Origin of the sequence: Finegoldia magna (genome assembly GCF_002243175.1) — a bacterium.
Classification (GTDB): domain Bacteria; phylum Bacillota; class Clostridia; order Tissierellales; family Peptoniphilaceae; genus Finegoldia; species Finegoldia magna_J.
Genome location: NZ_NDYF01000008.1, coordinates 1 through 55682 on the forward strand (window position 1 = coordinate 1; position 55682 = coordinate 55682).

General features: G+C 30.8%; 53 protein-coding genes and 16 tRNA genes. 55 read left to right on the forward strand and 14 right to left on the reverse strand.

The window, feature by feature from the left end; translation table 11 throughout:
- Positions 1–44 precede the first annotated feature (44 nt).
- The 16 genes from B9N53_RS02005 to B9N53_RS02080 all read left to right on the forward strand — a co-directional run bounded on the left by B9N53_RS02005 (position 45) and on the right by B9N53_RS02080 (position 2061).
- Positions 45–121: transfer RNA gene (locus B9N53_RS02005), tRNA-Met, on the forward strand.
- 307 nt (positions 122–428) lie between these two features.
- A tRNA-Glu gene (locus tag B9N53_RS02010) sits at positions 429–503 on the forward strand.
- A 7-nt stretch (positions 504–510) separates the two neighbouring features.
- A tRNA-Val gene (locus B9N53_RS02015) sits at positions 511–586 on the forward strand.
- A 38-nt stretch (positions 587–624) separates the two neighbouring features.
- A tRNA-Asp gene (locus B9N53_RS02020) sits at positions 625–701 on the forward strand.
- A gap of 6 nt (positions 702–707) precedes the next feature.
- A tRNA-Thr gene (locus B9N53_RS02025) sits at positions 708–783 on the forward strand.
- Between the two features lie 24 nt (positions 784–807).
- A tRNA-Tyr gene (locus tag B9N53_RS02030) sits at positions 808–892 on the forward strand.
- 36 nt (positions 893–928) lie between these two features.
- Positions 929–1002 (forward strand) — tRNA-Gly (locus B9N53_RS02035).
- A 5-nt stretch (positions 1003–1007) separates the two neighbouring features.
- Positions 1008–1084 (forward strand) — tRNA-Arg (locus tag B9N53_RS02040).
- A 7-nt stretch (positions 1085–1091) separates the two neighbouring features.
- A tRNA-Gln gene (locus B9N53_RS02045) sits at positions 1092–1168 on the forward strand.
- Positions 1169–1172: 4 nt separating this feature from the next.
- Positions 1173–1248, forward strand: a tRNA-Lys gene (locus B9N53_RS02050).
- Positions 1249–1253: 5 nt separating this feature from the next.
- A tRNA-Ser gene (locus tag B9N53_RS02055) sits at positions 1254–1342 on the forward strand.
- A gap of 19 nt (positions 1343–1361) precedes the next feature.
- Positions 1362–1452: transfer RNA gene (locus B9N53_RS02060), tRNA-Ser, on the forward strand.
- Positions 1453–1472: 20 nt separating this feature from the next.
- Positions 1473–1549 (forward strand) — tRNA-Ile (locus B9N53_RS02065).
- A gap of 69 nt (positions 1550–1618) precedes the next feature.
- A tRNA-Phe gene (locus B9N53_RS02070) sits at positions 1619–1694 on the forward strand.
- Positions 1695–1769 (forward strand) — tRNA-Trp (locus B9N53_RS02075).
- 216 nt (positions 1770–1985) lie between these two features.
- Positions 1986–2061, forward strand: a tRNA-Arg gene (locus tag B9N53_RS02080).
- A 69-nt stretch (positions 2062–2130) separates the two neighbouring features.
- On the opposite strand, the gene B9N53_RS02085 is transcribed toward B9N53_RS02080, so the two are convergent.
- The 3 genes from B9N53_RS02085 to B9N53_RS02095 all read right to left on the reverse strand — a co-directional run bounded on the left by B9N53_RS02085 (position 2131) and on the right by B9N53_RS02095 (position 4026).
- Complete coding sequence (locus B9N53_RS02085) at positions 2131–2493, reverse strand: type II secretion system protein (RefSeq protein WP_094203471.1); 363 nt, start codon at positions 2491–2493, stop codon at positions 2131–2133.
- A gap of 89 nt (positions 2494–2582) precedes the next feature.
- Positions 2583–3188, reverse strand: a complete 606-nt coding sequence (locus B9N53_RS02090) for a YczE/YyaS/YitT family protein (protein WP_094203472.1) — start codon at positions 3186–3188, stop codon at positions 2583–2585.
- Positions 3181–4026: a ribonuclease H-like domain-containing protein gene (locus B9N53_RS02095; RefSeq protein ID WP_094203473.1), complete on the reverse strand. Its 846-nt coding sequence runs from the start codon at positions 4024–4026 to the stop codon at positions 3181–3183. Before B9N53_RS02095 ends, B9N53_RS02090 begins: the two co-directional genes overlap by 8 nt.
- Before the next feature lie 92 nt (positions 4027–4118).
- Here B9N53_RS02095 and B9N53_RS02100 point away from each other — a divergent pair, with 92 nt between their 5' ends.
- The 21 genes from B9N53_RS02100 (at position 4119) to B9N53_RS02200 (ending at position 24626) form a co-directional block, all read left to right on the forward strand.
- Complete coding sequence (locus B9N53_RS02100) at positions 4119–5246, forward strand: cysteine desulfurase family protein (RefSeq protein ID WP_094203474.1); 1128 nt, start codon at positions 4119–4121, stop codon at positions 5244–5246.
- Entirely contained in the window at positions 5247–6422 is a 1176-nt protein-coding gene (thiI, locus tag B9N53_RS02105; RefSeq protein WP_094203475.1) for a tRNA uracil 4-sulfurtransferase ThiI, read from the forward strand.
- Between the two features lie 8 nt (positions 6423–6430).
- A complete protein-coding gene (locus tag B9N53_RS02110; RefSeq protein WP_002836154.1) occupies positions 6431–6985 on the forward strand; it encodes a LemA family protein in 555 nt (184 codons plus the stop codon).
- A 12-nt stretch (positions 6986–6997) separates the two neighbouring features.
- The gene (locus B9N53_RS02115) at positions 6998–7837 is read left to right on the forward strand and encodes a TPM domain-containing protein (protein WP_094203476.1); all 840 of its coding nucleotides are present in this window, start codon (positions 6998–7000) and stop codon (positions 7835–7837) included.
- A 142-nt stretch (positions 7838–7979) separates the two neighbouring features.
- Positions 7980–8519 carry a helix-turn-helix domain-containing protein gene (locus B9N53_RS02120; RefSeq protein WP_002836156.1) on the forward strand — a complete coding sequence of 180 codons (540 nt, stop codon included), beginning with the start codon at positions 7980–7982 and terminating at the stop codon, positions 8517–8519.
- Positions 8520–8531: 12 nt separating this feature from the next.
- Entirely contained in the window at positions 8532–9578 is a 1047-nt protein-coding gene (gene potA / locus B9N53_RS02125) for a spermidine/putrescine ABC transporter ATP-binding protein (RefSeq protein ID WP_094203477.1), read from the forward strand.
- Complete coding sequence (locus B9N53_RS02130; RefSeq protein WP_002836160.1) at positions 9568–10377, forward strand: ABC transporter permease; 810 nt, start codon at positions 9568–9570, stop codon at positions 10375–10377. The genes potA and B9N53_RS02130 overlap by 11 nt, the downstream gene beginning before the upstream one ends.
- 1 nt (position 10378) lies before the next feature.
- Positions 10379–11152: an ABC transporter permease gene (locus B9N53_RS02135; protein ID WP_035109446.1), complete on the forward strand. Its 774-nt coding sequence runs from the start codon at positions 10379–10381 to the stop codon at positions 11150–11152.
- 1 nt (position 11153) lies between these two features.
- The gene (locus B9N53_RS02140) at positions 11154–12179 is read left to right on the forward strand and encodes an ABC transporter substrate-binding protein (protein WP_094203478.1); all 1026 of its coding nucleotides are present in this window, start codon (positions 11154–11156) and stop codon (positions 12177–12179) included.
- Between the two features lie 103 nt (positions 12180–12282).
- Positions 12283–13116 (forward strand): undecaprenyl-diphosphate phosphatase, encoded by an 834-nt coding sequence (locus B9N53_RS02145; RefSeq protein WP_094203479.1) that lies wholly within the window; start codon positions 12283–12285, stop codon positions 13114–13116.
- Positions 13117–13245: 129 nt separating this feature from the next.
- Positions 13246–15420, forward strand: coding sequence for an ATP-dependent helicase (locus B9N53_RS02150; protein ID WP_094203480.1), 2175 nt, complete (start codon positions 13246–13248; stop codon positions 15418–15420).
- Complete coding sequence (ligA, locus tag B9N53_RS02155) at positions 15420–17408, forward strand: NAD-dependent DNA ligase LigA (RefSeq protein ID WP_094203481.1); 1989 nt, start codon at positions 15420–15422, stop codon at positions 17406–17408. Before B9N53_RS02150 ends, ligA begins: the two co-directional genes overlap by 1 nt.
- 50 nt (positions 17409–17458) lie before the next feature.
- Positions 17459–17740 (forward strand): Asp-tRNA(Asn)/Glu-tRNA(Gln) amidotransferase subunit GatC, encoded by a 282-nt coding sequence (gatC, locus tag B9N53_RS02160; RefSeq protein ID WP_094203482.1) that lies wholly within the window; start codon positions 17459–17461, stop codon positions 17738–17740.
- Positions 17740–19131: an Asp-tRNA(Asn)/Glu-tRNA(Gln) amidotransferase subunit GatA gene (gene gatA, locus B9N53_RS02165; RefSeq protein ID WP_094203483.1), complete on the forward strand. Its 1392-nt coding sequence runs from the start codon at positions 17740–17742 to the stop codon at positions 19129–19131. Before gatC ends, gatA begins: the two co-directional genes overlap by 1 nt.
- Before the next feature lies 1 nt (position 19132).
- Positions 19133–20554, forward strand: coding sequence for an Asp-tRNA(Asn)/Glu-tRNA(Gln) amidotransferase subunit GatB (gene gatB / locus B9N53_RS02170; protein WP_094203484.1), 1422 nt, complete (start codon positions 19133–19135; stop codon positions 20552–20554).
- On the forward strand, positions 20554–21156 hold the full coding sequence (gene rdgB, locus B9N53_RS02175) for an RdgB/HAM1 family non-canonical purine NTP pyrophosphatase (protein WP_094203485.1): 603 nt from the start codon (positions 20554–20556) through the stop codon (positions 21154–21156). The genes gatB and rdgB overlap by 1 nt, the downstream gene beginning before the upstream one ends.
- Positions 21137–21601 (forward strand): metallophosphoesterase family protein, encoded by a 465-nt coding sequence (locus B9N53_RS02180; protein ID WP_094203486.1) that lies wholly within the window; start codon positions 21137–21139, stop codon positions 21599–21601. The genes rdgB and B9N53_RS02180 overlap by 20 nt, the downstream gene beginning before the upstream one ends.
- Positions 21598–22401: a bifunctional 5,10-methylenetetrahydrofolate dehydrogenase/5,10-methenyltetrahydrofolate cyclohydrolase gene (locus tag B9N53_RS02185; RefSeq protein WP_094203487.1), complete on the forward strand. Its 804-nt coding sequence runs from the start codon at positions 21598–21600 to the stop codon at positions 22399–22401. Before B9N53_RS02180 ends, B9N53_RS02185 begins: the two co-directional genes overlap by 4 nt.
- Before the next feature lie 81 nt (positions 22402–22482).
- Entirely contained in the window at positions 22483–23076 is a 594-nt protein-coding gene (locus B9N53_RS02190) for an NTP transferase domain-containing protein (RefSeq protein WP_242432387.1), read from the forward strand.
- Positions 23054–23866 carry a selenium-dependent molybdenum cofactor biosynthesis protein YqeB gene (yqeB, locus tag B9N53_RS02195; protein ID WP_094203489.1) on the forward strand — a complete coding sequence of 271 codons (813 nt, stop codon included), beginning with the start codon at positions 23054–23056 and terminating at the stop codon, positions 23864–23866. The genes B9N53_RS02190 and yqeB overlap by 23 nt, the downstream gene beginning before the upstream one ends.
- Complete coding sequence (locus B9N53_RS02200; RefSeq protein ID WP_094203490.1) at positions 23856–24626, forward strand: XdhC family protein; 771 nt, start codon at positions 23856–23858, stop codon at positions 24624–24626. The genes yqeB and B9N53_RS02200 overlap by 11 nt, the downstream gene beginning before the upstream one ends.
- Positions 24627–24655: 29 nt before the next feature.
- Here the strand turns inward: B9N53_RS02200 and B9N53_RS02205 are convergent, their stop codons facing one another.
- The gene (locus B9N53_RS02205; RefSeq protein WP_094203491.1) at positions 24656–25075 is read right to left on the reverse strand and encodes a Fur family transcriptional regulator; all 420 of its coding nucleotides are present in this window, start codon (positions 25073–25075) and stop codon (positions 24656–24658) included.
- A 166-nt stretch (positions 25076–25241) separates the two neighbouring features.
- On the opposite strand from B9N53_RS02205, the gene B9N53_RS02210 reads away from it, so the two are divergent.
- The 6 genes from B9N53_RS02210 to B9N53_RS02235 are packed head-to-tail and all read left to right on the forward strand — an operon-like array spanning position 25242 to position 31236.
- On the forward strand, positions 25242–26435 hold the full coding sequence (locus tag B9N53_RS02210) for a DegT/DnrJ/EryC1/StrS family aminotransferase (protein WP_094203492.1): 1194 nt from the start codon (positions 25242–25244) through the stop codon (positions 26433–26435).
- Position 26436: 1 nt separating this feature from the next.
- Complete coding sequence (locus tag B9N53_RS02215; protein ID WP_094203513.1) at positions 26437–27069, forward strand: sugar transferase; 633 nt, start codon at positions 26437–26439, stop codon at positions 27067–27069.
- Between the two features lie 49 nt (positions 27070–27118).
- Positions 27119–28306: a DegT/DnrJ/EryC1/StrS family aminotransferase gene (locus B9N53_RS02220; RefSeq protein WP_094203493.1), complete on the forward strand. Its 1188-nt coding sequence runs from the start codon at positions 27119–27121 to the stop codon at positions 28304–28306.
- Entirely contained in the window at positions 28306–28884 is a 579-nt protein-coding gene (locus B9N53_RS02225; RefSeq protein WP_002836185.1) for an acyltransferase, read from the forward strand. Before B9N53_RS02220 ends, B9N53_RS02225 begins: the two co-directional genes overlap by 1 nt.
- Positions 28877–30208: a nucleotide sugar dehydrogenase gene (locus B9N53_RS02230; RefSeq protein ID WP_094203494.1), complete on the forward strand. Its 1332-nt coding sequence runs from the start codon at positions 28877–28879 to the stop codon at positions 30206–30208. Before B9N53_RS02225 ends, B9N53_RS02230 begins: the two co-directional genes overlap by 8 nt.
- 8 nt (positions 30209–30216) lie before the next feature.
- Complete coding sequence (locus B9N53_RS02235; RefSeq protein ID WP_094203495.1) at positions 30217–31236, forward strand: Gfo/Idh/MocA family protein; 1020 nt, start codon at positions 30217–30219, stop codon at positions 31234–31236.
- Positions 31237–31295: 59 nt separating this feature from the next.
- Here B9N53_RS02235 and B9N53_RS02240 read toward each other — a convergent pair whose 3' ends face one another.
- Positions 31296–32252 carry a 3-hydroxyacyl-CoA dehydrogenase gene (locus tag B9N53_RS02240; protein ID WP_094203496.1) on the reverse strand — a complete coding sequence of 319 codons (957 nt, stop codon included), beginning with the start codon at positions 32250–32252 and terminating at the stop codon, positions 31296–31298.
- A gap of 301 nt (positions 32253–32553) precedes the next feature.
- Here B9N53_RS02240 and amaP point away from each other — a divergent pair, with 301 nt between their 5' ends.
- From amaP to B9N53_RS02255, 3 genes are read left to right on the forward strand one after another with little or no spacing between them, the layout of a single operon-like run.
- Positions 32554–33099, forward strand: a complete 546-nt coding sequence (gene amaP, locus B9N53_RS02245; protein ID WP_002836190.1) for an alkaline shock response membrane anchor protein AmaP — start codon at positions 32554–32556, stop codon at positions 33097–33099.
- Positions 33100–33108: 9 nt separating this feature from the next.
- Positions 33109–33408, forward strand: coding sequence for a DUF2273 domain-containing protein (locus tag B9N53_RS02250; RefSeq protein WP_002836191.1), 300 nt, complete (start codon positions 33109–33111; stop codon positions 33406–33408).
- Between the two features lie 22 nt (positions 33409–33430).
- Entirely contained in the window at positions 33431–33889 is a 459-nt protein-coding gene (locus tag B9N53_RS02255; RefSeq protein ID WP_225560603.1) for an Asp23/Gls24 family envelope stress response protein, read from the forward strand.
- A 33-nt stretch (positions 33890–33922) separates the two neighbouring features.
- Here B9N53_RS02255 and B9N53_RS02260 read toward each other — a convergent pair whose 3' ends face one another.
- The 8 genes from B9N53_RS02260 to B9N53_RS02295 all read right to left on the reverse strand — a co-directional run bounded on the left by B9N53_RS02260 (position 33923) and on the right by B9N53_RS02295 (position 41545).
- On the reverse strand, positions 33923–34777 hold the full coding sequence (locus B9N53_RS02260; RefSeq protein WP_094203497.1) for a DegV family protein: 855 nt from the start codon (positions 34775–34777) through the stop codon (positions 33923–33925).
- Between the two features lie 100 nt (positions 34778–34877).
- Positions 34878–36581, reverse strand: a complete 1704-nt coding sequence (locus B9N53_RS02265; protein WP_094203498.1) for a sensor histidine kinase — start codon at positions 36579–36581, stop codon at positions 34878–34880.
- Entirely contained in the window at positions 36581–37249 is a 669-nt protein-coding gene (locus B9N53_RS02270; RefSeq protein WP_094203499.1) for a response regulator transcription factor, read from the reverse strand. The genes B9N53_RS02265 and B9N53_RS02270 overlap by 1 nt, the downstream gene beginning before the upstream one ends.
- Positions 37246–37902, reverse strand: a complete 657-nt coding sequence (gene phoU / locus B9N53_RS02275; protein ID WP_094203500.1) for a phosphate signaling complex protein PhoU — start codon at positions 37900–37902, stop codon at positions 37246–37248. Before phoU ends, B9N53_RS02270 begins: the two co-directional genes overlap by 4 nt.
- A gap of 14 nt (positions 37903–37916) precedes the next feature.
- Entirely contained in the window at positions 37917–38669 is a 753-nt protein-coding gene (pstB, locus tag B9N53_RS02280; RefSeq protein WP_002836199.1) for a phosphate ABC transporter ATP-binding protein PstB, read from the reverse strand.
- Entirely contained in the window at positions 38669–39544 is an 876-nt protein-coding gene (gene pstA, locus B9N53_RS02285; protein ID WP_094203501.1) for a phosphate ABC transporter permease PstA, read from the reverse strand. The genes pstB and pstA overlap by 1 nt, the downstream gene beginning before the upstream one ends.
- Positions 39534–40403, reverse strand: a complete 870-nt coding sequence (gene pstC, locus B9N53_RS02290; protein ID WP_094203502.1) for a phosphate ABC transporter permease subunit PstC — start codon at positions 40401–40403, stop codon at positions 39534–39536. The genes pstA and pstC overlap by 11 nt, the downstream gene beginning before the upstream one ends.
- A 206-nt stretch (positions 40404–40609) precedes the next feature.
- On the reverse strand, positions 40610–41545 hold the full coding sequence (locus B9N53_RS02295; RefSeq protein WP_094203503.1) for a substrate-binding domain-containing protein: 936 nt from the start codon (positions 41543–41545) through the stop codon (positions 40610–40612).
- 142 nt (positions 41546–41687) lie between these two features.
- Here B9N53_RS02295 and B9N53_RS02300 point away from each other — a divergent pair, with 142 nt between their 5' ends.
- Both B9N53_RS02300 and B9N53_RS02305 read left to right on the forward strand, forming a co-directional pair.
- Entirely contained in the window at positions 41688–42686 is a 999-nt protein-coding gene (locus B9N53_RS02300) for an asparaginase (protein ID WP_094203504.1), read from the forward strand.
- Between the two features lie 102 nt (positions 42687–42788).
- On the forward strand, positions 42789–43319 hold the full coding sequence (locus B9N53_RS02305) for a DUF6648 family protein (RefSeq protein WP_094203505.1): 531 nt from the start codon (positions 42789–42791) through the stop codon (positions 43317–43319).
- Here B9N53_RS02305 and B9N53_RS02310 read toward each other — a convergent pair whose 3' ends face one another.
- Entirely contained in the window at positions 43320–43709 is a 390-nt protein-coding gene (locus tag B9N53_RS02310; protein ID WP_094203506.1) for a hypothetical protein, read from the reverse strand.
- 60 nt (positions 43710–43769) lie between these two features.
- Here B9N53_RS02310 and B9N53_RS02315 point away from each other — a divergent pair, with 60 nt between their 5' ends.
- The 7 genes from B9N53_RS02315 (at position 43770) to B9N53_RS02345 (ending at position 55503) form a co-directional block, all read left to right on the forward strand.
- Complete coding sequence (locus tag B9N53_RS02315) at positions 43770–44732, forward strand: RluA family pseudouridine synthase (protein ID WP_094203507.1); 963 nt, start codon at positions 43770–43772, stop codon at positions 44730–44732.
- Complete coding sequence (locus B9N53_RS02320; RefSeq protein ID WP_094203508.1) at positions 44729–46348, forward strand: nucleoside kinase; 1620 nt, start codon at positions 44729–44731, stop codon at positions 46346–46348. Before B9N53_RS02315 ends, B9N53_RS02320 begins: the two co-directional genes overlap by 4 nt.
- On the forward strand, positions 46341–49019 hold the full coding sequence (locus tag B9N53_RS02325) for a PD-(D/E)XK nuclease family protein (protein WP_094203509.1): 2679 nt from the start codon (positions 46341–46343) through the stop codon (positions 49017–49019). The genes B9N53_RS02320 and B9N53_RS02325 overlap by 8 nt, the downstream gene beginning before the upstream one ends.
- A complete protein-coding gene (locus tag B9N53_RS02330) occupies positions 49012–51915 on the forward strand; it encodes a UvrD-helicase domain-containing protein (protein WP_094203510.1) in 2904 nt (967 codons plus the stop codon). The genes B9N53_RS02325 and B9N53_RS02330 overlap by 8 nt, the downstream gene beginning before the upstream one ends.
- Positions 51916–51951: 36 nt before the next feature.
- On the forward strand, positions 51952–52641 hold the full coding sequence (locus B9N53_RS02335) for a response regulator transcription factor (RefSeq protein WP_035109453.1): 690 nt from the start codon (positions 51952–51954) through the stop codon (positions 52639–52641).
- 122 nt (positions 52642–52763) lie between these two features.
- Positions 52764–54047 (forward strand): sensor histidine kinase, encoded by a 1284-nt coding sequence (locus tag B9N53_RS02340; RefSeq protein WP_242432388.1) that lies wholly within the window; start codon positions 52764–52766, stop codon positions 54045–54047.
- Positions 54031–55503, forward strand: coding sequence for a hypothetical protein (locus B9N53_RS02345; protein ID WP_094203512.1), 1473 nt, complete (start codon positions 54031–54033; stop codon positions 55501–55503). Before B9N53_RS02340 ends, B9N53_RS02345 begins: the two co-directional genes overlap by 17 nt.
- Positions 55504–55682 lie beyond the last annotated feature (179 nt).

Here is a 55682-nt window from a genome sequence, read left to right on the forward strand (position 1 = left end):
GTAAAACACCGTATCGGTTCGATTCCGATCCTCGGCACCAATAACGCGGGATAGAGCAGTTTGGTAGCTCGTCGGGCTCATAACCCGGAGGTCGTAGGTTCAAATCCTGCTCCCGCAACCATACATAAAATATTATGTAAAACCTGAGTAAAAAAATTGAAAAAAAGTGTTGACAAAATGCTTATAAAATGCTAAACTAAATAAGTAAGTTGTTAACAAATGAATAAATTTTAATAACAAACCTTAGTAATAAGGCCCTATGGTCAAGCGGTTCTTGATCCTAACCCAAATCACGAAGTGATTTGTAGGTAGGTCAAATGTCGCGCAATAGAAATCTTCGATTTCGTTATGTAGCGACCAAGACATTTGCAGCGAAGCTGCAACCATACAGTAACAACTTAATACAATAAAAAAATCTTGAATAATTAGGCCCTATGGTCAAGCGGTTAAGACATCGCCCTTTCACGGCGGTATCCCGGGTTCGAATCCCGGTAGGGTCACCAGATATATGGGCGATTAGCTCAGCTGGGAGAGCATCTGCCTTACAAGCAGGGGGTCACAGGTTCGAGCCCTGTATCGCCCACCATATATTTTTACAAAACACAAAAACAAATTCTAACACAAGGCCCGGTAGTTCAGTTGGTTAGAATGCCAGCCTGTCACGCTGGAGGTCGACGGTTCAAGTCCGTTCCGGGTCGCCAAGTTATGCTGGTGTAGCTCAATTGGTAGAGCAACTGACTTGTAATCAGTAGGTTAGGGGTTCAAGTCCTCCCACCAGCTCCAAATCCTTTTTAAACAAAGGATTACGGAGGAGTTCCCGAGTGGCCAAAGGGGACGGACTGTAAATCCGTTACTTTATGTTTCGGTGGTTCAAATCCACCCTCCTCCACCAATAAAATTTTACAGAATAATAAAAAATTACCTATATGCGGGTGTAGCTCAGTGGTAGAGCCCCAGCCTTCCAAGCTGGTTGCGAGGGTTCGATTCCCTTCACCCGCTCCAATTAAGCACCTATAGCTCAGCTGGATAGAGCAACGGACTTCTAATCCGTGTGCCGGAGGTTCGAATCCCCCTAGGTGCGCCAATAATAGTGGGGTGTCGCCAAGTTGGTAAGGCACAAGACTTTGACTCTTGCATTCCACAGGTTCGAGTCCTGTCACCCCAGCCAATACGGTTCATTAGCTCAGATGGTAGAGCACCTGACTTTTAATCAGGGTGTCCCGGGTTCGAGTCCCGGATGAGCCACCAAATGTGGAGAGGTATCGAAGTGGTCATAACGAGGCGGTCTTGAAAACCGTTTGGGGGCAACCCCGCGTGGGTTCGAATCCCACCCTCTCCGCCATTTTAAATTACTTTATTTAGGAGAAATACTCAAGTGGCTGAAGAGGCTCCCCTGCTAAGGGAGTAGATCCTTAACGGGATGCGAGGGTTCAAATCCCTCTTTCTCCGCCAAGAATATATGATTTATTCTTGGGCCTTTAGCTCAGTTGGTTAGAGCGCCCGGCTCATAACCGGTAGGTCCCGGGTTCGAGTCCCTGAAGGCCCACCAAATTATTTCTTGATTTATTCAAGAAATATTTTTTTATAATGTTGAAATCATTTCCTAAATAAAGTACGTGCCCAGATAGCTCAGTCGGTAGAGCAAAGGACTGAAAATCCTTGTGTCGCTGGTTCGATTCCGGCTCTGGGCACCAAGGGGATTAGTTCAGTGGTAGAACGTCGGTCTCCAAAACCGGATGTCAGGGGTTCAAGTCCTCTATCCCCTGCCACGACTTAACGGCTTGGTTCTATGTGTTATTAGACATTGAATCAAGCCGTTTTTATGTTTTATATATTTAATCTACGATTATAAAACGTAACAATTAACGTAACAATTTTTTATGAGATTATATATTTTCAGTGTAAGTAAAATTTATAATACGTAAATTATGTATTGTTTTATAAAAAAACTATAATTTAAAATATAGTCATAAATGATAGGGTATAGAGATTTAGTTTAATTGGTAAAATGTCAGACTCCGAATCTGAAGGATGAAGGTTCGATTCCTTCAATCTCTGCCAAATTAAGAAACTGCTCCGAAAAAGAAGCAGTTTTTTAATGTAATACATAGTAGAATTCCAAATATCTTATTAATCAGCTTTTTTAGTGGTAGTTATTTCTTCAGGTTCAATTTTTCCATTAGTTATCTTATAAGATTGACCTTTCAACTTTTCATTTTCACTTGCTGGAACTTTTGGGACACTTTTAATGTAGTCAGGGACTAATTTTTCTAATCCATCCGGTAATTTACCGCTATTATCTTGTTTATAGCTTTCCAAAGCTGTTTCTAATACTCTTACGTTTGCATTGTGGGCAGTTATAGCTGCTTTTTCTTTTTGTCCTTTGTAGACAGGAATAGCTATTGCTATAAGGATAGCTAGTATGGCAAGTACGACTAATAATTCAAGTAATGTAAATCCTTTTTTCTTCTTTTTTAAAGTTTGTAGTTTCATGATTTCCTCCAGTTATTTATTATTCTACTTACTTTTATTATAATCAAAATCAAGGATTATTCAATACAAATAATTAAATATTTTTAAATCTATTCAAAAATCAATTTTTTAGCCAAATTCCTATAAAATACAATTAGTGGGCCGGATAAAAATCCTAAAAATATAGTACCTATTCCGATTTGTTCTCCAAATAATAGACCAACTACTATGCATATTATGTCTAATACGATCCTTGTGTATTTATATGATAAATCTTTTTTTACAACATTGTCTACAACATAGGGCATAGCGTCATAAGCACTGGCACCCAGGTCAGCTTCCAAGTAAATTCCAACTCCTATACTCATAATATTTATTCCAATAATCAATAGAATAAAGTTAATCGAAAATTTGTCCGTATCCATAAATTTTAGTAGCATGTACGAAAAATCAGCGCTGTAACCTACAGTCGCCATATTTATGACAGTTCCGAGACCGATTGATTTTCTGTGGCCTAAAAATACAATAACAATTAATATGAAATTGGTTACGGTAATTACAGTTCCAAAATCTTTATTCAAAAAATCAGAAAATCCACTATTCATAAAACTAAGAGGATCTACACCTAATTTTGATAGTCTGAGTATTCCAATAATAAATCCAATTATTAAGTTCCCTAATATTGCAAATAATATTTGTTTTGTCCTTTTATTCATTAAAAATCTCCGTAAGTGTGTATTTTACTAATTCTTTAATATTATCATAAATAAATTCATCATTTTTGATTAAAGGGTAGTAATTGTTTATTAAATTATAATTGTTTTCCATATTTGTCATTGCGCATTCAACAAAATCATCTTCAATGTATCCTTTGTGCAAACTCAAACTTAAAACCATAAACATTCCATGTGATTTGATTTGAGTTGATTCATACATTGCATCTATTTCCATATTATTATCTGTGATCAAACTAATTTCTAAGTTATTTTTTATTTTCTTAATATCATATAGCAAATATCTAACAAAATTTGAGTACAGATAAAATGGATCACAATTTTCTTCAAAGAATTTCTTCATATAATTGTACAGTTTTATGTTAAAATTCATGGATGTTTTGGCAAATTCTATTAATTCACCTGAGATACGATTCGATTTTGAGAACTTTTTGTATAATTTCACAGATTTTGATTTATCATCTATATTAATATCGAATAATTTTGATGACAAATCTTTTGCTTTAAGGGAAGTAAATGAGTTATTGTAGTAATTTCTAATTAATTTTTGCAAGTAAATGCAATTATTAATGACATCAAATTCTGTGTATTTTATTATTTTGGTATTGATAAATTTTACGTCAAATTCACTAAAGCAAATAATTTGTTTGTTTAGTATGATTTTATAAGCTGATTTTATAATTTTTTCCTCAGTTTCATTGTTTTTTGAGTAAAAATTATAGTACCTATCATTTGTGAATATATTTATAAGATAGATGTGGTTTTTGTGAGGATCGATTCCTGTTGTTTCTATATTTATAATAGCCTGATTTTCATTCATTTTATCACCATTTCCATTATACTATTATTTTGGTAAATTTTCTCTACATGTTATAATATTAGTATGATTTTAAATAGAAATGAAGGGATATAATGATATATTTAGACAATGCTGCTACTACAAAAGTTTCGGAAAATGCAGTAAAAGAAATGGTTAATGCAATGACTGTTGATTTTGGTAATCCTTCTAGTTTGTACGATTTTGGAATGAGAGCTGAAAAACTTGTTACTGATTCCAGAAATACAATTGCAAACTTATTAAATGTAAGATCAGAAAATGTGTTCTTTACATCTTGCGGAACTGAAGGTAATAATATTTCAATCAATGGAAGTGTTACAAATGATAAAAAAGAAGAATTTATAACTACAAATATCGAACATTCTTCTGTGTTTAAGACTTATAATAAATTGAAGGAAAATAGGACTGTTCATTTTGTAAATGTAAGTGATGATTTTAAAGTCGAAGATATAATTGATTTGATAAATGAAAAAACACGTTTAGTTTCAGTTATGCATGTTAATAATGAAACTGGTAGAATTCTTCCAATAACAGAATTGGGCAAGAGAATTAAAGAGAAAAATCCTAATACTTTGTTTCATGTAGATGGAATTCAAGGTTTTGGCAAAATTAAATTGGATATTAATGAAGCGAAGATTGATTTCTACACAATTAGTGGCCACAAGATTCACGCTCCAAAAGGAATTGGTGCAATTTTCATCAGAAATCCTGAAAGAGTTAAGCCTCTTATAATAGGTGGATCACAAGAATCCGGAATTTCTCCGGGAACTGAAAATGTAGCGGGAATTGTGGCATTGAAATGCGCGAGTGAAGAAGTTTTTTCAAAAATTGATGAGACTTACGACAGATTATACAAGATGAAGTCATATTTGATGGATGAGTTATCAAAAATTGATGGTGTTTATTTTAATTCCAAACTGGAAGGATATAGTCCTTACATTACGAATGTGTGCTTTAATTACATTAAGAGTGAAGTATTGCTACATTATTTGGAACAAGATGGAATTTATATTTCTACTGGGAGTGCATGTAATGGTTCCAAAAAATCAAGAATTATCCAAAGTATTAACACACCTGATGAGTTTTCAGATGGATGTATAAGAATTTCATTTACTGATGATACGCCTGAGGATGTACTGGATATATTTGTTGAGAAATTAAAGCTTAGATTAGAAGATATTAGAGATATTATGAGGAGATAAATGTTAGATTGGTATATATCGGTTAGTTTTGGAGAACTAACATTAAAAGGAAAGAATAGACACACTTTCGAAAAACGTGCAATAAGCAAGATTTTGGATGCGATTTCTGATTATAAAATAGAAGAATACTATCAAGAACAAGGTAAGTTGTACATCAAGGCTGATGTCAATGATTTTGATGAAATGATAGACAAAATTAAAAAAGTTTTTGGAATTGTGTACATTAGTCCTTGCATAAAATGTGAAAAAACGGTTGAAAGTATGAAAGACGGGGTATTAAAGATAATAGAAGGTAAAATTATCGAAGACAAACTTCAAACTTTCAAAGTTGATGTTCATAGAGTTGACAAGAAATTTGAACCAAAATCGCCAGAATTAAATCCGCTTTTAGGTGGTACTATATTAAAAAAATACGGCAATTATGTTAAGGTTGACATCAAAAATCCTGACTTTTTTGTTTATGTAGACATTAAGGATAATTGTTATGTTTACACTGATAGAATCAAAGGATGGGGAGGTCTTCCTATTGGAAGTTCTGGAAGAGGTTTGTTGTTATTATCAGGTGGTATAGATAGTCCTGTTGCTGCTTTTCTGATGGCTAAAAGAGGAGTTCGTGTGGATTGTTTGCACTTCCACAGCTACCCATTCACAAGTCAAAGAGGGTTTGAAAAAGTTAAGCAACTAGCAGAAGAAGTTTCTTATTATACTGGTAATATTAACTTTTATTCTGTGAACTTGCTTCCAGTGTACAAAGCTATCACGAAAAACTGCAAGGAAAGAATGATGACTATCATTTCTAGAAGATTTATGATGAGAATTGCAGAAAGAATTGCAAATGAAAACAAAATTGACGCTTTGATTACAGGAGAAAGCTTGGGTCAAGTTGCAAGTCAAACTATTCAAGGAGTTTCAGTTATCAACGAAGTTACAAGTCTTCCTATTTTAAGACCTTTGATTGCAAGTGATAAAACAGAAATCATAGAAATAGCAAGAGAAATAGGAACTTACGAAACATCAATTTTGCCTTTTGAAGATTGTTGCACGGTGTTTACACCGAAAAGACCAGTCACTAAACCAAGAATTTACGATGTCAAAAGAGAAGAAGAAAACTTAGATATTGAAGCCTTGGTTCAAGAATGTATAGATAATATGGAATTAATTAAGATTAGACAATAGGAGGAAGTATGAAAAAAGCAGGAGTTATTATAGGGATTATTGTTGTGTTAGCATTATTATTAGTGCCACAATACAACGGTTTGGTTCAATCAAAGGAAGATGTGAACGAAGCATATGCACAAGTTCAAAACGTTGTTCAAAGAAGGGCGGATTTAATTCCAAACTTGGTTAACACAGCAAAAGGATTTGCAAAGCACGAAGAAGATGTATTCATCAAAGTTTCTGAAGCTAGAAGCGGTGTTAAGAATGCTAAGGATCCAGAGGAATTAGCAAAAGCAAATGATGAATTGACAAAAGCATTAAATGGTATGAATGTTGTTGTAGAAAGATATCCTGAATTAAAATCAGATGCACACTTTACACAACTTATGGATGAATTAGCAGGTTCAGAAAACAGAATCGCTACAGAAAGAAAGAATTACAATACAGTTGTAAAATCATATAATCAAAAAGTTAAGAGATTCCCAACAGTAATATTTGCTAGATTAATGGGATTCAGCTCTGAAAAATACTTTGAAGCAGATGCTTCAGCACAAAAAGCACCACAAGTTAACTTTGAATAGGACAAATAAATAATGAGAAAGCAATTTAGATTGATATTCTCATTTGTTTTAGCTTTTTTATTAATTTTTAATGTAAATGCTTTTGCCCAAGATTTGCCGAAATCACCGGATACTTTTTATCTTGATGAGATGGGTGTGATTAGCCAGGAAGTTAAAGATAAAATAGTTAAGACGAATGTAGAACTTGAGCAAAAAACAGGCTCACAAGTACTTGTTGTAACCATAAAAGACTTAAAAGGAAGAGATCCTGTTGATTACGGCGTCGATTTGTTTAACAAATGGAAAATCGGAGATGCCACTAAGAAAAATGGGGTACTGATTTTATTGTCACAAGATTTAAATGAACCTAAAGGTCGTAATCGTCACATCAATATCATTACAGGTTATGGAATTGAAGGAAGACTTAACGATGGTAAGGTTGGTAGAATAATTGATGAATATATGCTTGATGATTTAAAAGACGGTAATTATTCTAACGCTTTACAAGAAGGATTCAATGCAGTTGTCAGTGAAGTTGCTGCTGAGTATGATGTTGAATTAACTGGGGATTTTGACAAATATCAAAAAAATTTAAACAGAAAAACAGATCCACAAGTTTTTAATGCTGTACTAAGAATGGTAATAATTCTGCTTGTTTTGTACTTTATCTCAAGAAATAATCGTAGAAATAATAGATACAGAGGCAGAAGACGTGGTGGTACAATATTCTTCCCTGGATTTGGAGGAGGATTCGATGACGATGACTTCGGCGGATTCGGCGGAGGTTTTGGCGGCGGATCTTCTGGAGGATTCGGTGGATTCTCTGGAGGAGGAGGCTCGTCCGGAGGCGGAGGAGCGGGAAGAAGCTTTTAATCAAATTTATGAAATACTCTCAATTTATTTTGAGAGTATTTTTTTACGAAAATTTAGTAAAATATTTTTAACTTTTTGTTTAGTTTTGTATGCTTTTATGTTATAATACTTTTGGTTTAATATTTTAAGTAAGGAGATAGTAATGGAAATAGGAGAAAAAATAAGATCATTGAGGTTAAAACTTGGATTGACCCAAGAAGAATTGGCAGAAAGGTCTGATTTGACAAAAGGTTTCATATCACAATTAGAGAGAGATTTGACAAGTCCTTCTGTAGATTCACTTAATGACTTATTAAATGCATTAGGAACTGATATGGCAACTTTTTTTATGGATAAGCCCTCAGTAAAAGAGATTTTCACAAAAGACGACTATCAATCAAGTGAAGATTTGAGCATGAATTCTACTATTACATGGCTAGTTCCAAAATCTCAGGTAAACACTATGGAACCTGTTATAATTACGCTTAATCAAAAAGGAGAAACTAAAGAATACAATCCATTTGAAGGCGAAGAGTTTGGGTATGTACTTGAGGGAAGTTGCAACATTTATCTCGACAATGAAATATATAAACTAAACAAAGGTGATTGTTTTTACACGAAGTGCAATAAAACTAGAATGTTAGAAAATAATGGCACAAAAATCTGCAAGGTGATATGGGTTATGTCACCACCAAATTTTTAGGGGGAATGTTTAATGGATAATATCATTGAATTAATCGGTATTAATAAATCTTTTGAAGATGAACATATTTTAAAAGATTTGAATCTTTACATTAGAAATAAAGAATTTTTGACATTATTGGGACCATCAGGTTGTGGGAAAACTACGACTTTGCGATTAATTGCTGGATTTGAAACTCCAGATACTGGGAAAATTATTTTTGAAGGTAAAGACATAAGTCATATTGCACCTTATAAGAGAAATGTGAACACCGTTTTTCAAAAATACGCTCTATTTCCTAATATGAATGTATTCGAAAACATCGCTTTTGGTTTGAGAATCAAAAAAATGAACGAAAAATTAATCAGAGAAAAAGTAACAGAAGTTTTGAAGCTTGTAAATTTGTCTGGTTTTGAAAAAAGAAAAATAAATAATTTGAGTGGTGGACAACAACAAAGGATTGCTATAGCTAGAGCATTGGTCAACGAACCTAGTGTTTTGTTGCTAGATGAACCATTGGGTGCATTGGATTTGAAGTTGAGAAAAGGAATGCAAAATGAACTCAAAAATATTCAAGAAAGAATTGGAATTACATTTGTTTATGTAACTCACGATCAAGAAGAAGCTTTAACTATGAGCGATACTATTGTTGTTATGGATAATGGTATAATTCAACAAATAGGAACTCCAGAAGATATCTACAATGAGCCTAAGAATGAGTTTGTAGCTAAATTTATTGGCGAAAGTAACATAATTGACGGAGTATTTTTGGAAGATTGCATGGTTGAATTCTCCAATCATAAATGGAAGTGTGTGGATAAAGGTTTTGCGAAAAACGAAAGTGTCCAAGTGGTTATTAGACCAGAAGATGTGGAGATAGTTGCTCCAGAAAAAGGACAAATCAAAGGCACAGTTATAAGCGACAGATTTAAAGGAATTCACTACGAAATGTTTGTGGATACTGGAGATTTCAAATACAAAGCCCAATCAACTATCAACAAGCCTCAAGGAAGTATGGTAGGAATTAACATTGATCCAGATAATATTCATATTATGAAGAGGTGCGGCAATGAAGCTTAAGAAATTATCCATTCCTTACGCTATTTGGATACTATTTTTCATTGTATTTCCGTTGTTTCTTATAATTTATTATTCAGTTACAACTGGATCATTGAGAGATTTTTCTAATCCACAATTTTCGCTTGAATACTTTCACAGATTTTTTACATCAAAATATGTAAAAGTACTTTTGAATTCAATAAGATTGGCATTTATAAGTACAGTAATTTGTTTGCTGATAGGTTATCCAACAGCTTATTTTATCAGTAAAGTAGACAAAAAATACAAAGCTGTGTTGATGCTTATGATAGTTATTCCAATGTGGATGAACTTTTTGTTGAGAACTTATGCGTGGATTATTTTAACTGGTAAAAACGGGATAATCAACAGTATGTTGATACATTTTGGTTTTTCTCCAATTAAAATGCTTTACACTGAAGGAGCTATTTTAATGGGGATGGTTTACAATTTCTTACCTTTTATGATACTTCCTATTTTCTCAATATTAGACAAATCAGATTATTCACTAGTAGAAGCAAGTTACGATTTGGGAGCATCTAAGTTGCAAACTTTTTTAAGAGTAGTGTTTCCGATGAGTTTGCCTGGAGTTATTACGGGAATTACAATGGTGTTTATTCCTGCTATATCTACATTTGAAATATCTGCGTTACTTGGTGGTAACAAATACAATTTGATTGGTAATATAATTGAGCATCAATTCAGAATAGCAGGAAACTGGCATTACGGTAGTGCAATTTCTGTAGTGCTTATCATTATGATTTTAATTTCATTAGCTTTTACGAATGAGAAGGGAGAATAAAATGAAAGAATTTTTCAAGAAATTTTACTTAGCATTGGTGTTTTTGTTTCTTTACGGACCAATTGCTGTATTAATGGTATTTTCATTTAACGATTCTCGTTTGAAGGGAAGCTGGGTTGGATTTACGTTCAAATGGTACAAGGAATTATTGCACAACGAAGAAATCTTGTCTTCTTTTAAAACCACAATATTAATTGCAATATTAGCTACAATAATTGCAACAATTTTAGGAACAATAGCAGCAATAGGAATTTATTATTTGAGAGGATACAAGAAAACTTTGCTTTTAAATATGAATTATCTTCCAGTTTTAAATCCTGATATAGTGACGGCAGTAAGTTTGATGGTAATATTTAACTTGATGAATTTTCCATTCGGATTTTTCACGATGTTATTATCACACATAACATTTACAACTCCATATGTAATACTTGCAGTGTTGCCGAAATTATCGCAGATGAATAAGTTCTTGCCAGAGGCTGCTATGGATATGGGAGCGACACCTTTTTATACTTTGAGAAAAGTTGTACTTCCTGAAATAAAAACGGGCGTATTTTCAGGAAGCTTGTTGGCATTTACACTTAGTATTGATGATTTTGTAATAAGCTTCTTCACGACAGGTCATGGCGTGTCAAACTTATCAGTTACTGTGTATTCTATGGCAAAGAAAGGCGTAAATCCAGCAATTAATGCGTTGAGTACAATCATGTTTTTGGTAATGGTTATTCTGTTGTTGATTCTTCACAAGAGAACAAATCTATTGGAGGAATTGTAGGATGAGAAAATTTTTATTATTTTTATTAACTATATTGGTTTTAACTTCTTGCTCCAAAGATGAATCAAATGTTTTGTATGTGTACAATTGGGGAGAATACATCGAACCGGCTTTGATAGAAAAGTTTGAAAAAGAAACGGGAATTAAAGTAATCTATGACACTTTTGAGCAAAACGAAGATATGTATATGAAAGTAAAAGAAGGAGGCAACAATTACGACGTTGTGGTTCCTTCAGACTACATGGCTGAAAAAATGATTAAACAAGGAATGCTTGAAAAAATTGATTACAGCAAAATTCCAAATTTCAAATACATCGATAAGAGGTTTAGAAATTTGGATTACGATCCCAAAAACGAATACACAGTTCCGTATATGTGGGGAACTGTCGGAATTCTTTACAATAAAAATAAAGTTAAAGACAATGTTGATAGCTGGAATATTTTGTGGGATGAAAAATACAAGGACAACATCATAATGATGAACTCCACAAGAGACACTCTAGGAGTAGCTTTGAAAAGATTAGGATATTCAATGAATTCTAGAAATGAAAAAGAGCTTGAACAAGCAAAAGAGTCATTGATAAAACAAAAAGATATTGTTCTTGCTTATCTTGTAGATGAAACCAAAAATCAAATGGTCAATGAAGAAGCAGATATTGCAGTAATGTATTCAGGTGATGCAATCGTCGCTAAAGGTGAAAATGAAAACTTGGAATATGTAATTCCAAAAGAAGGATCAAACTTGTGGTTTGATACGTTGGCAATTTTGAAAAATGCAAAGCACAAGGAAAATGCTGAAAAATTTATTAATTTTATGACAGATCCCGAGAATGCAAAATTAAATGCAGAATACATTGGTTATTCACTTCCATCAACAGAAGCAAAAAAACTTTTGGACAAAGAAGTTCAAGATGATGCTACAGCTTATCCTGATTTATCAAAGCATAAAAATATGGAAATATTTAAAGACCCATCAGACTTTGTCGAAAAATACGACGATATATGGGCGGATATAAAAGCAAATTAAACTTAGAAAGTGCAAGAGATTTACTTTTGCACTTTTTTCATTTGAGATTGAATAATAAACGGATTTTTCATATAATATGAGTAGTTAAGAAATTGGAGGAAATATGTTTATAGAAATATTAAAAGTTATTCTTTTGGGAATTATAGAAGGAATAACAGAATGGTTGCCAGTTAGTTCAACTGGTCATATTTTATTATTAGACGAATTTATAAAACTGAATATGTCAGATGCTTTCAAATCAATGTTTACAGTTGTAATTCAATTGGGAGCAATCTTGGCAGTTGTAGTAATTTATTGGAACAAAGTGTGGCCATTTAAAAAAGGTCAAACTCATCTTATATCTATTAGTAAAAGCAAAATGATAATGTGGGCAAAAATAATTGTTGCATGTATTCCTGCAGCTATTATTGGTATTAAATTCGATGATTTTATCGAAGAACACTTTTATAATTATTTTGTAATTTCATTAGCACTAATAATTTTCGGTATTCTTTTTATTATAATTGAAAATAAAAACAAAGAATCACACAAAAAATTAGTCGATAGTATCGATAAAATTACTTACAAACAAGCTTTTATAGTAGGATTATTCCAAGTAATTGCAGCGATATTCCCAGGTACATCACGTTCGGGAGCTACGATTTTGGGAGGTATTGCCATAGGATTATCCAGAACAGTTGCAGCTGAATTTACATTTTTCTTGGCAATTCCAACAATGTTTGGAGCAAGTTTACTAAAACTTGTGAAATTTGGATTTAGTTTTACAGCAATGGAAGCATTCGTTTTATTATTGGGAACTGCAGTTAGCTTCATTGTATCTGTAATTACAATTAAATTCTTGATGAATTACATCAAAAACAATGATTTCAAAGTGTTCGGTTATTACAGAATAGCTCTTGGTGTATTGGTTCTAATTTATTTCGGACTAATCAGATAGTTGTGATATAATAATTAGAAGGAATAGTTGCAATTATTCCTAAATGAACATTAGAAAACATAGACGAATATATATTTGAAAAAATAAGTTGTAGCGACTTATTTTTTTATTGATACATAAGGAGTTATGATGAATTTAGATAATTTAAATGACAGACAAAGAGAAGCAGTCGAAAATACAGATGGTCCTATGTTGATATTGGCAGGAGCAGGAAGTGGGAAGACAAAAGTTTTGACTACAAAAATTGCATATTGTTTGGAAAAAGGATTGTGTTCAAAATACGAGATTTTGGCAATTACCTTTACAAACAAAGCTGCCAAAGAAATGAAAGAAAGGGTCGAAAATATCCTTCAAGAAAACGTAGACAGCATGTGGATAGGAACATTCCATGCAATTTGTTCTAGAATTTTGAGAGTAGAGATAGAAAGAATTGGCTTCGAAAGAAACTTTACAGTTTATGACAGAGCCGATCAGATCTCTCTTGTAAAAGAATGTTTGAAGGATATGGGTGTGGATCCTAAAAATGTAGAAATCAAAAACGAAATTAATACAATTTCTAGATTAAAAAACGCTGGGGCTACAGAAAAAAATATCGACAAAGAAGATTTTGATATTAGTCTAAGTACTTTTACTATGGAATTATTCCAAAAATACGAACACAAACTAAAAAGATACAATTCATTGGATTTTGATGATTTGATTGTGAAGACTAATTTGTTGTTCGAAGAAAATCCAGATTTAAGAGAAAAATATTCTGACAGATTTAAGTATGTATTTGTCGATGAATACCAAGACACTAACGATACACAATACAAGTTAATCAAAAATTTGGTTTCAAAAAACGATAATATTTGTTGTGTAGGAGATTCTGATCAATCAATTTACGGTTGGAGAGGAGCAAACATTCAAAACATTCAAAATTTTGAAAAAGATTTTAAGAATGCTAAAGTTATTTTATTGGAACAAAATTATCGTTCTACACAACCTATTTTGGATTTGGCAAACACGGTGATTAAAAACAATTCACTTAGAAAAGACAAGAATTTGTGGACTGCAAAAAACGAAGGAGATATGCCGATTTATAGAAGAATGTATTCTGATATAGATGAGGCAGAACAAGTGGTTCAATGGATTGAGCAAGAAAGATACAGACAAAACCCATACGAAGAAATGGCGATTTTGTACAGAACCAATGCACAATCTAGACTTTTTGAAGAAAGATTGAATAGACTAGGAATTCCTAATAGAGTTGTAGGTGGATTGAAATTCTACGATAGAAAAGAAATCAAAGATTGCGTTAGCTATCTTAGAATTGTTGAAAATTTGAATGACAATATGGCATTAAATAGAATTATCAATGAGCCGAAAAGAGGAATTGGTAAAACAACTATGGATAAGTTGTTGCAATGTTCGCAATCAAGAGGAATTAGTATGATGGAATACATCAAAAATACAGATCTTCCTGATTTTTCAAATGCTACAGCGAAAAAGCTTCAAGAGTTTTATTATTTAATTAAAAGCTTTCCAAAAGATGATTTGAATGTTGCAGAACTTATGGAATATATTCTGGACAAAACAGGATACAGAGCTAATCTTGAAAAATCAAATAATAGAGATGATAAGACGAGGTTGGAAAATATTGACGAATACATTTCATCTTTATATCAATTTGTTCAAGATAATCCTGATAAAAACTTGAGAGAATATTTGGAAACTTCATCACTTATGACCGATTTAGATAAAACTGATGATAATACAAAAGGTGTATCGATGATGACAATCCATGCGGCAAAAGGATTGGAGTTTGATGTTGTATTTTTCACTGGTCTAGAAGAAGGTACTATTCCATCAAGAGTTGATGAAGATGTAGAAGAAGAGAGAAGATTGTGCTACGTTGCAATCACAAGGGCAAGGAAAAAATTGTACATTACAAGTGTGCAATCGAGAAGAAGATTTAATGAATTTCAAACAAAAGCTGAATCGAGGTTTATAGAGGAAATGGAAAACAAATACAAAGACGAATCTCCTAATAAAGAGGTTAGTTTTAGAGAATCGTTCAACACTAAAGTAGTTGATGATTACAGAACAGAAGCATCAGCTTCAATCACTAAAAAACAAAATACTGTTACTAAAAACAATGAAAAGTACAGAGCTGGAGACAAGGTTTCACACAAAAAGTTCGGAACTGGTGTAATCGTCGGAATTGTTGAAAAAGAAAACGGTGATGAATTGACGATTAATTTCGACAAAAAAGGCTTGAAGAAACTAAATTCATCACTAGCACCACTAACAAGGGTTGAATAATGGAAAAGGAAGACAGAATAAAATATTTGGTAGACATACTAAATAAATACGCTTTTCATTATTATACTTTGGATGATCCTTTGATTGAGGACTCAGAGTATGATGTGTTGTATGATGAGCTTGTGAATCTTGAAAAAGAAACTGGAGTTGTTCTCCCAAATTCTCCGACAAATAGGATTGGTGGAGAAGTTTTATCGGGATTTGAAAAGCATGTGCACTTGAATACGTTGTACAGTTTAGGAAAAGCGCAAAGCAAAGAAGAAGTTAGAAATTGGGTCAATAAAACCATTGAATTTGTAGAAAATTACAATAAAAATCACGTGAACAAATTACCTCAAGTTGAATTTTATGTTGAATTTAAGTTTGACGGTTTGACAGTAAATTTGACATATGATGGCGGATATTTAGTGATGGCGACTACAAGAGGTAACGGTACTATCGGAGAAGTTATTACAAGCCAAGTGAGAACTATCAATTCAATTCCATTGAAAATAAAAGACACGAGATTGATGGAAATTCAAGGCGAAGGAGTAATGCCACTTTCTTCATTAGAAAAATACAACCAAACTCATGAACCAAAACTCAAAAATGCGAGAAATGCAGCAGCAGGAGCTCTTAGAAACTTAGATCCAGCTGTTACAAGAGAAAGAAACTTGGATGCTTATTTCTACAATGTAAATTATTTGGAAGAAAACGGGCTTGAAACTCAAGAACAAATGATGAAGTTTTTGGGAGATAATTATTTCAAATTGTATCCTTACGAAAAACACGCAACGTCATTCGAAGAGATTTCAGAATTTATCGAAGAGATTTTTGAATTAAGAAATGAAATTGACGTGCTAACAGATGGTGTGGTAATTAAAGTAAATGATTTTAAAACCAGAGAAAAATTAGGCTACACTAACAAATTTCCAAGATGGGCGATAGCTTACAAGTTTGAACCTGAAAGATTTACAACAATTGTAAAAGAAGTTGAATGGAATGTTGGAAGAACTGGAAAAGTAACTCCGACGGCTTTGTTGGAGCCTGTAGAGATTGGAAATGTAACTGTAAAAAGAGCTACACTTAACAATATTGACGATATTGAAAGAAAACAAGTAAGATTGAATTCAGAAGTTTTCATTAGAAGGTCAAACGATGTAATCCCAGAAATAATGGGAGTTGTAAATCCTGACCAAGAAGATACGGAAGAAATTGAAATTCCACATTACTGTCCTTATTGTCACAGTGAATTATTTAGAGATGGAGTTCATATTTTCTGTCCAAATTCAATGAGTTGCACTCCACAATTAGTTAAGAGAATGGTTCATTTTGCAAGTAGAAATGCAATGAATATCGATGGATTGAGCGAAAAAACGTTGGAAGTTTTGCTAGAGAAACTAAACATCACATCAATAGAAGAAATCTACGATGTAAAAAAAGAACAGTTGTTGCAATTAGAAGGCTTTAAAGAAAAAAAGAGCCAAAATCTGATAAATGCAATTGAAAAGAGTAAAAATGTTGATTTGGCTAATTTCATTTTTGCACTTGGAATTCCTGAAATTGGCGAGAAGACAAGCTTTGAATTGGCACAAAAATATAAAAACTTTGATAATTTGAGAGAAGCGAAGTTTGAAGAATTAATTCAAATAGAAGATATTGGAAATGTTATTGCAGAAGAAATCGTAGAATTTTTCCATGACGAAACTATTTCTCATTCTATCGATTCACTTCTATCAAAAGGAATTAAAATCAAAAATCCTGAAAATATTGAAAAGAAATTGGATAATTTGACTTTTGTATTGACAGGAAGTTTGGTAAATTATTCTAGAAAAGAACTTACAGACAAGTTATCGAATTTGGGAGCAAAAGTTTCATCTTCTGTGTCCAAAAACACCGATTACGTGGTATATGGAGAAAAAGCTGGATCTAAACTTACAAAAGCGAAGGATTTGGGTGTAAAATTAATGACAGAAGATGAATTGAATTCATTCTTAGACAACTTATAAATTTAATTTATTTATGATAAAATTTAATCATGAATTAAAAAGGAGTTAGTATGATTAATCGAGATGAAGTAATAAAAATCTATGATTTGGCTAACCTTGAGTTAACTGAAAACGTGGATGATTTATATGAAAAATACAATACTGTATTGGATTTTGCAAGTATGATTATGGAATGTGATACTGAAGGTGTGGAATACATGGAATTCTTGCCACAATATCACAGCATACTTAGAGAAGATACACCAAAAGAATCAATTCCAAGAGAAGTTGCGTTGAAGAATGCAAAATCTCGTGAGTATGGTTATTTTAAATTGAAGAAAGTGGTGGAATAATGATAGAAAATCTTAGAAATAAATTTGTAGAAAATCCTGAGAGTTTAAAGGACTACTACAGTGATTTGGATAAATTAATAGAATCAAAAAAAAATTTGAATGTGTTCATAACTTACGACAAATCATTTGTTGACCAACAAGTTGAAAAGCTAATTGAAAAAGCAAACAATAACGAAAATTTGGGAAAAATGTTTGGTATTGCAGTTAGTGTTAAGGACAACATTAATGTAAAAGATTTGAAGATGACTTGTGGATCAAAAATGTTAGAAGATTATGTTTCAATTTACGATGCTACTGTAATCAAAAAATTAAAAGAAGAAGACTGCGTTATAGTTGGAAAGGTTAATATGGATGAATTTGCAATGGGATCTTCTTCTGAAACAAGTTATTTTGGACCTACAAAAAATCCTGTGGACACAAAATTAATCCCAGGCGGTTCATCATCAGGATCAGCTGCTAGTGTCAAAGCTGAAATGGCTGTTGTAAGTTTGGGAACTGACACTGGTGGTTCTAGTAGACAACCAGCATCTTGCTGTAATGTCGTAGGATTTATGCCAACTTATGGTTCAATTTCTAGATTTGGAGTTCAATCAATGGCAAATACTTTGGACGAAGTTGGTATATTATCAAATTCTGTTGAAGATATAATGGATACTTACAATGTAATTGCAGGTCACGATGACAATGATATGACTACAATTCAATCTGAAGTAAATGTTCAAAAGAAAGATTATGATTTTAAAGGCAAAAAAATTGCCGTTGTTGATTTAAAAAAATACAGCAATGATGAAACAGTTATCAACGAATACCAAGAAATATTGGAGATTCTAAAAAAATTAGGTGCCGATTTAGTAGAAATCGACTTCGAATATTTAAAATACGCAAATGCTTTATATAACGTAATTGTAACTAGTGAAGTATCATCTAATATGTCAAGATTTGATGGAATTAGATATGGATATTTGACAGATGATTATGAAAATACGAGAGATTTATTCGTTAAAGTAAGAAGTGAAGGATTTGGCGAAGAAGTTAAGAGAAGAATTGCTATGGGAACTTTTTATCTAGCAAGTTCCAATGACCAAAAAATTTACAAACAAGGTTTAAAAGTTAGAAATCTACTTTCACAAGAGTTCAAAAATATCTTCAAAGATTTTGATTTGATTGCTACACCTACAATGACAAGCTTACCTTATGAATTAGACAGCAGGAAAGACGATCCATTGGCTGTGTATGACTCAGGTATTTTCAATGTAATTGTAAACTTGAGTGGATTGTGTGCTATTTCAATTCCTTACAAATCAGGAATATCAACTAGTTTGCAACTAATTGCAAATAGTCACGACGAAGAAAATTTATTGAATGCAGCTTTAGCGTTTGAAAGGAGATAGCATGAACTTAAAAACACTTATAGGATTGGAAATTCACGTTGAATTATCAACTAAAACTAAAATGTTTTGTGGTTGTAAGAATGAATTTGGACAAGTTCCAAACACAAATGTCTGCCCAATTTGTTTAGGTCATCCTGGAGCACTTCCTCACATGAACAAAGAAGCTTTAAGATACGCTATTATGGCTGGACTTGCTTTTGATTGTGACATTGCTAATGAATTCAAGATGGACAGAAAAAAATACTTCTACCCAGATTTGGTTAAAGGATATCAAATCACACAAGAAGATCAACCACTTTGCACAAATGGATATATAGAATTAAAATCATCAACTAAAGGTAAAAAAGTTAGAATTAGAAGAATTCACATAGAAGAAGATACAGGTAAATCAATTCACAACGAAAGTGGAAACACTTTAATGGATTATAATAGAGCGGGAGTTCCACTAATTGAAATTGTTAGTGAACCAGATATGAGCACTCCTGATGAAGCCAGAGAATTCTTAGAAACTTTAAGAGAAAGAATCAAATATTTGAAAATATCAGATGTTAAGATGAGCGAAGGATCGTTGAGATGCGATGTTAATATCAATGTTTACGATGAAGATTCTGATTTTAAAACTAAAATTTCTGAAATTAAGAACTTAAACTCATTCAAATCAGTTTCAAAAGCTTTGGTTTACGAACAAGAAAGACACATCCAATTGGCAAAGAAAAATAAAATCGGCGAAAAAGAAACTAGAAGATGGGATGAGGACACTCAAACTACAATAGTAATGAGACACAAAGAAGAAGGAAATGATTACAGATTCTCAGTTGAAGGAGATATTCCTAAAACTTTTGTGGAACAATCTTATATCGAAGAAATCAAAAATAATTTGCCAGAACTTCCACAAATGCGTAAAGAAAGATTCATGAACGAATACAAGATTGATGAATACGACGCAGATATTTTAACAAGGAATGGATACTTGGCTGACTACTATGAAAAAGTTGTAGAAATCTCAAATGATCCTGTTCAATCTTCAAATTGGTTATTGGGAGATGTTCTTCGTCAAGTAAACGAAAATGAAATTGAAGTGGAAGAAATGAATATGTCTGCTGAAAATTTGGCAAAATTGATTAAACTTTCTTCAGCTAAGAAAATAAACAATCAAACTGCAAAGAAAGTTTTGAGAGAAATGTTCAACGAAAACTTTGACCCAGAGGTTTATGTCAAAGAAAAAGGATTATTGCAAGTTGATGACGATAATTTACTACAACAAATAGTGGATGAAGTCGTAGCAGAAAATCCAGAATCCATCGAAAGTATTAGAAATGGTAAAGATCGTGCGATTGGTTTCTTAGTTGGCCAATGTATGAAAAAATCAAAAGGCAAAGGAAATCCTCAAAAGTTCAACGAATTAATTAAAGAGAAAATCTAATGAAAAAAATATATTTATCTACAGGAAATAAAGGAAAAGTTTCTGAAATAAAAGAAATTCTTTCTGATTTGAATTATGATGTGTATTCCAAATCCGAATTGGGTATAAATGAAGATGCAGTAGAAGATGCAGAAACTTTGGAAGGCAATTCACTTATCAAAGCTAAATTTCTAAAAAAATATACAGACGATATTGTAATGAGTGATGACACAGGACTATTTGTAAATTCTTTGGATGGAAGACCTGGCGTATATTCTGCAAGATTTGCAGGCGATGAATGTGACGATAGTAAAAATCGTCAAAAACTTTTATCTGAATTGAAAGGAAAAGAAGATAGAAGTGCTTATTTTGAAACTGTAATCACAATTATAGATTCAAATGATGAAATTCATCAAGCTAAAGGCAGAGTAAATGGCAAGATTTTATTAGAAGAGTGTGGAGAACATGGTTTCGGATACGATAGTATATTCATGCCAGATGGTTACGATAAAAGTTTTGCTCAAATGGAAGACAGTGAGAAAAACAAAATTAGTCACAGAAAAAGAGCTTTGGAAAATGCCAAAATCATTTTGAAAGGTTTAAATGAAAGTAGCAATAATTAGTGATACACATAACAAAGTCGCAAAAGTTTATGATTATTTATTTGATAAAGAAATTGACATCATCGTTCACTTAGGAGATGTGTGCGATGATGCAATTTTACTTGAAGATTTATTAAAAGTAGAAGTCATTTATGTAAAAGGGAATAACGATTTTTATGTTGCTGGTGGTGAATATGACAAGGTTATTAGGATTTCTGATAAAAATATTTTCATAACACACGGCCACAAGTACAATGTATCTTCAGGAGTGACAAGATTAGTCGAAAAAAGCAAATCATTAAATTGCCAAATGTGTTTGTATGGACATACGCATAGGTATTTTAATGAAAAAATTGATGGCGTTTGGGTTATAAATCCAGGATCTGTAACTTATCCAAGAGATGGACAAGCTGGATTTGTAATATACGATACAAAAAATGAACAAATAGAAAGGATACTTTTATGAACGTATTAGACATTAAAGAACTTAGAGAAGATTTAGGTAAAAGAATTATCGATGGTGTAGAAAAATTAGGTAGAGAAGTTAAAGTTTCAACTGTAAGAGTTGGTGAAAATGCAGGAGATATTTCTTACGAAAAAGCTGTAAAAAACAACTGCGCTAAGTTGAACATAACTTGTGATCAAATAGTTTTAGAAGAAGGAGAAAACGAAAAATTAATCCAAACTATAAAAGAACTAAATGAAACACACGACGGTATATTGATGTTTAGACCATTAAAAGATAAAAAATTGGAAAAAGAAATTCAATATATAATCGCACCAGAAAAAGATATCGATGCAATGGGAATGGTTAACTTAGGAAAAGTCTTGGCAGCAGAAGAAGATGCATATTATCCAGCTACAGCAAGAGCTGTTGTTGAAATAGTTAAATACTACAACTTCGATGTTAAAAACGTGGTAATCGTAAACAGATCATTAGTTTTAGGAAAGCCACTTTTCAATATGCTTATCAAAGAAAACAAAACTGTTACAATGTGCCACTCTAGAACAGAAGACATCAAATCATTTACTAAAAATGCTGATTTGGTTGTAACTGCGGTTGGAAAAGCTAAAATGTTTGATGATTCTTACTTTACTGAAGATTCTTATGTAGTAGATGTTGGAGTTAGCTTGGATGAAAACGGAAAATTATCAGGCGATGTTAATCCAGAAGTTAATGTAAAAGTATTGGCAAATAGCGTTGGTAAAATCACAACAAGAGTATTGTTGTTGCAAATGGTTGAAGGCGCTTTGAATAGACAATAATTTTTATTTCAGAAACCTCTTTATCTTAATTGATGAAGAGGTTTTTTGATTGCAATAAACTAAAAGTGTATAATAGATTAGGTGATAATTTTGAAAATAGGCGCAGTAATAATGGCAAGTGGTTTGTCCAAGAGAATGAAATCTGACAAATTAATGCTACAATATAATGATAAATTTGTTTTTGAATATATTATTGATTTGGTAGCAAAATCAAACTTTTATGATAGAATTGTGATTACAAATAATTCTACGATAATAGAATATTGTAACAAGATAGGAATTAAAACGATTAACAATCCAAACAACGAAACAGGACAAAGTGAATCGATTAAATTGGGAGTCAAATATTTTAATAAGATGGATGGCATTTGTTTCCTAGTTTCTGACCAGCCGTTATTAACAGAAATTTCTATAGAAAAATTAATTAATTCATTTGAGAAAGATAAAATTTGTCAACTGAAGTTCAAGGACAAAGTAGGAAATCCTGTCATTTTTTCAAATAAATTTTTCAATCAATTATTATCACTGAAAAACGATGAAAAAGGTTCTGTAGTTAAGAACAAGAATTTGAATGATGTAAAATATGTAGATGCTGATTTCGAAAGAGAATTAATGGATATAGATACAAACGATGATTATGAAAGGATTTTAAATGCAGAAAATTTGTTTGATTAGAGGCGCAGGGGATATCGCAACTGGTACAATTCAAAAACTTGTTCGCGCTGGGTTCAAATGCGTTGTTACTGAAGTTTCAAATCCAAGTAGTATCAGAAGAAAAGTATCACTTTCTGAGGCAGTTTACGATAAAAAAACAACTGTTGAAGATATAGAAGCTGTTTTGTGTGAAAACTTGGATGAAATTGACGAATACTTAGAACAATACAATCCTGTGATAATAGTTGACCCAAAACTTACGATATTAGATAAGAAGAAATTCGATGTCGTGGTGGATGCTATATTAGCGAAGAAAAATACTGGACTTAAAAAAGGTATGGCAGACATTACCATAGCTTTGGGCCCTGGTTTTGAAGCAGGGATTGATTGTGATATTGTGATTGAAACGATGAGAGGTCATGATTTGGCCAGAATTATCGAACAAGGCTTTGCAAAGAAAAATACAAAAGTTCCAGGTGTTATCGAAGGATTTTCAACTGAAAGAGTAATATACTCTGATTGTAATGGACAATTTACTCATATTAAAAATATTTCGGATATTGTTAAAAAAGGAGAAATCATAGCAAAAGTTGGAGATAATTATACAAGAGCGACTTTGGATGGCGTAATACGAGGAATGATTAGGGATGATTTTGAGGTTACAAAAGGACTTAAAATAATTGATATTGACCCTAGATATGAAGAGGTAAAAAATTGTTTTACAATTAGCGATAAAGCTAGAGCAATTGGTGGAGCTGTTTTGGAAGCAATTATGATGTTAGAAAACAGGAGAGAAAAGAATGCAAAATGATGTTTTGTTAGAAATGTACAAATCTTTGGAAGATGGATATAAATGTATGATGGTGACTTTATTTAAAAATAAAGGATCAGTTCCAGGAAAACAAGGAAACATTATGGCTGTTCGTGAGGATGGAAAAACTTTTGGAACTGTTGGAGGCGGCGCTATCGAACACCAAGTAATCAAAGATTCTATCGAAAACTTAAAAAAAGATAGTGACTTCGAATTTGATTATGTACTTAACGAAGGAGAAAAGGTCAGTATGAGTTGCGGAGGAAGAGCAAGTGGATTTGGTAAAGTTTTTTTCCCAAAACCAACGTTGATTATTTTCGGAGCAGGACATTGTTCACAAAAACTAGCTAGAATTGCAACTTTAACTAATTTTGAAGTAATTGTAGTTGATGATAGGGATGAGTTTATTTACAATGAAGATTTTTCTAATATTAAAAAATATATCAATAAAGAAATCGAGGATTCTATAGATGATTTAAGATTTACACCTGAGACTTTTATAATAGCCGCTACAAGAGATCATAAGCATGATGAAGAAGTTGCTTTTAATATTTTGGACAAACCTCATAAATACTTCGGAATGTTAGGCTCAAGGAAAAAAGCAGAAACTTTAAAACGAAACTTGGTAGAAAGAAATGTGGACAAAAACTTAGTTGACAGTATTAATGTTCCAGTGGGACTTGATATTGATGATGGATCTGTAGAAGAAATAGCTATTTCGATAATGTCTCAAATTCTGAAAGTGAAAAACGGCAAATAAATTAAGCATGACTTTTAAGTCATGCTTTTTTACTTGCTTTCATTTGTATTTTGACAATCTGGACAAATTCCTCTAAATTCAAGAGAATGTGAGTCGATTTTAAAACCTGTTTTGTCTTCCAAATCCATCTCAATTTTTTCAACTGGGCAGTGATCAATAGGTATGATTTTGCCGCAAGATTCACAGATTATACTGTGTTTATGTTTTTTGCCTTTTAATCTGTAATATGAAATACCGTCGATTTCACAAACAACTTCAACTATTTCTTTATTTTTTAATATTTTTAAATTTCTGTAAATTGTAGACAGATTAGAGTCTTCTTTTTTCTTGAAAATCTCATACAAATCTTCTGCAGAGATAGGCTGCTCAGATTTTTCTAAAATCGATATTATAAGCTTTCTTGCTTTTGTGACTTTCAAACCATTTTGTAATAAGATTTCGTTTTTCATATTATCACCTATAATTATTATATCATTTTATTATGAAATATTTTAGAACTGTTTAAAATTTGAAATCGAAAGAATGCTACAATTTGTCAACTTTTTCGTCATTTATATCTAAAAATTCGTAAATTAGTGGTATAATATATAGTTAGTGAAATAAGGAGAGTTGTTTATGAACATTTTATTTTCACCACCTGATATTTCTGACAAAGAAATTGAAGAAGTGGTAGACGCATTAAAATCCGGTTGGATTACAACTGGACCGAAAACCAAACAATTAGAAAAAAACTTACAAGAATATACACAATCAAAAAAGACTTGTTGCTTTAATTCGGCAACTGCTGCATTGGAATGTGCGCTTAGAATTTTGGGCGTAAATGGTAAAAAAGATGAATGTATTACTTCGGCTTACACTTATACTGCAAGCTGTTCAGTTATAGATCATTTGGATGCTACAATAAAATTAGTTGACGTTCAAAAAGATTCTTACTTTATGGATTATGATAAATTGTATGATTCTATAAATGAAAATACTAAGGCGATTATTCCAGTTGATATCGCAGGAGTTCCTGTTGATTACGATAAAATTTACGAAGTAATTGAAGCTAAGAAATCAATATTCAGACCTTCTAATGAAATACAAGAATCTTTGGGAAGAGTTGCTTTGATTTCTGATAGCGCACATGCTTTGGGTTCAACATATAAAGGCAAAAAAATTGGCTCATTCCAAGATATAGCATCTTTCTCATTCCATGCTGTTAAAAACTTTACTACAGCAGAAGGCGGAATGCTCGCTATAAATATTGGTGATGTAGATAAGATTTACAATGATTTACAATTATTCTCACTACATGGACAAAACAAAGATGCATTAGCGAAAACAAAATTAGGTGCTTGGGAATACGACATTAAAGGTCTTTATTACAAGTACAATATGCCTGATATATTAGCAGCAATTGGCCTTGCACAATTAGAAAGATACGATGATTTATTAGCTAGAAGAAAAGAAATAATCAAAATGTATAACGATGGTTTTGATAATACATCAATTAGTTATTTGAATCATTTTGGAAAAGATTATACAAGTAATGGTCATTTGTATTTAACAAGAGTTGAAGGTATCAACGAAGAAACACGTAACGATATAATCGTCAAGATGGCAGAAAAAGGTATTGCTACGAACGTTCACTACAAGCCAATCGCGATGATGACTGGATACAAAAATCTAGGATTTGACATAAAAGATTATCCTAATACTTTTGAACAATACAAAAACGAAATAACATTGCCTCTACACACATTAATATCAGATGATGAAGTAGCTTATGTTATCGAAACTTACAAGGATATAGTTAGTGGTAAATAATATGGACAATCGAGTAGATGAAATCCTTAAAAATAGCAAATTTAATCTTTTCATCAAAAGATTATTTGATATTTTAGCATCTTTATTTGGAATTTTGGTTATGGCAATCCCAATGATTATAATTTCTATAGCTATAAAGTTAGATTCAAAAGGTCCTGTGTTTTTCAAACAAAAAAGAGTTAAGAAAAATAATAAGGATTTTACGATTTTGAAATTTAGGACGATGGTTGTGGATGCTCCAAAATTGGGAATGGCAATAACAGTTGGAGACGATCCTAGAATAACAAAAGTAGGAAAGTTTTTGAGGAAAACTAAATTAGATGAGTTTCCACAATTGTTCAATGTATTAGTCGGAGATATGAGTTTTGTTGGTCCAAGACCAGAAGTTAGAAAATACGTCGATATGTATTCGGATTCGGACAGAGATATTTTGAAGATTAGACCAGGAATTACGGATTTGGCAAGTATAAAATACAGAGATGAATCTGAAATTTTGGATAAGTCCGACAATCCTGAAAAAACTTATGTGGAAGAAATTATGCCGAATAAAATCGAACTAAACAAACAATACATTGAAAATATTAATTTATTAAATGATATAAAAATAATTCTTCAAACATTGAAGATTTTATAACTTATTAGTTAGTTTATATAGATGAAGAGAAATTAAACGGGGGATTTTAATGAATATACCATTGTTGAATTTGAAAAGACAATATAAAGACATTGAAGAAGAAGTAAACACAAATGTATTAGAGTGTTTCAAAAATGCACAATATATAATGGGTGAAAATGTTAAACAATTTGAAAAAGAAATAGCTGAAAAAATTGGTGTTAAACATGCGATTACAGTTGGAAATGGGACTGATGCTTTGATTATAGCTTTGAAGTCTTTGGGAATCAAAGAAGGAGACGAAGTTATAACCACTGATTATACTTTCTTTGCAACAGCTGAAGCTATAAGATTTGTCGGAGCTACACCTGTGTTTTGTGATGTTGAATTGGATACTTATAATATCGATCCTTCTCAAATAGAAGAAAAGATTACAGACAAAACAAAGGCAATTATTTGTGTTCATTTATTTGGAAATGCATGTAAAATGGATGAAATAAATGATATTGCTAAAAGACATAATTTGTATGTTGTTGAAGATGCAGCACAAGCAATTAATTCACAATATAAGGGCAAAAATGTTGGTAATTTAGGGGATATAGCTTGTTTCTCATTCTTCCCTACAAAAAATTTGGGATGTTTTGGTGATGGTGGAATGATCACAACTAATGATGATGATTTGGCAACGATTATAAGAGCATTGAAGGTTCACGGTAGTGGCGAAAATGGAATGAAAGCTTACGCTATATTAAATGACGAAGAAGTTGAGGTTGTGGAACAAAATTCAGGAGACAACACTGTTTACAATCCATTGAAATATTACAATTATTTAATCGGTCATAATTCAAGATTGGACGAAATCCAAGCTGCTATTTTGAGAATTAAATTGAAACACTTAGACGAATATACGGAAAATAGAAGAAGTATTTCACACAAATACATCGACGCTTTGAAGGATACTTCATTGGTAATGCCAACTGAAACTGAAGGCGGAAAGCACGTTTTCCATTTATTTATTTTACAATCTGAAAACAGAGAAGAAATAGAATCAAAATTAAAAGAAAAAGGCATCGCCACTGGAACTTATTACAAGGTTCCAATGCATTTACAAAAAGCTTTTAATGATTTAGGATATAAGAAGGGAGATTTCCCTAATGCGGAATATCTTTCAGAAAGAACTTTTGCTATTCCATTGTTCCCAGAAATGAACGATGAGGAAAGAGAATATATTATTAATTCTATAAAGGAGATAGTATAATGGACTTTTTTGCTCATGAGTCTTGCTATATAGATGAAGAGACAAAGATCGGTAAAGGTACTAAAATTTGGCATTTTAGTCATGTGATGTCAGGCAGCACTATTGGAGAAAATTGTAATATTGGTCAAAATGTTGTGATTTCTCCAGATGTTACGCTTGGTAATAATTGTAAAGTTCAAAATAATGTTAGTGTGTATACTGGTGTTGTTTGTGAAGATGGTGTTTTCTTAGGACCTTCTTGTGTGTTTACAAATGTTATTAATCCAAGGGCTTTTATTGAGAAAAAAGATGAATATCGAAAAACAACTATTAAAGAAGGCGCGTCTATTGGCGCCAATGCGACTATTGTTTGTGGAAACACAATTGGCAAATATGCTATAATTGGAGCAGGAGCAGTTGTTACAAAAGATGTCGGGGATTACGAAATTGTAGTAGGAAATCCAGCTAGACATCATGGATATGCATGTTCATGTGGAGAAAACCTAAAAAGAGTTTCCCTCACAGATTATATATGTGAAAAATGTGACAAGAAATATTTATTAAATGATTATAAATTGAGTGAGGTATCAAATGAATAATTTAAAAGAAGAATTATTGGGCAAAATCGAAGATAAATCTCTAGTTGTAGGGGTTGTGGGATTAGGTTATGTAGGATTGCCATTAGCAGTTGAAAAAGCAAAAGCTGGTTACACTGTTATTGGATTTGATGTACAACCTGAAAAAGTTCAAATGGTTAACGATGGAGTTAACTATATTGGTGATGTAGTTGATTCAGAATTAAAAGCTATCGTTGAATCTGGAAAATTAAGAGCTACAAGTGATTTTGAATCAGTTGCAAGCTGTGATTTCATAGCTATTGCCGTTCCAACACCATTGGATATTTACCAACAACCAGACATTTCTTACGTTGAAAAATCAACTACAGATGTTTCTAAACATTTGAAAAAAGGATCTATCGTTGTCTTAGAATCCACTACTTATCCAGGAACTACTGAAGAATTAATGAGACCTATATTGGAAAATGGTTCAGGCTTGAAATGTGAAGAAGATTTTTACTTAGCATTTTCTCCTGAAAGAGTAGATCCAGGTAATAAACAATACAAAACTAAGAACACTCCAAAAGTTGTTGGAGGAATTGGTTCAGAATCTACAGAAGTTGCAGCAGCATTGTACAGAAATGTACTTGAAGGGGAAGTTATGACTGTATCTTCACCAAGAGTTGCTGAAATGGAAAAAATTCTTGAAAACACATACAGAAATGTAAACATCGGATTGGTAAATGAATTTGCCAAATTAGCTAATAAAATGGATATCAATATGTGGGAAGTAGTAGACGCTGCTAAGACAAAACCTTATGGATATCAAGCATTCTATCCAGGTCCTGGTGTAGGTGGACACTGTATACCATTAGATCCATTCTATTTGACTTGGAAAGCTAGAGAATACGATGTACACATGCCAATCATAGAAGCAAGTGGTACTGTAAATGATAGTATGCCTGAATGGGTTGTAGATAGATCAATGAAGATTTTGTCTAGAAAATTCAAAAAACCTTTAAATGGTTCAAAAGTTTTAATTTTAGGTATTGCTTACAAAAAAGACATCGATGATTTAAGAGATTCACCAGCATTTGTTGTAATGGATAAGTTCAGAGAAGAAGGAGCTATTATAGAATACTATGATGGATTCAATCCTTCATACTTCAATCCAGATGGATCCAAGACTTACTCATTAAAAGAAATTAATCCTGAAGTAGTTAAAGGTTATGATTTAGTGGTTATAACTGCAGATCACACAAATGTTGATTATCAAATGGTCGTAGACAATGCACCATTTGTATTTGATACAAAATACGCTACAAGAAATGTAGAAAACAATAGAGATAAGATAGAATTATTATAAGAGGTAATATGCAAAAAATTAAATGCGCAATCATTGGTTGTGGTAGAATTTCTTATAAACACGTAGAAGGAATTGCAAACAATGATTCAGAAATGGAATTGGTTGCAGTATGCGATATTATTGAAGAAAGAGCAATCGAAAAAAGAGATGAATATTTGGAAAGATTTCCTGACAGAGATGTAAAAGTATACACTGATTACAAAAAAATGTTAGAAGAAGTCGACATCGATATGTGTTCAATTTCAACAGAAAGTGGTTACCACGGTGAGATAGCTCTTTACTGCTTAGAACAATCAAAACATGTATTGATTGAAAAACCAATGGCTATGAGTTTGGAAGAAATCGACAAAATTAATAAGTTAGCTGATGAAAAAGGATTAAAAGTTGGGGTATGTCACCAAAACAGATTTAATCCTCCAATTCAAAAATTGAAGAAGACAATTGATGCTAATAAATTTGGCAAGATGACAAACATCACAGCAAGAGTTTTATGGAACAGAAATCAAAACTACTATAACTTAGCACCATGGAGAGGAACAAAGGCTTTAGATGGGGGTACATTGATGAACCAATGTATACACGCACTAGACTTATTGTTATGGATGATGGACGATGAATTAGTAAGCGTAAAAGCTGAAACAGAAACTTTCCTAAGAGATATAGAAATGGAAGATTACGGTGTAATTTTGATGAGATTTAAAAGCGGTAGAATTGGACTATTGGAAGGTAGTGCCGATGTATATCCTAAAAATCTTGAAGAAACTATTTCTGTATTTGGATCGACAGGAACTGCCGTTATCGGTGGGTTAGCTGTTAACGAAATAAAAACTTGGGTATTTGAAGATGAATCTGAAACCGCAGAATTGGAAGATGACAAATCAATCGATAATGTGTATGGAAACGGACACACTCCATTATACAAAGATTTCATTCACGCAATAAATACCGATACTCAACCATTAATTAATGGTCATGAAGGAAGAAAACCAGTAGAAGTATTAATGAAAGCTTACGGCTGGATTGACTAATAAAATATTATAAAAACAAAGAAGCTCTTGATTTTAGTCAAGAGCTTGTTTCAATTTAATTAGTATTTGTAGAAGCCTTCTTTTGTTCCTCTACCTAATTTGTTTTCATCTATATATTTCTTTAGCATTTGAGCGATTTGATATGTTACAGAATTTTCATCATTTACATCTGGTTTATTTAAAGTTATATTATATGCAGTTTTAAGACCAACTACGTCAAGTATTTGGAAAGGTCCAAATGGAGCGCCTGTTCCATATCTCCAAGCGTTGTCTATGTCTTCAATGTCAGCTATGTCCAAAGCCTTTAGAGTCATTGCTGCATCTAATAATGGAACTAATAATGAATTTAGTAGATATCCTGGTTGTTCTTTCTTTAATTTTAATGGAATCATTCCTATATCTTTTGCGAAATTTACTACTTCATCGAATACTTCATGGGAAGTTTCACTGTGTCCCATAATTTCTGCTGTATTATTGTTCCAAATTTCATTTGCAAAGTGAAGAGCCAGATATTTTTCAGGATGAGGTAGTAAATCCTTGAATGAACTTGGTAATAATGTTGATGAATTTGTTGCAACTATAGTATTATCATGTAATACTTTTGCTAAATTCTTATAGAAATCTGATTTTTGTTCTGGATTTTCAGAAACAGCTTCAATCAATAAATCACAATTTTCAACTGATTCTTCTAAGTCAGTTAAAAGATGAATTCTATTGAATCCTTCTTCTACATCTTTTTTTAAATTTTCAATATCATCAATTGTCAATTGATCTGAAGAAATACCTCTAGGTATAATTACTGAGTTAACAGTGTTTTCATCAGATAATCCAACCTTAATTCTATCTAGTATACTTAGATAAGTTTCTTTTAACGCATCAAAACGTGGCTTAGCTCTCTCTACAGAACCTTCACTTCTTAGCCATACGTTGACATCAAATCCTTTAAATGCAGTTTGAAAAGCTATTTGAGATCCCAAAACGCCTCCACCAGCAACTGTAACATTTTTAAATTTCATAAATGTGCCTCCTTTGAATTAATCTATATTGTAACTTTATTCAGTATTTATATACCCTCTAAATAATTTTACAAATCAGAACTGAACAAATTGTGTAATTTTTCGGGTTTTTTAATTTTTAAAATGTTTAGAAATTTATAAGAAGGGTATAATTAAATTAAGGCGCTAGAGGTTAAAACCATTTTTAAAACAATTAATAAAGAGTAAATTTTTATAATTTAACAAATTATTGTTTAGAATTTATTCTAATGTGGTATATATATCAAGTAACAAATATATCAATAATTTACAAGGAGGTTTTATGAGTGGATTTAAAAAATTTGTCCACATACTATTTTCAATATTACTAATTTTATTTTCTTTAGTAATGTTTTTTACAGTATTCAATTTTGGGCAAGTTAGTTATAATCTCAGAGAGCTCATGATGAATGAGGTATGCTTTTATATATTAGCAGTTATTGGAGCCTTAATTTTACTAGGGGCACTTATAATAATGTTTAAAGCAATACTCTCTGATAATTTAAGTGATTTCTTGATCTCAAAAGACAAGGATGGAGAAGTTATGATATCTACAGATGCACTTGAAAACACTGTTAAAAGTACTGTAAATAAATTTAACGATGTCAGAACTTCAAATGTTAATGTAAGAGTCAACAATTCAAATGAACCGTATATGAATTGTGATGTAGAGGTTGGAGTAAGGGATATGTCAAATGTAGGAGGTCTTGGTGAAAATATCAAAAATGATATCAAGACTAATCTGGAAACTTTAACTGGATACAAAGTTAAAGATATTACTGTAAAATTCTTGGATTTGGCAAAATCTACTAACAAAAGGGTAGTATAGGGGGTAGAAATGAACAATAACAATATGTTGGACAATTTTCAATCCCCAGATGAAGAAAAGAAGATAATTTTTGTAAAAGAAGATCCAAAAGATAAATTTGACGAAAGATTAATAAAAAATTTATCAGGGTTAAGGAAACCGACTAAGTATGGAATTTTAGGTGTAATAATTGCACTTTCATTTTTAAAGCTTGGTTTTTGGGCAACAATCTTAATACTATTACTTTTTGGTATAGGTTATGGTTATGGATTGTATAAAGAAGGTAATCCTAAATTTATCAGATTTTTGATGAATTTATTTAGGAAATAATATAGTATAAAAGGAGATTAGAATGATGGAAGAAAAAAAATACAACGAAGTAAATAAGGTAAATGAAGAAAAAGCTGAAAAAGAAAAAGAACAAAAACACGAATCAAAATTAACTTTTGATAACTCTGTAGTACAAAAAATAGCCGCAATAGCAGTTAGAGAAGTACCTGGTGTTTTAGATATGGAAGGTGGATTCTTCTCAGGAATTCAAGAAACTTTTGGCGGATATGACGCTACAAAAGGTATAGAAGCAGAAGTTGGTGAAAAAGAAGCTGCAATTGATGTTTCTGTTATATTAGAATACGGCGTATCAGCTGTTAAAGTATTCCATCAATTACAAGAAGTTGTAAAACAAAGCGTAAATAAAATGACAGGATTAAATGTTGTTGAAGTTAACTGCAAAGTAGTTGATGTAATGACTAGAAAAGAATTCAACTTAAAAAACAAAAAAGAAGAAGAAAATAAAAGTGGATTAAAATAAACTAAATTAAAAAGGGAAGGCATTACGCCTTCCTTATTTTAATGTTACAACAGCTCCGTAGATATGAGGACCTGTATGTATAACAAAAAGACTAGAAATAGGTCTCTTATAAATTTTAACGTTTGGATAGTAATCTTGTATTACTTTTTCCAATTCATCTGCATTTTCTTGAAGATTTGAATGCATTATATATATATTGTCTATTTGATCGTTAGCTGCGAAGTCAATTATATAATTAAGGATTTGTTGGTTGACTTTTTTCCTACCTCTTACTGCGTCTATAACTTCCAAATTACCGGTTTTTTTGATACAGGTAATAATTGGTTTAATGTTTAATAGATTTCCAACGACTTTACTTGAGCGTTTAATTCTACCACTTGTGTAAAGATAGTCTAATTTATCTACAGTAAAAAAGAAATCCTCTTTTGTTTTTAGCTTTTCTAATTCTTCTACAATTTCTTCGAAATTTTTTCCACTTTCATTCATTGTTACAGCTTTTTCAATTAGAAAACCCATTCCCATAGAACATGACCTGCAATCTATCAAATGATATGTAATTTTATCAGAGTATAAGCTTAAAATTTGTTGAAATAGATTATAAGTACCACTAATTCCACAGCTCATGCATGTAGCTATAATATGTGTGTATCCTTCTGATATGATGTATTCTATTTTGTCAATCAAATCACTTGCTAAGGGAAGCGAACTACTAATAGTGTTACTATTGATGTCTTTTATAACGTCGTCAATATTTTTTTCATACTTATCTTTATATGTAACTTCCGAATTGTAAATGATTTGAAGAGGGACTTCTACAATATTGTATTCTTTAATAATTGATGGATCCACATCAGATGTAGTATCAGTTAGAATAGCAATTTTTTGCATTTTTTATTCCTTTCTAAATCGTTTAATAATTTTGTATATTTAAGTTAACATAACTATTATATCATTTTAACGAAAAAAATACGACAATCAGTTGCCGTATTTAAATCGTTATTGTGATTTTTGTTCCAACATCTAACTTTGATTCAAGAGTAATGGATCCGTTGTGGATATCAACGATGTGTTTGATGATTGATAGTCCTAGTCCTGTAGATTCTTGTGAAGAACGTGATTTGTCAACAACAAAGAATCTCTCAAACACTCTACTTTGATATTTTTCAGCTATACCGATTCCAGTATCCTCACAGATTATTTTTGTTTTGTCATTTTCTTTGAATATTGAAATCTTAATTTTGCCTGAAATCTTGTTGTATTTGATTGCATTTGTAACTAAGTTTTCAATCATTTCCTTAATTAAATTTTCGTTTCCATATATCAAGCAATTTTCTTGTAAATCTGTAACAAGCTCAATTTGTTTACTATCCAATTTATTTTGGTTGGATTTGATAATTTCATCAATTATTTTTTCTGGATTGAATAAACTTTTTTCTATGTTATCTCCCGATTCATCAAGCTTGGAAAGTTTAATAATATTATCTATTAACTCCAATAATCTCAATCCTTCTTGGTGTATTATTGTAGCAAACTTACTTACGTTTTCTGGACTAACCATGTTGTTTTCTATCATTTCAGCATATCCGTTAATTGAAGTAAGAGGAGATTTTAATTCGTGACTAACATTTGCTGAAAATTCTCTTCTTCTTTTTTCGGCTTTGATTTTATCACTTTCATCTACTAAGAACAATAAAACGCCGTTGATGTTATCTTCATCCAATACTGGCGCAATGTACATTGATAATAGAATTCCTTGCATTTCAATATTTATATGATGAGCTGTTTTAGTTGATATTACATCTTTAATAGCAGAATGAATTTTTAAATCTCTGTTTAATGAAATAAAAGGTCTGCCTTCATACTTAGAATCAGATGCACCAAACAAAAACTCAGCTGACTTATTAACTGATAAAACATTCATATTTTTATCAAGTAAGATAAGACCTTCTCTCATATTGTCTGTAATAGTTTTAATTGTAGTTGATCTTTCTTCTAATTCATCTACATATTTTTTTATTGTATCATTCTTGCGTCTAATTATATTGATAAAAGGTATTAGCTCATTGTAAACAGGTTGTTCTAACAATTTTGATTCTTTATCATTTACGATGTTATCATCTAATTCATTGGCAATAGTTTCGATAGGATCCAATATTTGTCTTATTTGTCTTCTATTAATATCGATTAATAATATTAAAGATAACGCTAATATCAATAGGGTATATGGTAATAAATCTAAAATAGTTTTCAAAAAACTAGCAGATTCGCAGCTTACTCTAAGAACATCAGAATTACCTTGAAGAATAGCTACATAATACATGCTTTTATCAAAACTATCAGATTTACGTGTTATTGATCCAATTTTTGAATCTCTGGCATCTTGTATTTCTTCTCTGTTAGAGTGATTATCCAAAGAATCTACATTGGTATCAGTATCATATACAACATTCCCACCTTCATCAATTATTGTAAATCGATTAGTAGGATTAATCCTCTTAATCTTTTTTATATTGGTAATAGTCTTATCGCGACTATTATCACTGATAGAATCCACGTATTGTATTTGACGCAGTAGGGAAGTTTCTTCTTTGGATTTGTTATAATTATAGAATATAAATGTCTGTAAACCTAATCCAATTGCTAAAGCTATTATAATTACAAGAGAAATTCTAGTGTAAATTCTTCTTTTCATCATTCACCAGCTTTATATCCTAGATTTCTTATAGTTTTGATTATGCTGGAAGCGTTTTTAAGTTTTTGTCTCAGGGTTGCTATATGAACATCAACTGTACGTGATTCTCCTTCAAAGTCAAATCCCCAAATTTTGGTCATGATATTTTCTCTTGTCAAAACTTTTCCAACATTTGATAGGAGATAATACAATAATTCAAATTCTTTGTAAGTTAATTCTACATTTTCTCCATCGACACTAACTGTTCTCTTATCATAATCTAATTCAATGTTCTTATAGATGATTTTTGATTTTGTTTTACTTAATGAGGATCTTCTAAGTAGTGCTCTGACTCTTGCTAGTAGTTCCATAATACTAAATGGCTTTATCATATAATCATCAGCGCCACTATCAAGTCCTACTATTTTATCGTATTCCGTAGTCTTGGCAGTAAGCATCATTACTGGGATACTTTTTGTTTTTTCGTTATTTCTTATTTCTTTTAAAATATCGAGTCCGCTTTTTCCTGGAAGCATAATGTCTAAAATGATTAAATCTATGCTAGAAGAATACAATGTGGATTTGAATTCACTGTAGTCTCCAAATCCCATTGCATCGTAGCCTTCATTATTAAGTGCGTAGATAATTAGTTCTCTTATGCTTTTATCATCTTCTACGCAACAAATCATTGTGCATTTTCCTCATATCTTTCGCCAGTAACTGAGAATATTACCCACGTAGCGATTCTTTCTGCATTATCGCCAATTCTTTCAATGTATTTTGCAACTTGAATTAAATCGATAATTTGTTCAGGGTTTTCACAACCAGATTTAATTAATTCTATGGATTCTTCCATGAAATGAGCAAAAAGTTCATCGACTTCATCATCTTTTTTGATTACAGAATATGCCAATTCAATATCATCATCAGTAAAAGCGTTGATACTTTCTACAAGCATTTTTTGAGCACTTTTGCCCATGGATCTTATCATTGTTAAATCTTTTGGAAGTTGTGATTTACCAATTAACATAACAAGTTCTGAAATTTCTTGTGCGTGGTTTCCGATTTTACTCATACAAGAAAGAATTCTAAGTGCTGATGAAATAAATCTCAAGTCTTTTGCGACAGGGGATTGTGTAGTAAGAAGTCTCAAACAAGTATCTTCAACTTCTTTTGACATTTCATAAATAGTTTCTTGAGAATCGTAAACTTTTTGTGCTATTTCTAAATCTTGAGTTTCCAAAGCATAAGTGCTTTGTTCGATTTGCCTTTCGACATTAGCTCCAAGAAAAATTAAATTATGTTTTAATTCTTCTAATTGATGCGTAAAATATTTTCTCATAATACCACCTCTTTTTAACCGAATCTACCAGTAATATAATCTTCTGTTCTTTTATCCTCAGGTTTTGAGAACAGTATATCAGTATTATTAAATTCTATAACTTCACCTGTCAAGAAAAATGCTGTCTTATCTGAAATACGAGCAGCTTGTTGCATATTGTGAGTTACCATTATTATAGTATATTTTGACTTCAAATCTTGGCATAAATCTTCAATTTTGTTTGTTGAGATAGGGTCAAGAGCTGATGTAGGTTCATCCATTAATAACACTTCAGGTTCAACAGCCAACGCTCTTGCGATACAAATTCTTTGTTGTTGACCACCTGAGATTGAAAGTGCGTTCTTTTTCAAGTTATCTTTTACTTCATCCCAGATTGCTGCACCTTTTAAAGATTTTTCTACAATTTCATCTAATTTTGCTTTGTTTTTTTCTCCGTGTAATCTTGGACCGTAAGCTATATTATCATAAATAGACATAGGGAATGGATTAGGTTTTTGAAAAACCATCCCAACTCTTTTTCTCAACAAGTTTACATCGTAATTTTTATCGTATATGTCTTTGCCATCTAAAGTTATTAAACCTTCGATTCGACATCCATCAATAAGATCGTTCATTCTATTTAGACATTTAAGCATTGTAGACTTACCACAACCAGAAGGTCCAATAAAAGCAGTGATCTCATTTGATTTCATTTCCATGTTGATTTTCTTTAGGGCTTGAAAATCATCATAATATAAATCAACATCTTTTATACTTATCTTAGACATTATTTACTTCCTTTCGTCAATTTTTTTCCTATTAAATTTGAAACAATATTTATTATTAAAACTAAAATTACTAACACAACTCCAGTTGCATAAGATTCTTCCACATGGAATCCTTCAGAAGATAATACATACATGTGTAACGCTAAACTTCTTCCAGACTGTAATAAGCTAGTAGGTACACGAGGATCTGTTCCCAATGTAAACATTAAAGCAGCTGTTTCTCCTACAACTCTTCCTATTGAAAGGATAATACCTGCCATAATACCAGGCATTGCTACAGGAAGTAATACCTTTCTTATAGTATACAACTTTCCGGCTCCCAATGCATAACTTCCAGCTCTTAATTCGTCATCGATTGATAATAATGCTTGTTCACTGGCTCTAATTATTAATGGGAGTACCATAATGAACATTGTAAGAACACCAGATATCAACGAATATCTAAACTTTAATCTCATAACGAATAACAACATACCGAATAAACCATAAACAATTGATGGAATACCAGATAATGTTTCTGTTGCAAGTCTGATAAGAGTAACTACTTTTGAAGTTTTCTTGGAATATTCAGATAAATAAATTGCTGTAAATATTCCGATAGGACTTGCAATTAATAATGTCAATAAAACTAACATAACAGTAGTTTTAATTGAAGGCATCATTGATACGTTCTTGGAAGTATAGTGTTTTGAGAACATACTAGGTTTCAAATGGGGAATACCATTAACTAACATGTAAATAATTAAATAAAACAATACAGCTAATGTAATAAAAGCCATCAAATAAATAAAACCTTTAATAATTCTACTTTTTGTTTTATTTTTTCTTAAGTTTTTTAAACTATTTGTCGATACATCAATAGAATTATTTTTCATTATTTACACCCCTCTTAATCAAATTAAATGCTAGATTTATTAAAAGTATAAATACGAATAATACCATCGCAGTTGCAATCAAAGCATCTCTATGAGCACCAGACGCATAAGCCATGTCCAATACGATGTTAGTTGTCATAGTACGCGTTCCTGAGAATATACTTTTTGCTATTACAGGTTGATTTCCTGCAACTAAATAAACTGCCATTGTTTCTCCGATGGCACGTCCAATTCCAAGTATTACTGATGATAATATACCTGATTTTGCAGCAGGAACTACAACTCCCATTACAGCTAATTCGTGACTAGCTCCAAGTGCAACACTTCCTTCATAATAAGAATCTACAACAGTATTTATCGCACTTTCAGACAAAGTGATTATAGTTGGTAAAATCATAATTCCTAGAAGAATAGAAGCTGTGACTATGTTCATACCAGTTCCTCCAAAAGCCTTTCTAATCATTGGAACTATAACCATTAAGGCGAAGAAACCATAAACGATAGATGGAATACCAGCCATTAGGTCAATACAAGGTCTCAAAAAATTATATAATTTTTTTGGACAGAATTTTGCAAGATAAATCGCTGTAAAGATTCCAATTGGTACTCCTATAATTATGGAGCCAATAGTTACATAAATACTACCGATAATCATTGGAAGTATACCGAATTGGGCAGGAACATCGACCGGAGCCCAATCCTTACCAAATATAAAATTAGTTAAGCCAACTTTTTTTATAAAAGGCATTGATTCACCAAAAATGAAAAAACATATTAAAACTATTGCAAAGATAGAAGTCAATGCTGATACTAAAAATACGTATTTCATTATTGATTCAGATAAATATTTCTTTTTCATATTAAATCCTTTCTTTATTTTTTTCACTTTAATATTATCAAGAGCTTGTAAAATTAACGCGATAATAATGTTAATTAAATGTAAAGTTTTTCGAGTTAAAAAATAAAAAACTGTAGAAATAGGGAAACATTACATTTTACAAATGTAAAATAAATTCTTTCAAAATAAAAAACAGACCTCATAAGAGATCTGCTTTTTGAGAGGAATTATTTAGAAATTTCAGACCAAGATTTAACTTTACCAGTGAAGATATCTTTTACTTGTTCTAGAGTTAAATCTGTTGCTTTTGTATTTTCTTTGTTTACTATAACTGCTATACCATCAATTGCGATAGGTTGAGCTTTTAATTGTTCTTTTTCTTTGTCTTTTAATTCTCTTGAAGCCATTCCGATATCACATACACCTTCAATAGCTGAGTTCATACCAGCTGAAGATCCTGTTGATTGGATTTCGATTTCTACTTCTGGATACATTGCTTTATAAGCTTCTGCTAATTTTTCCATTAATGGAGAAACTGAAGTTGAACCTGCAACTACGATTTTACCTTTTTGAGAATTTTTGTTGTAAGCTTTAGCTTCTTCAGGAAGTTGTTCATAACCTTCTTTTTTAACAATTTCTTGTCCTTCTTTTGAAAGAATATAATCTAAGAAATCTTTTGGAAGAGGTTTTAGTTCTCCTTTGTGAGCAATGTTAAAAGGTCTAGAGATTTTGTAGTCTCCTTTTTGAACATTTTCTGATGTTGCTTCAACACCGTTGATTTTTACTGCGTTAACTTTGTCGTTTAATGAACCTAATGAAATATATCCAATAGCGTCTTTGTCTTGACCTACAGTCATCATAACTGCGTTAGTACTGTTTTGTACGATTGCAGAAGAAACTGTCTTGTCTTGTTCTTTACCGTCAGCACCTTTTTCTAAGATTTTAGTGATTTCTGTAAAAGCTCCTCTAGTACCTGAACCATTTTCTCTTGATACTACGTGGATTTCTCCTCCAGCACTTTCGTTTGATTTAGAATCTGTAGAAGTAGTTTCTGTTTTGTTTGAGTTGTCTGATGTTTTTCCATCATCTTGTTTTGCACATGCTACCATGAATACTCCAAATACTAGCATCATAGCAACTAACATAAATTTTTTGATTTTCAAATAAATCATCCTTTCATATTTAATTCACTAATAGAATACATGTAATGTTTAAAATTCATATAATATTATTGTAAATTGTATGTAAAGTTATTTGTTTACAATTTTTAAAAGTAAAGTGTTATACTATTTCTAGGAGGGTTGTATGAAAAAACTACTATTAATTACAACTGGAGGAACTATAGCTTCCGTTGCTACAGATAAAGGATTAGCACCAGGTCTTCAAGCAAAAGATATATTAGAATATGTAAAATTTAAGAAATTTGATTTTGAATTGGATACAATAAGTTTATTCAGTATTGATTCAACAGATATAAAACCAGAGCATTGGCTACATATCAAACAAACTATAAAAGAAAATTACGATAATTACGATGGGTTTGTAATAACACATGGTACAGATACTTTGGCATACACTGCATCTGCGTTAGGGTATTTAATTCAAAAAAGCCCGAAACCAATTGTAATAACAGGTGCTCAAAAATCAATTTCAAATGATATTACAGATGCAAAGAATAATTTAATAGATGCATTGATATTTGCTAGTAAAGAAAAATCACACGGTGTCAATATAGTGTTCAATGGAAAAGCTATTTGTGGAAATAGAGCTAGAAAAGTTAGAACAAAAAGTTTTGATGCATTCGATTCTATTAATTATCCACTGATTGCAATAATTCATGATGGAAAAGTTTTAAGATATATTGATGATAAGTCAGATAATACTGTAGAATTCTATGACAAACTAGATGACAGCGTATATTTGTTGAAATTAATTCCATCAATGAGAGCAGATATATTAGAAGATATTTTCGAAAAATACGACTGTATTATCGTAGAAAGTTATGGAGTTGGTGGAATGCCTGAAGGAATATCTGAAGAATTTCTAAGATTAATGGATCGATACTCAACTAATAAAATAATTGTAATGACAACTCAAGTTCCACAAGAAGGATCAGATATTGGAGTGTATCAAGTTGGTATGAGAATTAGAGAAAAGTTAGATGTTTTGGAATCAAAAGATATGACATTAGAATCAGTTGTGTGTAAAATGATGTATGTTATGGGAAAGCACAACAGAGATATTCAAAAAATTCAAGACGAATTTTACTCAATTATAAATCACGATATTTCAATAATAGAATAAGAATATTAGCGGTAAAATAATTTTCAAAATATTTTACCGCTTTTTTATTTGTAAATTTTGAAAAGTGTGAGATATGAATTATAATTTAGTTAGAGGAAAATTATGAAAAGAAATGTAGATTTTTATGTAAAAAAAAGAAATGAATTGATTGATTTGTTAGATGAAGAGAAAATATCAAAGCAGGAATTTATTTCAAGAAATAACGTATTGATTAATAGTTTTAATCTAAGACCTTTCACTGATATTAGAACAGTAAACGAGGGGGTTTTTAATTATCAATATTATAATTTAAAAGCAAAGGAATACAATACAATAGCTAACAAATACAAAAACAAAAAACCTAAAAAGTATATTGCATCTTTAAATAAATGCAGAAACTATTACCTAGAAAAAGATAATACAATTTTAAAGATTTTGGAATTGATAGAATACAAGAATGTTGAAGCTTATTACATAGACATTTTGTCCTACAGAATGAGGGATAATCTTTTTGAAATTGTTCTCAAAGATTATGAGAAGATGATTTTTCACACAATAAATGAAAATATCAAACAACATTTGATAGCAAATAATGTTTTTGAACCAATAAAGAAAAAATCCCTTATCGATTCTTATGTCAATAAGGGATATTAATTATTTCTTTATTTGATTTACTATTTCTTCTGTAGTCATATTTTTATTTAATTTGTAATTGCCATCCTTAAAAGCAGTAACATTGTTTTGTTTTAAGTAATCTAAGAATTCTTGTTCATTCGTAATTATGTTTCCGCTGATTAAAATCTTTGACACATCTAAGTCTTTCGCTTCAGGTGGAATTGTGACTTCAATGTCTTTAACCTCTTCGGTAACTTGTTGGATTTTTAAATCCTTTGAGTAAGTTTGAGAACTTGTATAGTTTTTGGAAAACATTGAATCAATTGTTTTGTAAACATACAATGTTGTAACTACTAGAATGAGCAATAATAATAAAAGCTTTGCAAATTTATAAATAAAGTCTACTATTGTATCAATAAAATTTTTCATTTTTCACCTTCCTTATTAAATTATAATGATTTATTAACAATTTTTCAAATAGGAGCAATGATGAGACATATAAATATAGATAATTCAAATAGCAACCAAAGAGTAGATAGGTTTATTATGAAATTGATGCCAAAAATGAGCAAAAATCATATCCAAAAACTTATCAGAACTAAAAAAGTAAAAGTTAATAAAAAAAGGACAGAACCTGACTACAATTTGAAAACTGACGATGTGGTAAATATTTATTTGTACGATGAAGTTATTGAAAAATATCAAGATAATAAAGTATACACTGCTGAGGATTTTAACTTGGATATAATCTATGAAGATGATGATTTGATATTGATTAATAAAAAAACAGGGGTATTATCACACGCAGCTAATCCTCAAGATTATGGGAAAAACATAGTGGATATGATGGTAAGTTACTTGATAAAAACAAAACAGTTTACACCAACGCAAAACTCCACATTTACACCAGCTTTGGTAAATAGATTGGATAGAAATACTTCTGGTATTGTTGTAGGAGCAAAAACTTATGATAGCTTGAAATATTTTAATGATTTATTCAAAAAACACGAAATTACTAAGATTTACGAAACTATTGTGGTTGGTAACCTCAAAGACCAAACAATTGATTTGGCGCTAGAAAAAGATAACGATAAGAACAAATCTGTGATAAATTCTAGTGGAAAGAAAAGTATGACAAAAGTATGGAATGTGAAAAATTTCGGAAAATATTCGCTGGTCAACGTCGATTTATTGACGGGCAGGACTCATCAAATTAGAGCTCATTTGTCACACATTAATCACCCCATAATTGGAGATATTAAATATGGAAACAGAGATGTTAATAAATATTTCAAAAATAAGTACGATTTGAATTTTCAATTATTACATTCGTGTAAGCTAATATTTCCAGAAAAAATGGAAAAATATCAAAAATATGAATCTATGGTTTTTGAAAGCAAAAGAGATGATTTATTTGAGAAGATATTGAACGATTTGGAGAGTAAAATATGATTAAGATAATTAACAACAATAAAACTTATGAATATGAAGATAAGTCGATATATGATTATGGCATTCAATGTGGATTTGAAGATAGTATTGTTGCATTAAAAAACAATAAACTTGTTGATATTATGAGTAGTGTAGATGATGGAGATACGATTGAGTTTGTAAATGAAAACAACATTTATTCACAAGACACATTGATGAAAACAGGAATTTTGCTGCTGTTATTGGCATTTAAAATAAAATTTCCCGAAGATCAATTAGTAGTTGAATACACAATTGGAGACTATATGTATCTTGAATTCGAAAATAACAACGAAATTCATTTTAGAGATTTGGAAGAAATCAGAGAACTAATGGATGATTTGATTAATCAAAATCTTAGAATTGAAAGAGTAAAAGTTTCCAGAAAAGAAGCTTTTGATATTTTTGAAAAGGAAGGATACGTTCAAAAATCAAGACTACTAAAAAGTTTAGAAAAGGATGAAGTGTATTTGTACAAATGTCACAATCATTACTTTGGAATAGAAGGATTTGTAGCTCCATTTACGAGATTTTTGAAACACTACAAACTTATCAATTATTTTCCTGGAGTAGCATTGAGTGTTAGCAGAACTGGTGAATTTACTGAATTTAAAGAACAAAAAGCTCTTTCAAAAATATTTTCTAAATCAAAAAAATGGACTGAGATGTTGGATATTGGTTATGTAGGAAGCTTGAATGAAAAAATTCAGGATGGAAATATGGATTTTTTGGTTAGCGTAAATGAAGCTTATTTTGAAAATCAAATTTCATATATTGCCGACAAGATTATTTACAACAATGCAAGATTAGTTCAAATATCTGGGCCGTCATCTTCTGGAAAAACTACAATGGCTGAAAGGCTTTCTGTGCAATTAGCTGTAAGAGGCAAAAATCCTATTCCAATTTCGATGGATAATTATTTTGTAAATAGAGTCGACACTCCTTTGGATGAAGACGGCAATAGGGATTACGAATCGATTAATGCGCTTGATTTAAAAACATTTAACAGAGATTTAATGAGATTATTAGAAGGCGATTATGTTAATTTGCCAATTTATAATTTCATTACAGGCGAAAGAGAATATGGTGATACTTACACAAAATTGGACAAAAATGGAATCATAATTGTGGAAGGAATTCATGGACTTAATCCAAAACTTACAAGTCTAGTACCAGACAAGGATAAATACAAAATTTATGTATCAGCCTTGACACAACTAAGTATTGATTGTCACAATAGAATATCAACTACAGATATGAGACTTATGAGAAGAATGGTAAGAGATTTCGTTCAAAGAGATAAAAGCGTAGACGATACATTGTCTGAGTGGCCAAGAGTTCACGCTGCTGAATATATTAATGTTTTTCCATATCAAAACGAAGCAGACAGTATAATAGACTCCTCATTAATTTATGAAATTAATATTTTGAAAAAATACGTCTTAAAATTAGTGGAGAATTACGACAAAAACGGTCCAAACTTTACAGAGATTGAAAGGCTAAAATCGATTTTGAACTATTTTATAGAGATAAAGAACGATTCAATAGTCCCTAAAAACTCAATTTTACAAGAATTCATAGGAGATTATAATGAATAAGAGAATTGTGTACACTAATTCAAATTCTTCAAAGCTTTTTGATGAAAATATATCTTACTTAAAAAATCAAATTAGAAATGGTAATACTGATTTTATTTTGATTTTGCCAAATAGAAAGCTAATTAAAAATATTAGAAATAAGTTTCTAAAAGAACAATCAGTGCTATGCGACGTGAAGATTTGGACTATTGACGATTTAGTGAATGCTTCAGATATTTCAACATATTTGACAGACCTTATTTTGAGACTAGCAATTCAAGAACTTATCGATGAAGGTGAGTTTGATGATAATAAATTTTTCAATTCTAATGGAATGATAAATTCATCCAAAAGATTTATATCTGCATGTAAGTATTCAAATAAAAAAATAGATGAACTTGAAGAGATTTCTAGTCAAAATGTTAGCTTGAATATTTTGAGCAAAGTGTATGATAAATACCAAAGCATTATGAAACAAAATAATCTTTTGGATAAATTTGATGCCTATAACACAAAAAATCTTAATCTTCAAAAAAACAAGGATATTTACATTCATGGATTTAGTGAGTTTCGACCAATTGAATTGGAAGTAATAAAGCAGTTGAAAAATTACGATGTAAATGTTTATATTTTCGTGGATTATTATAATGAATACAAAAGTAAGTTAGTAAATCAATTGAAAGATATTGGATTTGATGCTATTCAAAATGATGAAAAATCAAAACCAAATAAATTTATAGAAAAAAAGGTAGTTAAATTAACCAATGAAATTTTAGAAAAAGACAGACTAATCGATGAAATATCAAAAGATTCATACACCTATGATTATAACAAAATGGCAATTCTTTTAGAAAAAGATTCTTCAAAAAGGGAAATACTTAATTCACTGAAACTACACGATATCCTAGTTTTTGGAGACGATTATATTTCGTATCGTGACTACAAATTTTTCTTAGATATAATTAACCTACTAGATAATACGAAAACTTTAAAGCAATATATTTTCTCTACATTGGATAGCTGCTTTTTGGAATTTGATTTGAAGGATAAAGTCACTTTCAGAAATATATTGGCGGATTTTGAGTTTGATAGTTGGGAAGATTTAGAAAAAATATTAAAAGTAAATGTGAATTATGAAACTAATTTGCAAATTCTAAAAGATATTAAATCGTATTATTTATCATTTATAGAAACAGATTCTAATGTTTTGTCTAATCTTATAACATTAATTCAAAAGAAAGAAAGTGATGATACAGGATTTACTTTGTTTTCTGAAAAACTTTTGATAATCCTTGAAGATTTGGATAAAACTTATGCTGAACTTGTTAAAAAATCAAAAAATATTAACTCTTATTTGATGGATTTGATAAAAAACTTGAAGGTTGATTCTACAGATTATTTAGTTGATGGAATTAGAATTTATTCCCTTACTGATATTAGACTTTCAAACTACGATGTTTTATACGTGGTTAATATGAATGATGATGTAATTCCAGGCAAAATTAATTACGATTTCTTTAATAATGAAGAAAATATAGAATTCTTACAAGAAAAAGGGATCGATATTTTGTCAGACGCAGATAATAGAAAGAGAAATATTGATAGAATCATTGACGCTTTAAAAAGAGCGAATAAAAAAATATATCTGTCTTACAATACAGAAAGTAGCATCAAATCAAGGTTGATTTTGGATAAAAACGTAAAATCAAATCAAAAAATAAGGAAAATTAACACGAAAAATATCAAAAAAATTGACACTAAACAACTTCATAGTGTGTCAGCTTATGAAAAGTATTCTCTAAAACAACATTTGAATAGAATAGAAAACAGAATATCTTCAAAGGATATTTCTGATTTTGAAGTGGATGACAAAACAACACAATATATATTGAAGAAAGAATTATCTTCAACTCAACTAGAAACATATTTTGAATGTCCAATGAAGTTCTATTTTAGATATTATTTGAAACTTAAACCGCAAATAAAGTCTAGACAATTGGATATCGGAACTATTTTGCATAACACATTGGAAGAATTTTATGGAATCAATAATTCCAAAATAAGAGATGCGATAGATGGCAAATGTGAGTTAGATGTTTCAAGTTTGGATGAATTGCTAAAAAATTCATTTGAAAAGTTCGGATTAAACACAGATATAAAGGAAAATGAATTTGATTACGAAAAATATTTGAACAAACTCAAGGATTTTGTCATATCTGACATTTACAATATGAAAAACGAATCTGAAAAGTTTTATCCATATAAATTAGAAGAAGATTTTATTGTAAGCTTGGATGAAAACACTAAATTTATTGGACGAATTGACAGAGTTGATAGAACAGATTCAGGTAAGATTAGATTAATAGACTATAAATTATCGAAAAATAGTTTCAGAAAAGTAAAAGATTTGGACAAAAACAAAGGATTTCAATTTGCAATATATTCTTCATACGGCGATGTTGTAAGTTGCAAATATAAAAGCATTAAGGATAATGAAGAATATGAATATCTTCAAAATATTTCTAAGGATCAGTTGGATGAGATTATGATTCAAAAAGTGAAAGAATTCAGAGAAAATATAAGAAGTAAAAGATTATTTGTAAAAGCAAGTGATGACAATTCTTGTAAATATTGTGATTATAATAAAATTTGCAAGTTAAAAAACACAGAAGGAGAAGCTAGTAATGATTAAATTCAGCGACAATCAAAAATTAGCTTATTCTACTATAGACAAAAACGTGTGTGTAAATGCAGGTGCAGGAACTGGTAAAACAGAGGTAGTTTCTGAAAGATTTAGATATATGTACGAAAATGGTATTGATATCAAAAGTATCGTGTGCATAACTTTTACCAACAAAGCTGCTGACGAAATGAAGGATAGAATTATTCAAAAATTAAACAATCCTAGACTAATTGATGACATAAATGTATCCACCATTTCATCTTTTTGCAAAAAAATAGTATCGGATAATTCGTACTATTTATCCATAGATCCTAGCTTTCAAATCATAGAAGACGATCAAGCTAACAAAATGATTAATGACATTTTTGATAAAATCCTAGAAAATAGAATTGATTTTATCAAGAAACTTGGTAGTGAGTTAGATATTTCATACTCAGATACTCTTAAAATTATCAGAGATTCTTTCAATAAATTAAGGACGAATAACATCGAATTTGAAGTTATTAAAAGAGAAACAATTCTTCAACTAACGAATCTTAGAAATATTGACGATGAGGACATTATCGGAATAAAAAGTTATCTATTTGATCTAAGAGAAGAATCGGATAATATCAAAGGACTTACGAAAAATAGTAGACTATATAAGTTTTTGCATGATGATAAACAAAATTTGGAAATTCCAGAATATACTAGATTTTTGTTAGAAAGTTTTGACAATCTTGGAGAGAGCAAGAAAGAAAATGTTCAAGAAATAATTGATGAAATAAATAAAAGAGTTGACGCTATACTTTCCAATAAAGAAAAACAATATGTAGATTTATATGAAGGGTTTTTCGATATTTTGATAGAAATTAACAGAGAATATTCAATAAAAAAGAATGAAAAAAGCTTTTTAGATTTTAATGATATTGAAATAATGTGCAAAAAAGCTCTGGGAAATGAAAATATTTTAAAATCTTGTAAAGAAAAATACAAATATTTTATGATAGATGAATATCAAGATACATCAAATCTACAAAGAGATATTTTTTATATGTTATGCAGTGATAAAGAGGATTTGGATAGGAACAATCTTTTTGTAGTTGGAGACCCTAAACAAGCTATATATAGTTTTAGAGGAGCGAACATTAAAGTATTTGAAAAAACTAGAGAAGACATCAAAAATAGTGGCGGAAAAGATATAACTTTTTATGAAAACCATAGAACTCATCCAAATATAATGGAGCCTATTAATTACATTTATTCCAATAAAATGAAGGATCGATACGATAGTTTAGTCGCAGTTAATGAAGTGGGAGATGTAATTGGTAGAGATGAATTCAAGCTCAACAATAAGGATGCAAAAACAAAAGATGAATCTACTGATATTTTGGTTTCTTGCATTAATGAAGATAATTTTAAAGACACTGCTATCTTAGCTAGGACTAAGAATGATTTCTTGGAATACGAAAAAAGTTTGAATAACAGAAATATTCCTTATTATATTTTCGACAAACAAGGACTGGAAGAATGCAGAGAAATATTAAATCTGATTCAGTTCATAAAATACGCAAGATATGGCGATGAAATAAGCAAAGTCGGAATATTATCTAATGTTTATGATGTGGATTACAATGAAATATTGAATCAAACGGAAAAATATCAATCAACTATGAAAATAATTGATAAACAAGTAGAGGAATTTACGGGAAATCTTACAAAATTTACTATTTACGATTCCATATCTAATTATATTGAACAGATTGATTACTTAGGTTTATTTAGCGAACTTCAAGCAAAGGCAAATGTGATTAAATTTTTGGAAATTGCAAAGCAATTTGATTCCAACAACTATAATATAGAAGATTTTGTAGATTATTTTGAAAATAATACTAACTTATATCAAATGTCTTTTGAAGATGAACACAGTGATTTGGTAAAACTTATGACTATTCACAAATCAAAGGGGTTGGGTTTTGGTAAGGTTATAGTGGATAATTTGTCAAAACCATCAATTAACAAAGATAAATTTCTATTATTTATAGACAACGAAAACATTCAGATGCAATTCGTACTAGATTTTCCTTTTTCAAAATTCAGAATGACAAAAGTTAAGAAATTAATAGAAGAAGAGGAAGATTACGAAGTTGACAACGTGTACTATACGGCATTCACGCGTGCGAAAAAAGAGTTATCATTTTCTAATTCTAAAAAATCGGGACATTTTAAGCAAATAAGTCCATACATTGAAGACTTGCAACAAAGAGGAAGTATTAAATTTTTGGAATTAATGGAGAAACCTTTTATATTAGAGACAATAGATACAAAATTCGATAAAATAGAGCCCAAAAATGTAGAAATTAAAAAACTCATTCCAATTGGTATTACGAGTATATTGAATTATAATGAAGAAATTTTCGATAGCAATCTAGAACAATCTTCAATAAATTATATATTGCTTGGTAATCTGGTTCACATGTATGCGAAATTATCTGACGGAGTAAATTCTCCATGTATTAAGGAAGTAGATTTTTTAAATAAAGATGAGAAGAAAATTTTCAATGTCGCAACGAAAAACTTTAATCAATTGATAACAGATTTTTCAAATTATAAAAATGAAATGGATTTTAATTTGCTGTACGAAAATCTAATGATATCAGGATTTATGGACAGAGTGGAATTCTGTGATGAAGAAATAAAAGTTTATGATTATAAAATAAGTTCACAATCACAAGAATACTTGTACGAAAAATATCACATGCAATTGAAGTTTTATTCTTATGTTTTGAATAAAAAATACAATAAAAATATTAAAATGTTTCTTGTGAATTTGAGAAAGGGATATATCATTGAAAAAATTTACGACAAAAATTGTGAACAAGAGGTTGAAGTTTTTCTTAACAATTATTTAAATCAATTGAATTAGCTAAATTATGGGTTATAATAATACATGAGGTGTGATATGAGTATTAAAGTTCTTTTAGTAGAAGATGAAGATAATATAAGACAATTTACAAAAATAAATTTAGCAAGAGAAGGATTTGAAATTTTGGAAGCTGAGTCTGGAGAAAAAGGCGTAGAACTAGCAGAACTAAACAAACCAGACGTTGCTGTTTTAGACATAATGCTTCCTGGAATTGACGGATTTGAAGTTTGCAAAATTTTAAGAAATAAATTTCCGAATATTGTTATTATAATGTTGACTGCAAAAACTCAAGATAACGATAAAATTGAAGGACTTGAAAGAGGAGCAGACGATTATTTGACCAAACCATTTAATCCACGTGAATTGATACTTAGAATAAAATCCGTTTTGAGAAGAAGTCCGCAAAAACAAAATAATAGTCAAATTATTGAAGATGAAACATTCAAACTTGATATGTATTCAAGAACTTTTTATAAAAATGGAAAAGAAATTACGTTGACTCCAACCGAACTTAACATAATAAAGCTTTTGATGCAAAATCCTGGTAAAGCAATTACTAGAGATGAATTGATGGATAAAGCATGGGGCGAAGATTTTATAGGTGATGCTAAAATTGTTGATGTCAATATGAGAAGATTGAGAAGCAAAATTGAAGAAGATTCAACTCATCCAAAATATATTGTAACGGTTTGGGGAGTTGGTTACAGATGGGAAAATAAAAAATAATGAGTATTAAAAACAAAATAATGTATTCCTTTGTATTTTTAACAAGTATTACCGCGATAATACTTGTTATATTTTCTATTTATGCTACTAAGTTTTATTATTATTCTACAATGGAAGGCGTTTTGAACAACGAAATAAGATATTCGACAAATTTGTACAGCTCTTATATGGCAGATTATGAACTAGATGAAGTAATTGCCGAAGACAAAAACCAGTTTTACAGACAAACTGACTGCCAAGTGCAAATTTTAGACAATAATCAAGTCGTTGTATTTGACTCTATTGCAAGTCCTAATTTGGGAGAAAAAATAGAAACATCAGATGTAGTAAGCGCAATAAATGGTCAAAGTGGAAGATACACAGGAAAAGTTAGTTATTCTGATTCAAATATTATTTCTGTTTCTGTTCCACTTGAATCCAGAGGAAAACAAGTGGGAGTTTTAAGATACATTTCAAGTTTAAAAGAAGTAGACAGGGCAATAAGAGTGAAGTCCGTATCGTTTGCTTTGTTCGGGTTTTTGGTAATATTATTCAGTATTTTATTAAGTAAAATTTTAACTAAAAGCATAATCAAACCTATAAATAGTCTTGCAAAAACTGCCGAAAAAATGGCTAAGGGTGATATGGAAGTAAGAGCAAAAGAAAATGACACAGATGAAATTGGAAGACTTGGAATGACTTTGAATTTATTGACGGACAATATTAACAAGAAAGAACAATTGAAAAACGAATTTATTTCAAGTGTGTCACATGAATTGAGAACACCATTAACATCTATAAAAGGGTGGGCGCAAACTTTAAAATACGATCCGTCAGATTTAGAAACAACAACAATGGGAATAGACATAATCGATAGCGAATGCGACAGACTTACAAATATGGTTGAGGAGTTACTAGATTTTTCAAGATTTACATCTGGAAGAATTTCAATCGTAAAAAGAAAACAAAACTTAATTGAATTAGCAGAACGTATAAAAAACCAATTGCTCCCTAAAGTTCGTTCTAAAGGAATTGATTTGATATTGAATTATGAAAGTCCAGAACTCATCGCTACATTTGACGAAGATAGAATCAAGCAAGTTTTCATTAATATTTTAGATAATGCTATAAAATTTACCCCAGAAAAGGGAACGATAATTATTAATATCGAAAAAACTGAGAAATTTGCAGAAATTTCCATAATAGATACTGGAATTGGAATTTCATTTGAAGAAATAGAACTTGTAACTGGTAAATTCTACAAAGGATCCAATTCCAATTCACATGTAGGTTTGGGGCTTTCTATTTGTGAAGAAATAGTAAAACTTCACAAGGGAGAATTGATGATTAAATCTAAGTTAGATGAAGGAACTACAGTTTCGTTTACATTGCCATTAGGAGATGATGAAAATGAAAAAGACAACTAGTATATTGGTAGGTACGATAGTTTTAATTTTGTTGATTGTTTTCATAATGTTCAGAAACAAAGAACAATCTGCAGTTGAAAATATCAAAGTTCCTGAAAATAATTTATTGGTCGCAGCAGGTGTGTGGCAAATTGATAAGAAAGAAAGTTTTTCTGATTCCAAATCCAAAGCTTCAGATGAAATAGGTAAACTTTATGTCGATGAATCTATAGTTGTTTTCGGAAAAAGATTCACCATAAATCCCAAATTTTCGTCCAAATTTGTAAGTTTGCAAAATTATCTAACTAAAAAAACAAGCGACGAAAATCTAAGTAAGAAATTTTCAAAAGATAAAAAAATGGTAATTACAATTTCTGATGGTAGCAAGTTTTATCAAGATGTTGTTGTAATGGATAAAAACAATATAATACTACCATACAACGGTGTACTTTATTACATGAAAAAAACAGAAAACAAAGTTAGCAGAACTTTTATTGAAAATTACCAGTCGACGTATGAAAGTAAATATTATGAAAATAAGGGAAATAATTTAAAAGACAAAGAAAATATTGCTCTTTTAATTGGAATCAAAAATAAAGTTGTAAGAAATGAAAAAGCAGATATTTCTTATAGGACTATTTTGTTAGACATTGATAAGAAAAACCGTGCACAGATTTATCAGACATCAGCATTATTTTTCCCTAGGAAAAATGGATTTTGGCTTATGGAATACAAAAAGAATGAGTTTGATAATAATTATGTAGAGCAATTTTTAGCTAAGCCAGTTTATTCAGGCGATAATTCTAAGGAAAATAAAAAATTAGAATTTGACTCATCTGCAGAAATAACATACCTTGGTCCAGAATATATTTCAATTATGAGAATAAAAGATCAATTCGAAGATTATTCAATATATGACATCGATAAAATGAGTAATAATAACGAATTGAATATAGACCAAATCGGAGGAAAAGAAGCTGTAAATGTATTGAAGAATTCCATTGCAGAAGAATCAACAGATTCTAATTCCGAAATTACTGCGAACGATAAGAATGAAGATTACAAAAATATTGGAATTGTAAGAAATTCTGGTAAATGGAATTATCAAACACAATATAAATTCAAAGAAAATAACGAAGTTAAATTGAAAAATGTAATTCTAAATATCGTATCGCATTTGAATTTATCACCAGATGAATTATCCATGAATTGGCAATCTATTAAAAATTTAAAAAGTAGTGCTATAGATGCTTATTCTTCTCCTGATAAGAGAATATTAATAGTTCAAACGACAGATGAAATATTAATTTACGATTATTCTAACGATAATAAATTAATAGGAAGTATTCCAATTACGAAAGATGATTCAATTATAATGAGTGAATGGGCAATAGGAAATTATGCCGAAATGTGGAAAAAAGAATTTCAAAACAACGACAAAATTCCATCATCATTTATTACTAACTTAAGACAATAAAATTTAACCAGAATTAAGAAGTAGATAATGCAGGAAATTATCTACTTCTTTTTTGTACACTTAAGTGTGTTGAGCGAACGAAGTGAGCGAAATAAAAAACCACCTGCTATGCAGGTGGAAGACATTAGCTTTAGCTTCAAGCAAAATACAACCTCCTATGATAAAATAGTTACGCCTGA

What these genes read in the sequence shown, in the direction of transcription:
- B9N53_RS02085 (WP_094203471.1), bottom strand. Translation starts at nt 2,493, where the DNA reads ATGAAACTACAAACTTTAAAAAAGAAGAAAAAAGGATTTACATTACTT.
- B9N53_RS02090 (WP_094203472.1), bottom strand. Translation starts at nt 3,188, where the DNA reads ATGAATAAAAGGACAAAACAAATATTATTTGCAATATTAGGGAACTTA.
- B9N53_RS02095 (WP_094203473.1), bottom strand. Translation starts at nt 4,026, where the DNA reads ATGAATGAAAATCAGGCTATTATAAATATAGAAACAACAGGAATCGAT.
- B9N53_RS02100 (WP_094203474.1), top strand. Translation starts at nt 4,119, where the DNA reads ATGATATATTTAGACAATGCTGCTACTACAAAAGTTTCGGAAAATGCA.
- thiI (WP_094203475.1), top strand. Translation starts at nt 5,247, where the DNA reads ATGTTAGATTGGTATATATCGGTTAGTTTTGGAGAACTAACATTAAAA.
- B9N53_RS02110 (WP_002836154.1), top strand. Translation starts at nt 6,431, where the DNA reads ATGAAAAAAGCAGGAGTTATTATAGGGATTATTGTTGTGTTAGCATTA.
- B9N53_RS02115 (WP_094203476.1), top strand. Translation starts at nt 6,998, where the DNA reads ATGAGAAAGCAATTTAGATTGATATTCTCATTTGTTTTAGCTTTTTTA.
- B9N53_RS02120 (WP_002836156.1), top strand. Translation starts at nt 7,980, where the DNA reads ATGGAAATAGGAGAAAAAATAAGATCATTGAGGTTAAAACTTGGATTG.
- potA (WP_094203477.1), top strand. Translation starts at nt 8,532, where the DNA reads ATGGATAATATCATTGAATTAATCGGTATTAATAAATCTTTTGAAGAT.
- B9N53_RS02130 (WP_002836160.1), top strand. Translation starts at nt 9,568, where the DNA reads ATGAAGCTTAAGAAATTATCCATTCCTTACGCTATTTGGATACTATTT.
- B9N53_RS02135 (WP_035109446.1), top strand. Translation starts at nt 10,379, where the DNA reads ATGAAAGAATTTTTCAAGAAATTTTACTTAGCATTGGTGTTTTTGTTT.
- B9N53_RS02140 (WP_094203478.1), top strand. Translation starts at nt 11,154, where the DNA reads ATGAGAAAATTTTTATTATTTTTATTAACTATATTGGTTTTAACTTCT.
- B9N53_RS02145 (WP_094203479.1), top strand. Translation starts at nt 12,283, where the DNA reads ATGTTTATAGAAATATTAAAAGTTATTCTTTTGGGAATTATAGAAGGA.
- B9N53_RS02150 (WP_094203480.1), top strand. Translation starts at nt 13,246, where the DNA reads ATGAATTTAGATAATTTAAATGACAGACAAAGAGAAGCAGTCGAAAAT.
- ligA (WP_094203481.1), top strand. Translation starts at nt 15,420, where the DNA reads ATGGAAAAGGAAGACAGAATAAAATATTTGGTAGACATACTAAATAAA.
- gatC (WP_094203482.1), top strand. Translation starts at nt 17,459, where the DNA reads ATGATTAATCGAGATGAAGTAATAAAAATCTATGATTTGGCTAACCTT.
- gatA (WP_094203483.1), top strand. Translation starts at nt 17,740, where the DNA reads ATGATAGAAAATCTTAGAAATAAATTTGTAGAAAATCCTGAGAGTTTA.
- gatB (WP_094203484.1), top strand. Translation starts at nt 19,133, where the DNA reads ATGAACTTAAAAACACTTATAGGATTGGAAATTCACGTTGAATTATCA.
- rdgB (WP_094203485.1), top strand. Translation starts at nt 20,554, where the DNA reads ATGAAAAAAATATATTTATCTACAGGAAATAAAGGAAAAGTTTCTGAA.
- B9N53_RS02180 (WP_094203486.1), top strand. Translation starts at nt 21,137, where the DNA reads ATGAAAGTAGCAATAATTAGTGATACACATAACAAAGTCGCAAAAGTT.
- B9N53_RS02185 (WP_094203487.1), top strand. Translation starts at nt 21,598, where the DNA reads ATGAACGTATTAGACATTAAAGAACTTAGAGAAGATTTAGGTAAAAGA.
- yqeB (WP_094203489.1), top strand. Translation starts at nt 23,054, where the DNA reads ATGCAGAAAATTTGTTTGATTAGAGGCGCAGGGGATATCGCAACTGGT.
- B9N53_RS02200 (WP_094203490.1), top strand. Translation starts at nt 23,856, where the DNA reads ATGCAAAATGATGTTTTGTTAGAAATGTACAAATCTTTGGAAGATGGA.
- B9N53_RS02205 (WP_094203491.1), bottom strand. Translation starts at nt 25,075, where the DNA reads ATGAAAAACGAAATCTTATTACAAAATGGTTTGAAAGTCACAAAAGCA.
- B9N53_RS02210 (WP_094203492.1), top strand. Translation starts at nt 25,242, where the DNA reads ATGAACATTTTATTTTCACCACCTGATATTTCTGACAAAGAAATTGAA.
- B9N53_RS02215 (WP_094203513.1), top strand. Translation starts at nt 26,437, where the DNA reads ATGGACAATCGAGTAGATGAAATCCTTAAAAATAGCAAATTTAATCTT.
- B9N53_RS02220 (WP_094203493.1), top strand. Translation starts at nt 27,119, where the DNA reads ATGAATATACCATTGTTGAATTTGAAAAGACAATATAAAGACATTGAA.
- B9N53_RS02225 (WP_002836185.1), top strand. Translation starts at nt 28,306, where the DNA reads ATGGACTTTTTTGCTCATGAGTCTTGCTATATAGATGAAGAGACAAAG.
- B9N53_RS02230 (WP_094203494.1), top strand. Translation starts at nt 28,877, where the DNA reads ATGAATAATTTAAAAGAAGAATTATTGGGCAAAATCGAAGATAAATCT.
- B9N53_RS02235 (WP_094203495.1), top strand. Translation starts at nt 30,217, where the DNA reads ATGCAAAAAATTAAATGCGCAATCATTGGTTGTGGTAGAATTTCTTAT.
- B9N53_RS02240 (WP_094203496.1), bottom strand. Translation starts at nt 32,252, where the DNA reads ATGAAATTTAAAAATGTTACAGTTGCTGGTGGAGGCGTTTTGGGATCT.
- amaP (WP_002836190.1), top strand. Translation starts at nt 32,554, where the DNA reads ATGAGTGGATTTAAAAAATTTGTCCACATACTATTTTCAATATTACTA.
- B9N53_RS02250 (WP_002836191.1), top strand. Translation starts at nt 33,109, where the DNA reads ATGAACAATAACAATATGTTGGACAATTTTCAATCCCCAGATGAAGAA.
- B9N53_RS02255 (WP_225560603.1), top strand. Translation starts at nt 33,431, where the DNA reads ATGATGGAAGAAAAAAAATACAACGAAGTAAATAAGGTAAATGAAGAA.
- B9N53_RS02260 (WP_094203497.1), bottom strand. Translation starts at nt 34,777, where the DNA reads ATGCAAAAAATTGCTATTCTAACTGATACTACATCTGATGTGGATCCA.
- B9N53_RS02265 (WP_094203498.1), bottom strand. Translation starts at nt 36,581, where the DNA reads ATGAAAAGAAGAATTTACACTAGAATTTCTCTTGTAATTATAATAGCT.
- B9N53_RS02270 (WP_094203499.1), bottom strand. Translation starts at nt 37,249, where the DNA reads ATGATTTGTTGCGTAGAAGATGATAAAAGCATAAGAGAACTAATTATC.
- phoU (WP_094203500.1), bottom strand. Translation starts at nt 37,902, where the DNA reads ATGAGAAAATATTTTACGCATCAATTAGAAGAATTAAAACATAATTTA.
- pstB (WP_002836199.1), bottom strand. Translation starts at nt 38,669, where the DNA reads ATGTCTAAGATAAGTATAAAAGATGTTGATTTATATTATGATGATTTT.
- pstA (WP_094203501.1), bottom strand. Translation starts at nt 39,544, where the DNA reads ATGAAAAATAATTCTATTGATGTATCGACAAATAGTTTAAAAAACTTA.
- pstC (WP_094203502.1), bottom strand. Translation starts at nt 40,403, where the DNA reads ATGAAAAAGAAATATTTATCTGAATCAATAATGAAATACGTATTTTTA.
- B9N53_RS02300 (WP_094203504.1), top strand. Translation starts at nt 41,688, where the DNA reads ATGAAAAAACTACTATTAATTACAACTGGAGGAACTATAGCTTCCGTT.
- B9N53_RS02305 (WP_094203505.1), top strand. Translation starts at nt 42,789, where the DNA reads ATGAAAAGAAATGTAGATTTTTATGTAAAAAAAAGAAATGAATTGATT.
- B9N53_RS02310 (WP_094203506.1), bottom strand. Translation starts at nt 43,709, where the DNA reads ATGAAAAATTTTATTGATACAATAGTAGACTTTATTTATAAATTTGCA.
- B9N53_RS02315 (WP_094203507.1), top strand. Translation starts at nt 43,770, where the DNA reads ATGAGACATATAAATATAGATAATTCAAATAGCAACCAAAGAGTAGAT.
- B9N53_RS02320 (WP_094203508.1), top strand. Translation starts at nt 44,729, where the DNA reads ATGATTAAGATAATTAACAACAATAAAACTTATGAATATGAAGATAAG.
- B9N53_RS02325 (WP_094203509.1), top strand. Translation starts at nt 46,341, where the DNA reads ATGAATAAGAGAATTGTGTACACTAATTCAAATTCTTCAAAGCTTTTT.
- B9N53_RS02330 (WP_094203510.1), top strand. Translation starts at nt 49,012, where the DNA reads ATGATTAAATTCAGCGACAATCAAAAATTAGCTTATTCTACTATAGAC.
- B9N53_RS02335 (WP_035109453.1), top strand. Translation starts at nt 51,952, where the DNA reads ATGAGTATTAAAGTTCTTTTAGTAGAAGATGAAGATAATATAAGACAA.
- B9N53_RS02345 (WP_094203512.1), top strand. Translation starts at nt 54,031, where the DNA reads ATGAAAAAGACAACTAGTATATTGGTAGGTACGATAGTTTTAATTTTG.